Annotated in this window: 51 protein-coding genes (2 of these 51 cut by a window edge); 30 read left to right on the top strand and 21 right to left on the bottom strand. The window is 62.0% G+C overall.

What is annotated here, in order from left to right; translation table 11 throughout:
• The 7 genes from obgE to V7650_RS06460 all read right to left on the bottom strand — a co-directional run.
• Positions 1 to 37: the 5' portion of a GTPase ObgE gene (gene obgE, locus V7650_RS06490; RefSeq protein ID WP_335655441.1), read on the bottom strand. The gene continues 1,028 nt to the left of window position 1, outside the view; the window shows 37 of its 1,065 coding nt (coding positions 1-37); its start codon is at positions 35 to 37; the stop codon falls past the left edge of the window.
• 89 nt (positions 38 to 126) lie between these two features.
• A complete protein-coding gene (locus tag V7650_RS06485; RefSeq protein WP_335655440.1) occupies positions 127 to 882 on the bottom strand; it encodes a glucose 1-dehydrogenase in 756 nt (251 codons plus the stop codon).
• A gap of 44 nt (positions 883 to 926) precedes the next feature.
• The gene (locus tag V7650_RS06480) at positions 927 to 2,228 is read right to left on the bottom strand and encodes an aromatic ring-hydroxylating oxygenase subunit alpha (protein ID WP_335655439.1); all 1,302 of its coding nucleotides are present in this window, start codon (positions 2,226 to 2,228) and stop codon (positions 927 to 929) included.
• Positions 2,229 to 2,358: 130 nt separating this feature from the next.
• Positions 2,359 to 3,489, bottom strand: a complete 1,131-nt coding sequence (locus tag V7650_RS06475; RefSeq protein ID WP_335655438.1) for a serine hydrolase domain-containing protein — start codon at positions 3,487 to 3,489, stop codon at positions 2,359 to 2,361.
• A gap of 9 nt (positions 3,490 to 3,498) precedes the next feature.
• Positions 3,499 to 5,637, bottom strand: a complete 2,139-nt coding sequence (locus V7650_RS06470) for a molybdopterin-containing oxidoreductase family protein (RefSeq protein WP_335655437.1) — start codon at positions 5,635 to 5,637, stop codon at positions 3,499 to 3,501.
• Between the two features lie 127 nt (positions 5,638 to 5,764).
• Positions 5,765 to 8,452 carry a phosphoenolpyruvate carboxylase gene (gene ppc, locus V7650_RS06465; protein WP_335655436.1) on the bottom strand — a complete coding sequence of 896 codons (2,688 nt, stop codon included), beginning with the start codon at positions 8,450 to 8,452 and terminating at the stop codon, positions 5,765 to 5,767.
• A 55-nt stretch (positions 8,453 to 8,507) separates the two neighbouring features.
• Positions 8,508 to 9,074, bottom strand: coding sequence for an HNH endonuclease (locus V7650_RS06460; RefSeq protein WP_335655435.1), 567 nt, complete (start codon positions 9,072 to 9,074; stop codon positions 8,508 to 8,510).
• An 86-nt stretch (positions 9,075 to 9,160) separates the two neighbouring features.
• Between V7650_RS06460 and gluQRS the strand changes: the two genes are divergently transcribed.
• From gluQRS to egtD, 5 genes are all read left to right on the top strand, one after another.
• Positions 9,161 to 10,045, top strand: a complete 885-nt coding sequence (gene gluQRS / locus V7650_RS06455) for a tRNA glutamyl-Q(34) synthetase GluQRS (RefSeq protein WP_335655434.1) — start codon at positions 9,161 to 9,163, stop codon at positions 10,043 to 10,045.
• Positions 10,046 to 10,060: 15 nt separating this feature from the next.
• Positions 10,061 to 10,291 carry an HIG1 domain-containing protein gene (locus tag V7650_RS06450; protein ID WP_335655433.1) on the top strand — a complete coding sequence of 77 codons (231 nt, stop codon included), beginning with the start codon at positions 10,061 to 10,063 and terminating at the stop codon, positions 10,289 to 10,291.
• A 12-nt stretch (positions 10,292 to 10,303) separates the two neighbouring features.
• On the top strand, positions 10,304 to 10,882 hold the full coding sequence (locus V7650_RS06445) for a cob(I)yrinic acid a,c-diamide adenosyltransferase (RefSeq protein WP_335655432.1): 579 nt from the start codon (positions 10,304 to 10,306) through the stop codon (positions 10,880 to 10,882).
• A gap of 188 nt (positions 10,883 to 11,070) precedes the next feature.
• Positions 11,071 to 12,222 (top strand): ergothioneine biosynthesis protein EgtB, encoded by a 1,152-nt coding sequence (egtB, locus tag V7650_RS06440; protein WP_335655431.1) that lies wholly within the window; start codon positions 11,071 to 11,073, stop codon positions 12,220 to 12,222.
• A gap of 17 nt (positions 12,223 to 12,239) precedes the next feature.
• Complete coding sequence (egtD, locus tag V7650_RS06435) at positions 12,240 to 13,199, top strand: L-histidine N(alpha)-methyltransferase (RefSeq protein WP_335655430.1); 960 nt, start codon at positions 12,240 to 12,242, stop codon at positions 13,197 to 13,199.
• Here egtD and V7650_RS06430 read toward each other — a convergent pair whose 3' ends face one another.
• Positions 13,200 to 14,297 carry a DUF1176 domain-containing protein gene (locus tag V7650_RS06430; RefSeq protein WP_335655429.1) on the bottom strand — a complete coding sequence of 366 codons (1,098 nt, stop codon included), beginning with the start codon at positions 14,295 to 14,297 and terminating at the stop codon, positions 13,200 to 13,202.
• A gap of 76 nt (positions 14,298 to 14,373) precedes the next feature.
• On the opposite strand from V7650_RS06430, the gene V7650_RS06425 reads away from it, so the two are divergent.
• The 5 genes from V7650_RS06425 to V7650_RS06405 all read left to right on the top strand — a co-directional run bounded on the left by V7650_RS06425 (position 14,374) and on the right by V7650_RS06405 (position 19,747).
• Complete coding sequence (locus tag V7650_RS06425; RefSeq protein WP_335655428.1) at positions 14,374 to 15,243, top strand: 3-hydroxyacyl-CoA dehydrogenase family protein; 870 nt, start codon at positions 14,374 to 14,376, stop codon at positions 15,241 to 15,243.
• A 94-nt stretch (positions 15,244 to 15,337) separates the two neighbouring features.
• Positions 15,338 to 16,483: an epoxide hydrolase family protein gene (locus tag V7650_RS06420; RefSeq protein ID WP_335655427.1), complete on the top strand. Its 1,146-nt coding sequence runs from the start codon at positions 15,338 to 15,340 to the stop codon at positions 16,481 to 16,483.
• Positions 16,484 to 16,489: 6 nt separating this feature from the next.
• Positions 16,490 to 17,410: an ABC transporter permease gene (locus V7650_RS06415; protein ID WP_335655426.1), complete on the top strand. Its 921-nt coding sequence runs from the start codon at positions 16,490 to 16,492 to the stop codon at positions 17,408 to 17,410.
• Positions 17,411 to 17,414: 4 nt separating this feature from the next.
• Positions 17,415 to 18,203: an ABC transporter permease subunit gene (locus tag V7650_RS06410; RefSeq protein WP_335655425.1), complete on the top strand. Its 789-nt coding sequence runs from the start codon at positions 17,415 to 17,417 to the stop codon at positions 18,201 to 18,203.
• Positions 18,200 to 19,747, top strand: coding sequence for an ABC transporter ATP-binding protein (locus tag V7650_RS06405; RefSeq protein WP_335655424.1), 1,548 nt, complete (start codon positions 18,200 to 18,202; stop codon positions 19,745 to 19,747). The genes V7650_RS06410 and V7650_RS06405 overlap by 4 nt, the downstream gene beginning before the upstream one ends.
• A gap of 57 nt (positions 19,748 to 19,804) precedes the next feature.
• On the opposite strand, the gene V7650_RS06400 is transcribed toward V7650_RS06405, so the two are convergent.
• From V7650_RS06400 to V7650_RS06380, 5 genes are all read right to left on the bottom strand, one after another.
• Positions 19,805 to 20,587 (bottom strand): TorF family putative porin, encoded by a 783-nt coding sequence (locus V7650_RS06400; protein ID WP_335655423.1) that lies wholly within the window; start codon positions 20,585 to 20,587, stop codon positions 19,805 to 19,807.
• A 251-nt stretch (positions 20,588 to 20,838) separates the two neighbouring features.
• Positions 20,839 to 22,227, bottom strand: a complete 1,389-nt coding sequence (locus V7650_RS06395; RefSeq protein ID WP_335655422.1) for a mechanosensitive ion channel family protein — start codon at positions 22,225 to 22,227, stop codon at positions 20,839 to 20,841.
• The gene (metC, locus tag V7650_RS06390) at positions 22,224 to 23,423 is read right to left on the bottom strand and encodes a cystathionine beta-lyase (RefSeq protein WP_335655421.1); all 1,200 of its coding nucleotides are present in this window, start codon (positions 23,421 to 23,423) and stop codon (positions 22,224 to 22,226) included. The genes V7650_RS06395 and metC overlap by 4 nt, the downstream gene beginning before the upstream one ends.
• 26 nt (positions 23,424 to 23,449) lie before the next feature.
• Positions 23,450 to 24,286, bottom strand: coding sequence for a 3-mercaptopyruvate sulfurtransferase (gene sseA / locus V7650_RS06385; RefSeq protein WP_335655420.1), 837 nt, complete (start codon positions 24,284 to 24,286; stop codon positions 23,450 to 23,452).
• 161 nt (positions 24,287 to 24,447) lie between these two features.
• Entirely contained in the window at positions 24,448 to 25,644 is a 1,197-nt protein-coding gene (locus V7650_RS06380) for a hypothetical protein (protein WP_335655419.1), read from the bottom strand.
• A 111-nt stretch (positions 25,645 to 25,755) separates the two neighbouring features.
• Here V7650_RS06380 and queF point away from each other — a divergent pair, with 111 nt between their 5' ends.
• Complete coding sequence (queF, locus tag V7650_RS06375) at positions 25,756 to 26,226, top strand: preQ(1) synthase (protein WP_335655418.1); 471 nt, start codon at positions 25,756 to 25,758, stop codon at positions 26,224 to 26,226.
• Positions 26,227 to 26,292: 66 nt separating this feature from the next.
• Entirely contained in the window at positions 26,293 to 26,682 is a 390-nt protein-coding gene (locus V7650_RS06370; RefSeq protein ID WP_335655417.1) for an acyl-CoA thioesterase, read from the top strand.
• Positions 26,683 to 27,025: 343 nt separating this feature from the next.
• On the opposite strand, the gene V7650_RS06365 is transcribed toward V7650_RS06370, so the two are convergent.
• From V7650_RS06365 to hflK, 4 genes are all read right to left on the bottom strand, one after another.
• Complete coding sequence (locus tag V7650_RS06365) at positions 27,026 to 28,606, bottom strand: helicase HerA-like domain-containing protein (protein ID WP_335655416.1); 1,581 nt, start codon at positions 28,604 to 28,606, stop codon at positions 27,026 to 27,028.
• Between the two features lie 97 nt (positions 28,607 to 28,703).
• Positions 28,704 to 30,245 carry a Do family serine endopeptidase gene (locus V7650_RS06360; RefSeq protein WP_335655415.1) on the bottom strand — a complete coding sequence of 514 codons (1,542 nt, stop codon included), beginning with the start codon at positions 30,243 to 30,245 and terminating at the stop codon, positions 28,704 to 28,706.
• A 378-nt stretch (positions 30,246 to 30,623) separates the two neighbouring features.
• Positions 30,624 to 31,475, bottom strand: a complete 852-nt coding sequence (hflC, locus tag V7650_RS06355; RefSeq protein ID WP_335655414.1) for a protease modulator HflC — start codon at positions 31,473 to 31,475, stop codon at positions 30,624 to 30,626.
• Positions 31,475 to 32,512 (bottom strand): FtsH protease activity modulator HflK, encoded by a 1,038-nt coding sequence (gene hflK, locus V7650_RS06350; protein ID WP_335655413.1) that lies wholly within the window; start codon positions 32,510 to 32,512, stop codon positions 31,475 to 31,477. Before hflK ends, hflC begins: the two co-directional genes overlap by 1 nt.
• A gap of 131 nt (positions 32,513 to 32,643) precedes the next feature.
• Here hflK and V7650_RS06345 point away from each other — a divergent pair, with 131 nt between their 5' ends.
• The 12 genes from V7650_RS06345 (at position 32,644) to V7650_RS06290 (ending at position 43,059) form a co-directional block, all read left to right on the top strand.
• Positions 32,644 to 33,606, top strand: a complete 963-nt coding sequence (locus V7650_RS06345; RefSeq protein ID WP_335655412.1) for an Mrp/NBP35 family ATP-binding protein — start codon at positions 32,644 to 32,646, stop codon at positions 33,604 to 33,606.
• 17 nt (positions 33,607 to 33,623) lie between these two features.
• A complete protein-coding gene (locus V7650_RS06340; protein ID WP_335655411.1) occupies positions 33,624 to 34,061 on the top strand; it encodes a CoA-binding protein in 438 nt (145 codons plus the stop codon).
• On the top strand, positions 34,051 to 36,339 hold the full coding sequence (locus tag V7650_RS06335; protein ID WP_335655410.1) for a xanthine dehydrogenase family protein molybdopterin-binding subunit: 2,289 nt from the start codon (positions 34,051 to 34,053) through the stop codon (positions 36,337 to 36,339). The genes V7650_RS06340 and V7650_RS06335 overlap by 11 nt, the downstream gene beginning before the upstream one ends.
• A 2-nt stretch (positions 36,340 to 36,341) precedes the next feature.
• Complete coding sequence (gene hemH / locus V7650_RS06330; RefSeq protein WP_335655409.1) at positions 36,342 to 37,349, top strand: ferrochelatase; 1,008 nt, start codon at positions 36,342 to 36,344, stop codon at positions 37,347 to 37,349.
• On the top strand, positions 37,340 to 37,603 hold the full coding sequence (locus tag V7650_RS06325) for a ribbon-helix-helix domain-containing protein (protein WP_335655408.1): 264 nt from the start codon (positions 37,340 to 37,342) through the stop codon (positions 37,601 to 37,603). Before hemH ends, V7650_RS06325 begins: the two co-directional genes overlap by 10 nt.
• Before the next feature lie 9 nt (positions 37,604 to 37,612).
• The gene (gene crcB / locus V7650_RS06320) at positions 37,613 to 37,990 is read left to right on the top strand and encodes a fluoride efflux transporter CrcB (protein ID WP_335655407.1); all 378 of its coding nucleotides are present in this window, start codon (positions 37,613 to 37,615) and stop codon (positions 37,988 to 37,990) included.
• A 68-nt stretch (positions 37,991 to 38,058) separates the two neighbouring features.
• Positions 38,059 to 39,276 (top strand): RluA family pseudouridine synthase, encoded by a 1,218-nt coding sequence (locus V7650_RS06315; protein ID WP_335655692.1) that lies wholly within the window; start codon positions 38,059 to 38,061, stop codon positions 39,274 to 39,276.
• Between the two features lie 2 nt (positions 39,277 to 39,278).
• Positions 39,279 to 39,914, top strand: coding sequence for an FMN-binding negative transcriptional regulator (locus tag V7650_RS06310; protein WP_335655406.1), 636 nt, complete (start codon positions 39,279 to 39,281; stop codon positions 39,912 to 39,914).
• Complete coding sequence (locus tag V7650_RS06305; RefSeq protein ID WP_335655405.1) at positions 39,911 to 40,567, top strand: HAD-IA family hydrolase; 657 nt, start codon at positions 39,911 to 39,913, stop codon at positions 40,565 to 40,567. The genes V7650_RS06310 and V7650_RS06305 overlap by 4 nt, the downstream gene beginning before the upstream one ends.
• Positions 40,564 to 40,866, top strand: coding sequence for a hypothetical protein (locus V7650_RS06300; protein ID WP_335655404.1), 303 nt, complete (start codon positions 40,564 to 40,566; stop codon positions 40,864 to 40,866). The genes V7650_RS06305 and V7650_RS06300 overlap by 4 nt, the downstream gene beginning before the upstream one ends.
• Entirely contained in the window at positions 40,863 to 41,561 is a 699-nt protein-coding gene (locus tag V7650_RS06295) for an ATP12 family chaperone protein (RefSeq protein ID WP_335655403.1), read from the top strand. The genes V7650_RS06300 and V7650_RS06295 overlap by 4 nt, the downstream gene beginning before the upstream one ends.
• A 55-nt stretch (positions 41,562 to 41,616) precedes the next feature.
• The gene (locus V7650_RS06290) at positions 41,617 to 43,059 is read left to right on the top strand and encodes an AMP nucleosidase (protein ID WP_335655402.1); all 1,443 of its coding nucleotides are present in this window, start codon (positions 41,617 to 41,619) and stop codon (positions 43,057 to 43,059) included.
• A 217-nt stretch (positions 43,060 to 43,276) separates the two neighbouring features.
• On the opposite strand, the gene V7650_RS06285 is transcribed toward V7650_RS06290, so the two are convergent.
• Complete coding sequence (locus V7650_RS06285) at positions 43,277 to 44,239, bottom strand: tetratricopeptide repeat protein (RefSeq protein ID WP_335655401.1); 963 nt, start codon at positions 44,237 to 44,239, stop codon at positions 43,277 to 43,279.
• A gap of 289 nt (positions 44,240 to 44,528) precedes the next feature.
• Between V7650_RS06285 and V7650_RS06280 the strand changes: the two genes are divergently transcribed.
• From V7650_RS06280 to V7650_RS06260, 5 genes are all read left to right on the top strand, one after another.
• Entirely contained in the window at positions 44,529 to 46,931 is a 2,403-nt protein-coding gene (locus V7650_RS06280; protein ID WP_442955270.1) for a cyclic nucleotide-binding domain-containing protein, read from the top strand.
• 157 nt (positions 46,932 to 47,088) lie between these two features.
• Positions 47,089 to 47,970 (top strand): hypothetical protein, encoded by an 882-nt coding sequence (locus V7650_RS06275; protein ID WP_335655399.1) that lies wholly within the window; start codon positions 47,089 to 47,091, stop codon positions 47,968 to 47,970.
• Between the two features lie 15 nt (positions 47,971 to 47,985).
• Entirely contained in the window at positions 47,986 to 49,791 is a 1,806-nt protein-coding gene (locus tag V7650_RS06270) for a cytochrome c3 family protein (protein WP_335655398.1), read from the top strand.
• Between the two features lie 27 nt (positions 49,792 to 49,818).
• Positions 49,819 to 50,667, top strand: a complete 849-nt coding sequence (locus V7650_RS06265) for a phosphodiesterase (RefSeq protein ID WP_335655397.1) — start codon at positions 49,819 to 49,821, stop codon at positions 50,665 to 50,667.
• A gap of 170 nt (positions 50,668 to 50,837) precedes the next feature.
• Positions 50,838 to 53,039 carry a M3 family metallopeptidase gene (locus V7650_RS06260; protein WP_335655396.1) on the top strand — a complete coding sequence of 734 codons (2,202 nt, stop codon included), beginning with the start codon at positions 50,838 to 50,840 and terminating at the stop codon, positions 53,037 to 53,039.
• Positions 53,040 to 53,121: 82 nt separating this feature from the next.
• Here the strand turns inward: V7650_RS06260 and V7650_RS06255 are convergent, their stop codons facing one another.
• The gene (locus tag V7650_RS06255; protein WP_335655395.1) at positions 53,122 to 54,576 is read right to left on the bottom strand and encodes an MFS transporter; all 1,455 of its coding nucleotides are present in this window, start codon (positions 54,574 to 54,576) and stop codon (positions 53,122 to 53,124) included.
• 125 nt (positions 54,577 to 54,701) lie between these two features.
• On the opposite strand from V7650_RS06255, the gene V7650_RS06250 reads away from it, so the two are divergent.
• The gene (locus V7650_RS06250) at positions 54,702 to 55,292 is read left to right on the top strand and encodes an SOS response-associated peptidase family protein (RefSeq protein ID WP_335655394.1); all 591 of its coding nucleotides are present in this window, start codon (positions 54,702 to 54,704) and stop codon (positions 55,290 to 55,292) included.
• Between the two features lie 66 nt (positions 55,293 to 55,358).
• Here V7650_RS06250 and V7650_RS06245 read toward each other — a convergent pair whose 3' ends face one another.
• Both V7650_RS06245 and V7650_RS06240 read right to left on the bottom strand, forming a co-directional pair.
• Entirely contained in the window at positions 55,359 to 56,081 is a 723-nt protein-coding gene (locus tag V7650_RS06245) for an outer membrane protein (protein WP_335655393.1), read from the bottom strand.
• A gap of 379 nt (positions 56,082 to 56,460) precedes the next feature.
• On the bottom strand, positions 56,461 to 57,671 hold the 3' portion of the coding sequence (locus tag V7650_RS06240) for a M20/M25/M40 family metallo-hydrolase (RefSeq protein ID WP_335655392.1). It continues 328 nt past the right edge of the window; 1,211 of the gene's 1,539 nt are visible here — the last part of the coding sequence; its start codon lies beyond the right edge, outside the window — the gene reads right to left on this strand; it ends in the stop codon at positions 56,461 to 56,463.

Raw genomic sequence — 57,671 nt, 5'->3', positions numbered from 1 at the left:
AGCTGACATAGATTTTGGCTTGATCGAGAAAATGCATGTTGGTGCATTTAGGGACTGGACGCGCGAAACGCTAGGCTTTGGTGCAATATAACGACATTGCCCGCCCCTCTCCGCCGCGAAAATGCCCTATATGCTCAGTCCCCCGTCGACCGCGAAGGCGGCACCGGTGGCGAACTTGCTCTCGTCGGAGGCCAGATAGACCACGAGATGCGCGACGTCGTCGGGTTCGCCCATATGGCCGACCGGCTGGGCCAGCTTGAACCCCTCCTCGGTTTCGGCCGGATTGGGGGTTCCGTCGATCACGCTGCGGACATTGGGCGTCATGATCGTGCCGGGCAGTACCGCGTTGACGCGCACCCCGTTCTTTTCGCGCGCGCAATAGAGCGCGATCGATTTGGTCATCATCGGAATGGCCGCCTTGGCGCTGTTATAGGCGACCAGATCGGCGCTGGCGCTGATCGCGGCGGCGGAAGAAAAATTGATGATCGACCCGCCGGTCTTGCTCATCAGCGGCAGGGCCGCCTTGCAGCCAAGAAAGATGGAGTCGACGTCGACAGTGTAGCAGCGGCGGAAATCCTCGTAACTGACGTCGGCGATCGACCCGAACACGGTGACTGCGGCGTTGTTGACCAGCACGTCGAGCCGGCCATATTCGGCTTCGACATGGCCGATGACTTCGTTCCAGCGATCCGGGTTGGTGACATCCTGTTCGATGAAATCGACATGGGGTCCCAGTTCGGCGGCCGTTGCCGCTCCGGCTTCCGCATTGTGATCGGTGATCAGAACCCGTGCCCCTTCGTCGGACAGGCGCTTCGCCGATGCCTTGCCCAGCCCCATCGCGCCGCCGGTCAGCAATATGATCTTGTCCTGCACCCGTCCCATCAATATTCCTTTTCCCGGCCTGCGCCGCCATTTTTTTCGTCAGATTATTCAGCGGCTTCCAGCTGGTCCATCTCGGCAACGCGCGGGTCGTTCGGATAGACCCATTCCTCGCCGATTACCTGTTCGACGGCGAGCTCTTCGGGCACGCGGTTGAGGCCGATCATCTTGTCGCAATTCTGGTGAAAGCTGTAGATCCGTGCTTCCTGATAGCTCAGCGGCACGCTCTTGAAACCGTCGCTTTCCATCGATTTCTGGATCATCTCGCCAAATTGCGTGTCCTCGAGAATGATCGGCGACATGTCGCGGCCATTCGGCTTGCTGTCGTCGGGCACGGTCCACAGATCGGGGGCCGGGCCGTCGCCCCAGTCCATCGCCATTGTCACCAGTTCCAGCCGGGTGGTGTTGAGCGACGTCGGCCAGAAGATCAGCGGCGGCACGAAATAATTGCTCAGCGGCGATACCCAGTTGGGGAACATCGTGTAGCTTTGCGTGCAGGTCCGGCCAAATTCGCCGACGCCTTCGATCTCCTGCCAGTTGGGCGGACTGTCGATGGCGCGGACATGCTCGCGGCTGGTCTGCGCCGGCGCCGGTGCCAGCATCCGGGCGTGGCCATTGGGATAGAGCGTGTTCACATTGCGCTTGCTGTCGACCAGCGGCGACACCGTATTGGGGTGGATGAAGGGGACATGGTAGACCTCCATATTGGCCTCCATCGCAACCTTCCAGTTGCACTTCAGCTCGAAGCTGTGGCGCGCCGCGAGCCGGATCTTGTCGAAGCGAAATTCCTTCCAATCCTCCCACACCGGGCCCAGCCACTGCTTCAGCGGCATCGCCTCTTCATCGAAATTGACGAAGATCAGATTGCCCAGCCGCTCGCACTTGACCGGGATCAGGCTGCGGCAGGACATGTCGAAATCCGGACCGAAATCCTGCTTTTCCGGTACGCCGACCAAGGTGCCATCGGTCTTGTAGGTCCAGTTGTGATAGCCGCACATCAGCCGCGGCGACCGGCCCCGTTCTTCGGTCACGACCGGTGCGCCGCGGTGGCGGCAGGTGTTGTAAAAGGCGCGCACCTCGCCGTCCATTCCGTGCACGATGACGATCGGGTCGCCGATCTGCTCCCACTTCATGAAACATCCCGGCTCCGGCACTTCATCGATATGAGCGGCAAACAGCCAGCATTTCTTCCACAGATATTGCTGTTCGAGATCATAATATTTCTGGGAGGTGTAGCGGCCAGCTGGCAGGTCAGGGAGACGGGGGAAGTCCTGGGGTGGCGCGGTACGCGACGCTTCCCACTCCATCAGCCGCTTCATTTGATCGATATAGGCGGGCTCCATCGGCATCCATATTCTCCTTCTCCGACGGTTTGCTCGCATGGAGCAAGGGCCAAGTCGATTGGCAAATATGATAGACGGCAAAGGAGCCGAAGACGATGCGGCCCAGCTTGGTCCGCCGCCTTTTGAAGCTGCGTCTCTAGCTCGCGGCCCGGACCGCTCCGATCAGGTCGGCCGACCGCATGTCGCCGAGCAGGCCGTCGCCCATCCTGTTCATGACGTAACAATAGGTGGCGCGATTCTCCATGTCGATCAGGATCTGCGAGCCGCCATAGCCGCCCCAGAACATGCTGTTTTCGTTCGGCAACTTCACGACGTCCCCGGTCAGGCCGAAGCCAAGGCCGAATCGCAGCGGCAGGCCCATCAGCACCAGGTCATTGCCTTCGATCTGCAGCTCCAGAGCCTTGCGGCAGCCCGCTTCGGACAGGATGCGTTTGCCCTTGGCGACGCCGCCATTGGCGAGCAGAACGTGGATTTCGGCAACCGAGCGCGCGTTGCCGGTGCCACCGGCCGCCGGGATCTCCGCGCCGCGCCATTCGCGGGTACGGGTGTCGCGCGGGTTTATTGCCGGATTGGTAAAGGTCTTGCGCTGGATGTCATTGGCAGCCGCCTGCGCCGCGCCCGCTTTGGGCGGGATCAGATCGGCAACCCGGTGATCATGTTTTGCATCCAGTCCGATGTGGAAATCGGCTTCCAGCGGCTCGGCAATTTCTTCCCGGAACACCGTGCCCAGCGACTTGCCGGTGATCCGGCGTACCACTTCTCCGACCAGATAGCCCTGGGTGATGGCATGATAGCCGACCTGCGAACCCGGCTCCCACCAGGGCGCCTGAGCTGCGAGCAGCGATGTCGCCTTGTCCCAGTCGTAGAGGTCCTCGCGCGTGATCGGCACTTCCCAGCCGGACAGGCCCGAGGAATGGCTCATCAGTTGGGCAACAGTGACGTCAGCCTTGCCATTCTGGGCAAATTCCGGCCAATATCGTGCAACCGGCGCATCGAAATCGAGTTCGCCGCGGTCGGCGACCAGCAGCGCCGTCAAAGCCGTCATCGTCTTGGTCGTCGAATAGACGTTGACGATCGTGTCGGCCTCCCAGGGCCGTGTCTTCTCTTCGTCTGCCCAGCCACCCCAGATGTCGATGACCGTTTCGCCGTCGATGGTTGCGCAAAAGGATGCTCCGACATCGGCTCCGCTTTTCAGGCTGGCGGCCATGATCTCGCGCACATGCGCAAACCGGTCCTGGCTGGAACCGTGAACCAAATCGACTGTCATGGACTTTCCTTAAGCGGCTGAAACCCTGACCGGTATCGCGCTTTGCAGGGCCTGTCCAGTGATCGGATCGATGTTGCTGTCGTCGGTCAGCAGGCGGTTGGTCGACCCACCCTTGCTCATCACCTCATCCTTGCCCGATTCGCTGTCGCCGAACGCGTGGCTCATCGAGATGACGCCAGACCGAACCTTGTCATCCGCCTTTGCCAGGCCGAAGATCGACGCGGTGGGCGAGGTGATCTCGATGATCGCGCCATCTTCGATCCCGGCGGCGGCGAGGTCGTCCGGGTTGAAATAGGCCGGGTTGGTTGGCATTTTCTCGATCAGCTTCGGGAACGTATGACCATTGCTGTTGTAGCGGTGCTTGGACCGGCGCGAAATCAGGCGGAAATCGAATCCTTCGGTCGCCGGATCATTGGCCGCATATTCGGTCAGCTGCTGCGGCATTGCGCCCGCATTGAGATCGAATTTCTCCTGTGCTTCCGGATCGGCCGGACCGACCACCGGGTGCAGCTCGTCATAGGTGATCGCCGCGCCCTTGCGATCGAGCGCCGCCGCATCGGCCTTGGCCTTGCTGGGCCTCAAAAGAGAGCCTTCGGAAATCAGATCGAGCACGGTGGCCTTGTCGGGACATTCGTCCATCGACACCGGCCCTCCGGGGAAGTTCATTTCGATGCCCATATGCTTGGCCAGCCACCACAGCATTTCATATTCGTCCATCGTGTCGCCGGGCGGCGGCACCATCGCTTCGGTATAATGGGCATAGGCCTCTTCGGTGAAGGCGTCGGAGACATTGTTGATGTCCTCCCGTTCCAGACACATGCTCGGCGCGAGAATCATGTCCGCCCGCTTGGCGCTGGCCGACATCCAGGGATCGACCTGGATGAACAATTCGCACTCATCCAGCGCCCGGCGGACCTTCTGCTGGTCCGGGAAAGCGATTTCCGGATTGCCGCCGATCGAGATCAGCGCCCTGACCTGGCCTTCGCCGGGTGTCAGGATCTCGTCGGCCAGCACATTGCAGGGCATTTCCTTGCCCAGCACGCCGAGGCCCCGGATCCGCGACTGGGCAAAGCCCTCGCCAAAGGTCGGCGTAATCGGTGCGACCTGTGCCTTCTTCGGCAGGCCGCTTAGCGGGTTGAACACCATCGGTGCCGAGACCCGCTCTCCTTCCTGGTTGAAGCGGGCGCAGAGGATGTTGAGCGAGGCCACCAGATATTCGGTGAGCGTTCCGTTGCCGGCCATTTCCGGCCCGGTCCCGGTCACCACCCGGCCCTTGTTGGCGCCGGCGAACATGCGCGCGGCGGCAATCAGCTGGTCCTTGTCGACCCCTGCGCGTTTTGCCGCAATGTCAGGATTCATCGGCCTTACGGAAGCCTCCAATTCTTCCAATCCATCGACATGGGCGGCGACGAAATTCTGGTCGTAAAGCTTCTCTTCCAGGATCACGTGCAGCATGCCGGCGAGCAGGGCCGGGTCCTCGCCCGGTTTGACCGGCAGATAGATGTCCGCCAGCTTGCCCATCTCGCTGACCCGCGGATCGGCGACGATCACTTTCAGCCCGCGCTCCTTGGCATCGCGCAAACCGCGTGAAGGCGACGCGGTCGGCATGCCGCCGGAATAATGCGAGACGATCGGGTTGTTGCCAACGAACATCGCCACATCGGAATCAGCAAAGGCATTGCCGCCGCCCATCCACATGCCGTAGCGCGCGGTGGTGAAGACCTTCGCCGGCTGGTCGACCGTCACGCTGGTATACCAGTTGCGCGAACCGATGCCTTGGGCAAAGGCGTAGGACGTCCCCAGCACGGCGCTGTTCTGGAAGGCGTTGGTGCCGCAATAGACGGCGATGCTGTGGGGACCATGTTCCTCGACCATCTTCTTCATCCGCTCGCCGGCAAGTTTCAGCGCATCCGCGGTGGCGATGTCCCTGAAGCTGCCGTCGGGCTGGCGAATCTTGCTGGTGATCATGCGCTCGGGAAGATTGTGCATGTCCGGAAGCTGGCGGCCCTTGACGCAGGTATAGCCGTGAAACAGATGATCTTCCTTGTCGCCGCGAACGGACAGGATCTTGTCATTGTCCACTTCGACAAGCATCGCACAACTGGCGTGGCAAAAACGGCAAAATGTGCGCTTGGTCTCGACGGTCATGTATCTCTCCTATTTTGCTAGTTGTCTAGGCGACACGGCGATCGTGGGCGACTGACAAAAATGCTCGGAAGGGTCTGGGCCGGTGTCCGCTTCGATTGAAAACGGTTTGGGTCCAAAAGGCCGGAAATCAGCCGCTGTTGCGCAAGGCCGTGGCAATGGCGTTGAGCGACAACTGGATACCTTCGCCAATCCGCGGATCTTCTTCGCCGGCGCGCAGCCGTTTCATCAGCTCGATCTGCAGATGGTTGAGCGGCTCGATATAGGGCAGGCGCAATTCGATGCTGTTGAACAGCGACGGACTTTTCGCCAGCAGATGTGGCTGGTCGGTGATGTCGAGCAATATGTCGCGGGTTTGGAACCAGCCGGAACGGATACGCCCGAAAAAGGCCTGGCCCATTGCCTGGTCTTCAACCAGCTCCGCATAGCGCGCGGCGATGCCCATGTCGGACTTCGCCAGGACCATTTCCATATTGGACAATGTCGCCTGAAAAAACGGCCAGCTCTGAGCCATCTCCTTCAGCTTGGCCTTGTCGTCAAAAGCCGCGAGAGCCTGGCCAACCCCATACCATCCGGGCAGCATCACCCGCGCCTGTGCCCAGCTGAACACCCAGGGAATTGCGCGCAGATCCTCGATCTTGTCGCTTTTCGTTCGGCTCGCCGGGCGTGACCCGATCTTCAGCTTGGCGATCTCGGTCAGCGGCGTCATTTGCCGGAAAAAGGTGCGGAACGCATCGTCGCCATAGACCAGGTCGCGATATTCGGTGAACGCGACTTGCGAGATTTCGTCCATTGCCCCGGCATACTCGGCCTGCATCTTGGGGTCGGTCGAATCGGGCTCCAGCGAGTTGATCAGCACCGCCGAGGTCATCGCTTCCAGATTTGCCTCGGCGCCATCTTCAGTGCCATATTTTGCCGCGATGACTTCGCCTTGTTCGGTGATCCGGATGCGACCGGCGACGGTGCCCTTGGGCTGCGCCTTAATCGCCCCGAAAGCGGAGCCACCGCCGCGACCGACCGCACCCCCGCGTCCGTGGAACAGCTGCATCTTGATCCCCGCTTCGGCAAAAATCGGGGTGAGCGCATCGCTCGCCTTGAACAGGCTCCAGGTCGAGGTCAGATAGCCGCCGTCCTTGTTGCTGTCGGAATAGCCGATCATCACTTCCTGATGGCCCCGCGCCTTGGCCAGCGCGTGCATTTCGGGAAGGGCAAAGAAATCGATCATGACGTCGGGGGCGTTTTCCAGATCGGCCACAGTCTCGAACAGCGGCACGGCCATGATCGGGCAGGCGGGTGCCGGCGCCTCCTCGGTCGGCGCGTGATACAGGCCCGTCTCCATCAGCAGGACATAGACCTCCAATATGTCGGAGACGCTCTCGCCGTTGCTGATATTATAATTGGTGATGACGTCAGGGCCATATTTGCGATGTGCTTCCGCAGCGGCGCGGATGATCGACAATTCCTTTGTCGTTTCGTCGCTGTAGGTGATCCACGGACTCGACAGCGGACGGTTATGGGCCAATTCGGTCCGCAGCCGCTTGACCCGCTCGGTCTCGTCGAGGGCCAGATAGTCCGGTTCGACACCCGCGCGCTTCAGCAGTTCTGCGACCACGCGCTCGTGCACGCGGCTGTTCTGGCGCATGTCGAGCGTGGCGAGATGAAAGCCGAACAGTTCGACCGTGCGGATCAGGCGGCCCAGTGCCCCGGACGTCGCGAAGGCACCCTTGCCGGCTGATTTGAGGCCATGGGCGAGGATCACCAGTTCCTCGCGCAGCTGTTGCGGATTGTCATAGGCCTGGGCGGGAATTGGAGACATCCGGCCCGGTACATGGTCGCAGAGCTTGAGATGGGTCGCCGACAATCTGGCATAGATGCCCGACAAGGCGCGGCGATAGGGTTCGTCCTTGCGGCTCAGCGCATCGTCACCGCTGGCCTCGGCCAGAGCGAGCACCGCATCGGGCACGTCTGCCAGTTCGGTGGAGATGGAAAGCTCTGCGCCCAATGTGTGGATGCACATCAGATAATAGCCGATTACGGTTTCGGCAGCGCGCGACAGCGCCTCTTCCATGGCATGGGCATCAACGAAGGGATTGCCGTCGCGGTCGCCGCCGATCCAGCTGTTCAGCTTGAGGAAGCTGGGCAGACGCGCGCCCAGTATCTGTTCCCATTTCGCGTAGAGCCGTGGCAGTACCGGCAGGAACACATCCTTCATGTAGCTTTGCGAAATCTGCACCTCGTCGGCGACAAACAGCCGCTCCCGGCGCAGGGGCCGGGTCTGCCAGAGCAAGGCGATCTGGCGCAGGATCGCATCGTCGAGCGCGTCACCCTGCGGCGTCTCGATCTTGCCGGCGTCCTTCATCAGCAGCAGTTCGGCGATCCGGGCACGGTGATCGATGATGCTTTTGCGCCTGACCTCGGTCGGGTGGGCGGTCAGCACCGGCGCAATGAGCGCCTCGTCGAGCAGATCGAGAATGGCCTGCCGGTCGACGCCTTCGCTGGCCAGCAGCTCGATAGCCTCGACCACGGTCGCACCCTTTTCGGATGATACGCCCTGCCGATCCTCGGCGAGATTCGCGAGCAGCGAAAACAGCATGAAGCCTCGGACAAAGGCCAGTGTCTCGTCGAGCGTCAGCGCGTCGAGGCCGGGGTCGATCGCATCTCCGTCAGCGACGCCGCGATGCCGGTCGACGCTGGTCGAGCGGATATATTCGGTGCGCCGGTAGAGCTCCTCGCCACCATAGGAACGGATGACGTCGCCGAGCAGCTTGCCCAGATATTTGATGTCGGGATTCTGGCGGACGGTGAGCGATTGGGTCATGCCTGGACGCTGCACTGCGACAACGACAGCGTCAAGAAATTCTGCCCGCCTGGCCTCAGCTTTCGAGCTCGATGTCCCAGTAGAGCCAGTCGTGCCAGGTATCGTGCAGGAAATTGGGCGGGAAGGCCCGGCCATGTTCCTGGAGGTGCCAGCTGGTGGGCTTGATCGGCTGTTTGGCCAGCTGCATGTGCGCTTGTCGGGGTGTCCGTCCACCCTTCTTGAGATTGCAGGGCAGGCAGGCCGTCGCGACATTTTCCCACGTCGTTCGCCCTTTCTGGCGCCGCGGAATGACATGGTCAAAGGTCAGATTGTCGGGCGAGCCGCAATATTGGCATTCGAACTTGTCGCGCAGGAACAGGTTGAAACGGGTGAAGGCTGGATATTCCGAAGGCTTGATATATTTCTTGAGCGCAATCACCGACGGAATCTTCATGTCGAGATTGGGGCTGTGTACTTCGCGCTCGTAGCTCGATATGATATCGACCCGGTCGAGAAACACCGCCTTGATCGCGGTTTGCCAGGGCCACAGGCTGAGCGGATAATAGGACAGAGGCGTATAGTCGGCATTGAGGACGAGCGAGGGACAGCTTTCCGGATGCCTCAGCAGGTCGGGGTGGTACATGCGCTCTGTCTCCCTTGGCCTTTACTGTCCGCTCTTTATGCCTAAGAACATGACATGACTGTGACACAAAGAACAATATCCGGCCGATGACGTCAAGTGCACAATTGAATCGAGATATTGTGGTGCGTTTTGCCCCAAGCCCCAACGGATTGTTGCATCTGGGTCACGCCTATGCCGCGATGGTGGCCCGCGACCTTGCCCGGGACCGCGGCGGGCGGTTCCTGCTGCGGATCGAGGATATCGACGGCGGCCGCAGCCGCAGCGAGTTTGTTGCGGCGATCCTGGAGGACTTGCGCTGGCTCGGCCTCGACTGGGACGGCCCGGTGATATTCCAGTCCGAACGGCTGGAGCGCTACGCGGCAGCGGCGGACCGACTGAAGGCGAAAGGCGTGCTCTATCCCTGCTTCTGCAGCCGGTCGGACCTCCGCCAGATGCAGGAAGCGGGGCCCCAGACCCCGGGGCCGGACGGTCCGGTCTATCCGGGGACCTGCCGGCATCTGGCTCCGGAGCTGGCGCGCAAGCGCGCGCTGACGGAACCGCACAGCTGGCGTCTGGATGTGGCGAGGGCGATGGCGACAACCGGGCCGCTGCAATGGATGGATGATCGCCATGGCCTGCAAGCGGGCCACCCCGAACGGCTGGGGGATGTCATTCTCGTTCCCAAGGAAGCACCGGTGGCCTATCATCTCGCGGTCACGCTCGACGATGCAGGCGACGGCATCACCCATGTCGTGCGGGGCGACGATCTGTTCGCCTCCACCCATGTCCACCGGCTGTTGCAGGCGCTGCTTGACCTGCCGACGCCGGTCTATTTTCACCATCCGCTGCTGCGCGACGAAACCGGCGGAAAGCTATCCAAGAGCCGCAAATCTGCCTCTTTGTCTGTATTGCGGATGGCCGGTGCCAGCGGCTATCAATTGATACAGGATTTGCGGCAGGGTATCTTCCCGGTTGGAATCTCCCTCTCATAGGTTTAAGGTGCTTGCATGAGCTATATTTTGATACTGATGATCATCGCCGCGGCAGCCGCCGTGGTTTACGCCCTGGTTCGCGGGCTGATTGCCTTCGCCAATATGGAGCCGGGAGACGTCGACGCCGACGGCATCACCGCGTCGCATAAGAAGCAGAATGAAATGATGTTTGCCCGCGTCAAATATCAGGCGATTGCGATCGTGCTGGTTGTCCTGTTGCTCGTCCTGGCAGGCGGCCAGAGCTAGAACGCTGACCCGGTGGTAAAGCTCAACAAAATCTACACCCGCACCGGCGATGACGGGACCACGGGCCTGGTCGACGGATCGCGCGTCGGCAAGAACGACCCGCGCATGGCCGCGATCGGCGATGTCGACGAATTGAACAGCGCGCTTGGCGTCGCGATTTGCGAGATATCCGATGATGGAATCGTCGAAGGCCTGCGGTTGATCCAGAACGACCTGTTTGATCTCGGAGCCGATCTCGCAACTCCTGCCGGACCGGACGATGATTTTGCGCCTTCGGAAATGGTGCTGCGGATCGTACCGGCGCAAGTGGAGCGTTTGGAAGGTCAGATCGATGCGGCCACCGCCGAACTGAATCCGCTGACCAGTTTCATTCTGCCCGGCGGCACAAGGGCTGCCGCTGCGGTCCATCTCGTTCGGGCAATTGCCCGGCGGACGGAGCGGACCTGCGTGGCCGCCGGAACCGAGATGGCGCTCAATCCGCAGGCGCTGGCCTATGTCAACCGTCTCTCGGACTATCTGTTCGTGCTTGGACGGGCGCTCAACAACGGCGGCAAGGATGATATCCTCTGGGTTCCAGGGGGATCACGGTAGCATCAAGGTGGCCTTGATCGAAATTTTTGCAACCAATGGGCGCGAATATGCGTTGTTGACCTGAACATTGTTCGCTGTATGTTCTGAAAGAAAACCGAGATCCCACCGGAGTAGGACTGATCGCCAGCCAACCACAAAGCCCCTTTTCGCCTTCGGCTGACGCAGACACCACCCGCCGGGCGAACGATTTGCTCCAGCGCTTCAGGGATGTACGAAGCCATTCGGTCCGTCTTGCCGACGGGCTTAGCGACGCGGATGCAACCGTGCAGTCGATGGACGACGCGTCGCCGACCAAATGGCATCTTGCGCATACCAGCTGGTTTTTTGAAACCTTTCTCCTGCGTGACCATGTCGTGGGCTATGCTGCCTTCAACGACCGCTATGCCTATCTGTTCAACAGCTATTATGAGGCGGAGGGTGAACGGCACGCGCGGCCGGAACGAGGCTTGCTGACCCGGCCTTCGCTCGCGGACATATTCGCCTACCGGACCCATGTCGATGCCGCGATGGTGGATGCGATGGGCAGCTTTGCCGATCCGCAACTCGATCTGGTGGAGCTAGGACTCCACCACGAACAGCAGCATCAGGAACTGCTGCTGACCGATATTCTCCATCTGTTTTCCCGCAATCCGTTGAAGCCGGCTTATGCAGAGGACCGTCCGGAAGCAGGCGCTCCCGCGTCCCCGGTGCAATGGATCGAAGGGCCGACCGGTCTTCACAGTATGGGTCATGACGGCGATGCATTTGCGTTCGATTGCGAAGGGCCCCGCCACGACGTGCTGCTGCACCCCCATGCTCTGGCGGACCGGCCTGTCAGCAACGGCGAATGGCTCGAATTCATCGAAGGAGGCGGATATCGCGACCCGGCACACTGGCTTTCGGACGGCTGGGCATGGGTTCAGGACCAGCGGGTTGACGCCCCCCTGTACTGGAACCGGGAATCCGGAACTTGGATGGAATTTGGTCTGGCGGGCAATCATGCCCTGGATCGATCCGCACCGGTCAAGCACATCAGTCTCTACGAAGCTGATGCCTATGCCGCCTGGGCGGGCGCACGCCTGCCGACCGAAGCGGAATGGGAGGTGGCGGCTGGTCGGGTTTTGCCGAACAGCGGCCATGTCTGGGAATGGACCGGCAGCGCCTATCGCCCCTATCCGGGCTTCAGGCCCGCCACCGGAGCGGTGGGGGAATATAACGGCAAGTTCATGTCCGGCCAGTTTGTCCTGAAAGGCGGCAGTGTTGCCACGTCGCCCGGCCATATGCGGCCAAGCTATCGCAATTTTTTCTACCCCCATCAGCGCTGGCAGTTCACCGGTCTGCGCCTCGCCAAAGACTTATAGAATCAAGGATTACCGTCATGGATATGACCACCAGCATCGTTGACCATACCTTCCGCAAGGATGTGCGCCGGTGCTTTGACGAGCAGGCTTACGCGATCCCCGCGCGCTGGCTGTACGACCGCAGGGGCTCGGAACTGTTCGAGGATATCACCGAATTGCCGGAATATTATCCCACCCGAACGGAAACCGGATTGCTGCTGGACCATGGGTCTGACTTTGCCAGTGCCATTGGCAAGGGCCGGGCAGTGATCGAATTCGGTTCGGGCAGCTCGGTCAAGACCCCCCATCTCCTGCGCGCGATCGATCCGGCCGCCTATGTACCGATCGATATCTCCGGCGAGTTTCTGGAACATAGCGCGGCGATGCTGCAGGACGATTTTCCGGACCTGCCGGTTCATCCGGTCGAAGCCGATTTCATGCGGCGCGTCCAGCTGCCCGATGCGGTGGCGGAACTGCCCAAGCTGGGTTTCTTCCCAGGTTCCACGATCGGCAACATGATTGCGCGGAGTTCCGTTGATCTGCTGCGTTCCATGCGCGAAACACTGGGCATCGGATCCCAGCTGCTGATCGGCATGGACCGGGTCAAGGACAGGCAGGTGCTGTTGGATGCCTATGACGACAGCGCCGGGGTGACCGCCCAATTTTCACTCAATCTGCTCGACCGGATCAACCGCGAACTCGACGGCGATATTCCCGTCGGAAAATTCCGCCATGTGGCGGTGTGGAATGACGATTATGCGCGGGTGGAAATCTATCTCGAGGCGCAAGATGACGTGACCTTCTCGATCGACGGGACCTCGCACAGCCTTGCTGCAGGTCAGCGCATCCATATCGAGAACAGCCACAAGTTCGGCTTGCGCGATGCCCGGCTGATGCTGCGGGCCGGTGGCTGGACACCGCTGGAAGACTGGAGCGACGAAAGGGACTATTTCACCCTGATCCTCGCAGAGGCACATCCCTACAAACATGCCCCCTGATCAGTCGCTGGCCGATCGGGCCTCTTCCGTCTTGCGGTAATTCGCTCGCCAGATGGTGATCCATTCATGGGCACCACGGCATTCCGACATCGCACTGGCTTCGATCAGGCGGAACATGTCGCCGTCCCAGACATAATTTTCGGCTTTGCCGCAATCGCCGAGGCCACGCCCCTTGCCATAGCTGCTCAGCGTCTGGTTCTGTTCGTCCCAGCCGGCATTGACGAGCAGTGGATCCGTGCCTTCGCCGCCCCAGCTGGGCTGGCGGTCAAATTTCGCCGGCGTGAAGGTCCAGCCACTGGTGGCCCGTGCATTTGCAACATATTCCCCGATATAGGGAGCGCTGGAAAAATTATAGGCTCCGGCGCCACAGGAAATCAGCACCAGCGCCCGAAACCGGTTGCCGCGCTTGCCGAGCGGAAAAACCTGATCCTCGACAACTCCGTACCGTTCGTCCCTGCACCGGGACTCCTCGGCAAGAGCGACAATATCGGCAATCTCGGGTTCCAGCTCGGCCGCATCCCAAGGGTCGGTGGAGATCGTGGGAATGGTCGCCTGTGCGTGCCGAAAGGGCCGAGATCCCTTCGCGACCAGCGCCGTCCGGGTGCCGGCTCGACCTTGCTGCTCATCGATATAGCGCAAGGCGGCTGACGAACCGGCCAGGGATATTTGAGAGATGGTCGCGCCATCCGGTGCCTGCAGGCGAAGGTTGCTACCCTTGATGATGGCTTGCAAAACCTTTCGCGCATCCGCGCCTACGATCTCGATCGGATAGTCGCCCTCGACCACTGGGCCGGTATCAACCAGCCGGCCGTCGACAAACATCCGATAGCGATCAATATTTTCCGCGGGGACGGCGGCGCGAATGCGAAGCATTTCGTCGCTGCCCGCGGTGCGGATGATCGAGATCGGACCGTGCAGGTCGTCAAACGGGGTCCCCGTCTCTTCGGGTATCAACGATACGGCGCGACATATGCCGCCATTGTCGCAGCCGACGGCCCAGTCCTTGAAGGTGCGGACTTCGCCCGGCTGTGCGGCCGGCGTAGCGGTGGCAGCGGCGAGCGTGGCAAAGGCGCCAATGATGAAACTGACAGCAGACATAATTGCAATCTAGCCAGTTTGCGAGACAATCGCTAGTGGCATGTTAAATCATCAAGAATTGCGGGAAAGGAATAGAATGAAAGCAGTTGGCATTATCGGATCGGGGCAAATGGGTGCCGGTATCGCTCAGGTTTCAGCACAGGCTGGCTATCATGTCTATCTGTCCGACGTCAGCATGGAGATCGCGGAACGCAGCAAGGCGGGCATTGCCAAGCAGCTGGCCCGGCTGGTGGACAAGGATAAGATCGAGCAACAGGCCGCCGACACCGCGCTGGGCCGGATCGAACCGATCGTCCAGCTCGACCCGATGGCCAATGCCGACATCATCATCGAAGCCGCCACCGAACGGGAAGAGGTGAAGCGCCAGATATTTGCCGCCGCTTCGGAAGTTCTCGGCCACCAGGCGATCCTGGCCAGCAACACCTCGTCAATCTCGATCACCCGGCTCGCGCAGGCGGTCAAGGATCCGTCCCGCTTTGTCGGCGTGCATTTCTTCAATCCGGTGCCGCTGATGGGCCTCGTGGAAGTCATCCGCGGACTGGCGACCAGTGACCAGACCGCGGCGATGGCCAGCGATTTTGCCAAGGCCGTCGGCAAGACACCGGTCATGGCAAAGGATTCACCCTGCTTCGTCGTCAACCGCATCCTGCTGCCAATGCTCAACGAAGCATTTTTCGCACTCGGAGAAGGCACGGCGTCGATGGAGGATATTGACCGTGGCGTACAACTGGGCCTCGGGCACCCGATGGGCCCGATCACCCTGGCCGATCTGATCGGACTCGATACTCTGCTTGAAATCTTGCGGGTGCTGCAAAATGATTTCGGCGATCCCAAATATCGCCCGGCACCGATCCTGTGCAAATATGTCGAGGCCGGCTGGCTGGGCCGCAAGACGGGCAAGGGTTTTTATGATTATTCGGGCGAAGTGCCTGTTCCGACGATGTAGTGGCGGCCCCAGTCATGCCGAGCTGTTTCGGAAGTTGGCCGGAATGATTACCTGTCCTGCAAGGCCAGGACGAACCGAGAGAGGATGATCGGCTGTGAGCGACGAAATCAGGGACTTTAGAATCGATATTCCGAAGACCGCACTGGATGATCTGGATATCAGGCTGCGGCACGTGCGCTGGCCTGATCCCGAACCGGTCGAGGACTGGTCGCAAGGTATCCCGCTGGATTATGTCAAGACCATCGTCGATCACTGGCGGACCAGCTATGACTGGAAACGCTGCCAGGATGCACTCAACCAATATCCGCACCATCTGACCGAAATTGACGGGGTGGATATCCATTTCATGCATATCCGTTCGCCGGAAGCGGAGGCCCGCCCCCTTATCATGACCCACGGCTGGCCGGGATCGATTGTCGAGTTCATGGATGTCATCGGCCCGCTGACCGATCCGGTGGCGCATGGCGGGGAGGCAAAGGACGCCTATCATCTGGTGGTACCTTCACTCCCTGGATACGGTTTCTCTGGCAAGCCGACGACAACCGGCTGGGGCATTGAAAAAATTGCCACCGCGTGGGACACGCTGATGACACGGCTGGGCTATGACCGCTATTTTGCCCAGGGCGGCGACTGGGGCGGGATGGTGACCTCGGTCATCGGCGCGCAGAATCTTGGACATTGTGCCGGCATCCACGTCAATCTGGTCATCGTCGGCCCACCCTCTGCAGAGATCATGAACAATCCTACAGCGGAAGAGCAGGCCTCGCTCGAGCATTTCGCGGTCTACCAGTCGCAGGGCGCGGGCTATGCCGAAATTCAGCGGACCCGGCCGCAGACGCTTGGCTACGGCCTTGCGGATTCGCCGGTCGGGCAGATGGCCTGGATCATGGAGAAATTCCAGGGCTGGGCGGACGACGCCAAGGCGCCGGACGACAATTTCGACTGCGATCATCTGCTCGACAATGTGATGATCTACTGGCTTAACAATGCCGGGGCATCCTCGGCGCGGCTCTATCGCGAAAGTTTTGGTGCTCCCAATATCGACCCGGTAGAGATTCCGTCGGGATGCAGCATCTTCCCCAACGAGATCATCACCCCGTCGCGCCGCTGGGCCGAGCAACGGTTCAAGGATCTGCGCCACTGGGGCGAGGCGGAACGCGGCGGCCATTTCGCAGCGATGGAAGTACCGGATCTTTTCCTGGCCGAAGTGCGGAACTGTTTCGCCGCGATGCAACTCTAGCGACACGTGCTCGCCCTGATCACACGGCGGCTGATGACGGCAATCCCGACGCTGCTGGTGATCATATTGGCGTCCTTCTTCCTAATGCGTCTGGCACCCGGCGGGCCCTTCGACGGAGAGCGCCCGCTTGATCCCGAAACCCAAGCGGCGTTGCAGAGGGCTTATGGTCTGGACCAGCCCCTGTGGCAGCAGGCCTGGCTCTACCTGTCGCGGCTGGTGCAGGGCGATTTCGGTCCCTCGCTGGTCTACCGCGATTTCACCGTATCCGAACTGATCGCGCAGGGCCTGCCGATATCGCTTGCGCTCGGCGGTCTGGCGATCGTCCTGGCGCTGCTGATTGGGCTGACCGGCGGGCTGTTCGCGGCGGTGCGGGCGGGAAAGGCCGCAGACAAGGCCATCATGATGGCCGCGACGGTCGCGACCGCCTTGCCGACCTTTGTCACCGGACCCGCGCTGGCGCTGTTTCTCGGCCTGTGGCTGGGCCTACTGCCTGTCTCGGGGACAGGGGAGGGCGTGACATGGCTGATCATGCCGGTGGTGGCGCTGGCGCTGCCGGTCTCGGGTGCGATCGCCAAGCTGACCCGGGCGGGACTGGCCAGCGTGCTCCGGCAGGATCATATCCGCACGGCCCGGGCGCGCGGGCTCCCGGAAATGAAAATAATCCTGAAACATGGCCTTAGGCCTGCGCTGGTGCCAGTGGCGAGCTATCTGGGTCCGGCCGCCGCGGGGCTGTTGACCGGTGCGGTCGTGGTGGAGACCGTGTTCGGTTTGCCCGGCCTGGGGCGCTATTTCGTCCAGGGCGCGCTCAACCGCGACTATCCGCTCGTGCTCGGCGTGGTCACGCTTTATGCTGCGCTGATCATCCTCTTCAATCTGTTTGCCGATCTGATCTACGGCTGGCTCGATCCCAGAATGCGGGAAGGGTAAGGGGGTGCTGAAGCGCCATCTTCCCCTGTGGCTCGTCCTGGCGATCGTCGCGCTGGCTGTTTTTCTTCCGTCGGTGCTGGCTTGGAACTTCGACCAGATCGACTGGAATGCCGTCCGCGCGCCGGCCTTCACCGGTTCCCATGTGTTCGGCACCGACGAAATCGGCCGCGACCGGCTGGCGCGGCTGGCGGCGGGGACGCGGATCACTTTGATGGTTGCTGTAGCCGCTGCGCTGGTATCGCTGATCGTCGGCATCGCTTGGGGCGCCACCGCCGGCTGGATCGGCGGACGGACCGACGAAGCGATGATGCGGATCGTCGACGGACTCTATGCGCTGCCCTTCATGTTCATCGTCATCCTGTTGATGGTGGTGTTCGGGCGGTCGATTCTGCTGGTCTTTGTCGGCATCGGCCTGGTCGAATGGCTGACCATGGCGCGGGTGGTGCGGGGACAGGTGATGGCGCTCAAACAGCGGCCCTTCATTCTGGCCGCCGAGGCGGCGGGAACGTCTTCCCCGACGATCATCCTGCGCCATGTCCTGCCCAACATCGCCGGTGTCGCGCTCGCCTATCTGATGCTGACGGTGCCGCAGGTGGTGATGGTCGAGAGCTTTCTCTCCTTTCTCGGGCTGGGTGTCCAAGAACCGCTGACATCGCTCGGCATCCTGGTGAAGGAAGGGGCAGACGACATGGACATGACGCCGCTCGGCCTGGCGCTCCCGGGCGGGCTGCTGGTGCTGATCCTGGTCTGCCTGACCATCGAGGGCGAACGGTTGCGAGATCGCTATTCATGAGCCTTTATGAAATCCACAACATGTCGGTCAGCATTGGCGGCAAGCGGCTGGTTGAGGAGGTCAGCCTGACCGTCGAGAAAGGCCGATGTACCGCCCTGATCGGTGCATCCGGCTCGGGCAAGAGCCTGACCTGCCTGTCGCCTTTCGGCCTGACAGCCGGAACGGTTTCCGGCTCGATAATTCTGGACGGGATTGATCTTGCTGGGGGTGGTTCTGTCGCCATCCGCGATGCCCGCCGCCGGCTGGCCGGATTTGTCTTCCAGCAGCCGCTAACCGCGCTTACTCCGCATCTCACTGTCGGTGCCCAGTTGCAGGAAGCGACGATGCAGGTGGGCGCCGCCCGGCCATCGCGCCGGGCGCTCGCCCGCCAGCTGGAAAAGGTGGGGCTGTCCCGCGCCGACGAGCGGCTCGACCAGTTTCCGCATCGTCTGTCCGGGGGCGAACGGCAGCGTGTGATGATCGCGGCGGCAATTGCCCATGGCCCCAAATTGCTGGTCGCCGACGAACCAACCAGTGCACTGGACGCCTCGCTGCGCGGAGAGATCATGGTCTTGCTCGACCAGTTGCGCGCCGAGCAGGGCCTGGGGTTGCTTCTGGTGAGCCATGATCTGGCATCGGTTGCGGGACATGCCGATCAGCTGGTGGTCATGGAACAGGGGCGGGTGGTTGAAAGCGGTCCGGCAGGTGCGGTGATCGCCAATCCCGGGGAAGATTATACCAAGCGGCTGATCGCGGCCACGCCGCGTCTCAATGAGCCGAGACCGGAACTTTCCCGGCCCGGTGACATTTTGCTCGAAACCAGAGCCCTCGGCGTCGCGTTCTCGCGGCCTGGCTGGCGCCGGGGCAAGATGGTCGCGCTGGCAGATGCCAGCATCATGCTGCGGCAGGGCGAATCGCTGGCGATTGTCGGTGGGTCCGGGTCGGGAAAATCTACTTTGGGTCGTGCAATCGCCGGCATTGGTCCCGTCACGGAAGGCGAAATCCTGTGGGAAGGGGCGATGCTGCCGGAACGGGGCAAGCGAAGTCTGGCCATGCGCCGGCTGATCCAGCCGGTATTCCAGGACCCGGTCGCCAGTCTTGATCCGCAGTGGGGGGTGGAGGACATCGTGACCGAGCCGCTGCGCAGTCTGTGTCCAGAATTGACCAGCGCCGACCGCCATGAAAGATCCCGGCAGATTCTGGCGGATGTCGAGTTGACGCATGATTACTCGACCCGTCTTCCGGCCAGCCTTTCCGGTGGTCAGGCGCAGCGCGTGGCAATCGCGCGCGCGATCATCGCATCACCCCGATTGCTGGTGCTGGATGAAGCCACGTCTGCACTGGACCCGGTGGCTGGATCGGAAATCCTGAGGCTGTTGCACCGGCTACAGGGCGAATATGGATTGAGCCTCTTGTTCATCACCCACGATATCGCGGCGGCGCGGCGATTGTGCCATCGTATTGCGGTGATGGAAGAGGGGAGGATCGTCGATACCGGTCCTATGCAGGATGTGCTGGACCATCCCCGCCATCCGACCACCCGCAAGCTGATCGCAGCCAGTTAAAAAAAGGGCCACCCGCTTGGCGGAATGGCCCTTTTTTTCAGCGCGGTTTCGGTGAATTTAGAACGAAACGCCGAGGGTGAAGACAAAGGCAGAGTCAGTGAAGTCCTTCTGTGCCGGAGAATCGTCGGTATCGGTATAGGCCACTCCGAGCGTCAGGTTTTCGGTGATGGCATAATCAACACCTACGGACCAATCGACGTAATTATTGTCGGTACCCTGCAGCGTGCTCAGGAAGCTGTTGCCGTCCGAATAGCCGAGATGCCCATTGATCGTGAGCGGCGTATTGGGAATGCCTGCGCTCAGGTCCGTGTAGACATAGATATTGTCTTGGTTCGCCAGAGCGCTTTGTCCGCTCCAGGCATAGGCGGCACCCACTGTGGCTTCGACCGGACCCAAGGTTGCGGAAATGGAGGCATAAGGTTCAAAAAAGTCGGTCGCGCCGCCGCCCACACCGCCGGCGTCAGGATAGAAATAATAGAGCAGTCCCACGTCTGCGGAAATGCCAGATGCGATCTCGCCCGACCAGCCACCGTAAACATCGATTTCGGTGCCGCCGGCAAAGTTGATCGAAGATCCCCATGTTCCGATATAGAAGCCGCTTTCATGGCCGACATCGATACCGCCCTGGATGGCGACGTCACCGCCCGATTGCGCGAGACCGCGAAAGCGATAATCGGACGTGACCGCCGCGTTTCCGGAAATCGTGAAGGCGCTGGCGGATTCCGCCACTTCATCCTGAGCGAATGCTGGAGCGGCCGTTGTAGCCAACAAGATGGCCGAGAGGCCGACGATGGTTGATTTGGCTTTTGTGCCAAGAATATTTTTACTGGACGTGCGCATGGAAATCCCTTTCTCGTTGATGCGTATCGCCCCTCCTGATTTTGTTTCGGCTGTCTTTTTATTGCGCCAGATGCCCCGAACGCGAACAGTCTCTAAACATGCACAGGAAAGCTGCTCTATAATATTGCGCTGCACAAGAAATAACACGACAGAAAGGGTGACATAATTATCAGCTGTTGCACTTGCGCCACAAAGAGGTTTTTGACCGCTTAAAATTTAGGCGGATTTGCGCGCCGGTGATTAATAAAGCGTCATTTTCCGTCCGGCTCTTGCTCTACGGTCTCGCCAATCTCAAAGCTTTTGTTTTCTACGATAGCCGATTCCGTCGCTTCTCCGGACTGTGGCAATGCGGCCTCAAGTGTGGCGGTAACGCCCCGTGGCATTGATTTGATATGAATGTCGCGCTGGGGGAATGGTATTTCGATCTGGTGTTCCTTGAACAGATCCCACACCCGCTTTAATATCGCAGCCTTGAAATTGCCAACCCCGGATTGCGGATCCTTGATCCAGCAGCGAATTTCAAAGTTGACGCTATTGTCGCCAAATTCCAGCATCCACACGACCGGCTTGGGATGGCTGAGTACGCGCGGTACATCGACGCACGCCTGTTTCATAAGATCGATAGCCTGATCCATGTCGGTGTTATAGGAGACGCCGACCGGGATGCTGATCCGCACATTGGGATTGGAATAGGACCAGTTTTCCACTTCCCGAGTCATCAGATCCTCGTTCGGGATCAGATGCTCCTTGCCCTCGCGCGTCAGCACGGAGACTGCGCGGACGCCGATCTTGTTGACCCATCCGAAACTATCGCCGACCGCGATGACGTCGCCCGGCTTGATCGAACGGTCCATCAGCAGGATGATCCCGGCGAACAGATTGCCGATCGTCTTCTGCATACCGAATCCGATGGCGAGACCGAAGGCACCCGAGAAGACGGCCAAAGCCGTGAGATCAATCCCTAGCAAGTCGAGGCCAAGCACGAAGGCTCCGGCCAAGATGGCGACGGTCGCCAGTTTCTGGCCCAGCACCTTTTGTGCACCGTCCAGTTCGCTGTTGCCGATGATATAGGTCACCAGCTTCATCAGTACGCGGGCAACCGCAAGCAAGATGACAGCAGTCATCGCCACGGTAACGATCCAGAGCAGTGAAAACCGCCGTGTGCCGATGCTGAAGCCGACCCGGTCCATGGCCTCGGTGATGGGCTCGATACCGCCAACCAGCCCCGAACCGATGCTCACGAACAGGGCAAGCCCGATAGCCGTTCCGAGCCAGTCGGGCATCCGGACGCCGCGGATCAGGTCATTGGCGAACAGGCCGACCGTGATCGCTATGGTCAGTGAAAAGACGACCTGTGCGATCAGGTGCCAGGGATAGAAAGCGAGGAATATCCCGCATAAAATGAAAGTGGTGGCGCGCCGGGTCATGTCGCGGATGCGGCGACCGGCAAGCTCGCTTTCGTAGCCGGCTCTCGCCTCCCAGAGGTGGCGCAGCTTGGGGCCGATATATTTGCTGAGATACCAGCCGATCGTCAGCGCCAGCATTACCAGGCCGGCTGCAACGGCGCCTTCGATATACTGCACGTTGCGGGGCGTATCAGAAGTCAGGGACTCCAGATATTGGAATGCATTATCAATCATGACCGCGCACTGTGGTAATGTTCAAATGCTTTGGCAAGGTCCGCAATCAGGTCATCCGGATCTTCCAGACCGATATTGAGCCTTACGAGCACGCCGTCGGCGGTCCATTCGGTTGCTGTCCGATGTTTTTGCGGGTCAACCGGAAGCGCCAGGCTTTCAAAGCCGCCCCAGCTATAGCCGATGCCGAACAGCTCCAGCGCGTCGATGAACGCGGCGCGCGATTGATCATCGCCATCCTGCAGCTGGAAGGAAAACAATCCCGACGATCCCTTGAAATCGCGGGCCCAAATATGGTGACCCGGGCAATCGGGCAGGGCCGGGTGGAGGACAAGGCCCACTTCGGCCCGCTCCTTCAGCCATCGCGCAACTTGCAGAGCGCTCGTTTCATGCTGGCGCAGGCGGACATCCAGCGTTCTCAGCCCACGTGCCGCAAGATAGGCGTCATCGGGAGAGACCACCTGTCCCAGCTGCTGAGCGGTGCGTCTGAGCCGCGTCCAATATTTGGCGTGGGTGGTGACCGCGCCCATCATCACGTCACTGTGGCCGACAATATATTTGGTCGCCGCGATGATGGCGATATCAACGCCCTGTTCCAGTGCGGGAAAGAAGCGCGACGTGGCCCAGGTATTGTCGAGCAGCGTGGTAATCCCTGCAGCGCGAGCCGCCTTGCAAATAGCAGGAATGTCCTGGACCTCGAACGTCAGGCTGCCGGGACTCTCCATCAATATCGCCTTGGTTTCCGGACGGAAGAGACTGACAATGCCGTATCCGATCAGCGGGTCGTAATAGCGGGCGGTGATCCCCATCCGCTTGAGAAACGCGTCGGCGAAGCTGCGGCTCGGGTCGTAGCTGCTGTCGGTCAGCAATATTTCATCACCAGGTTGCAGGACAGCCAGCAGGGCGCAGGCAATTGCCGCCACGCCCGATGGATACAGCATGGTTCCGGCCGCGCCAGGTTCCATCTCGGTGAGCGCTTCGGCGAGCGACCATTGGGTGGGCGAGCCGCGCCGGCCGTAGAAAAACCGGCCGTCGTCATTGGATTTGAGGCCATCCCGGAGATCGGCGACCGTTTCGTAGAGATGCGTGCTTGCCCGCCAGACCGGGGGATTGACGACGGCGCCGGTCCATTTTTTCCGGCGACCGCCGGTTACGGCCTGGGTCGCGGGCTTTCTTGAACCGGAGTCCTTATCGGCCAACTATAGTTCCAGCCGCGCCTGCATGTTCAGGCGGTTTCTTTCGGTGTGTCGGCATCGGCGCCCCACTCGGCCCAGCTGCCGTCATAAAGTGCGGTCTTTTCCGCGCCGGCGAGGGCGGCGGCAAAGGACACCACGGCTGCCGTCATTCCGGAACCGCAGGTGGTGACCAGCGGTTTCGACAGATCGACGCCGGCATCTTTGAAGATGGCCTTGATCTCGTCGCTGTTTTTCCAGGTACCGTCAGCGTTGAAAAAGCTGCTATGCGGGATATTGGTTGAACCGGGAATGTGGCCGGACGCCGCGTTCCCGCGGGGGTCGGGCGTTTCACCGCTGAAACGATCGGCCGGGCGGGCGTCGACGACCTGCTCTTCCTTGCTGTGCAGGTTGGCCAGCATGTCGGCCTTGGTGCGGACGTCCTTGTCGTCCTTCCAGACCGTGAAATGCCGGTGACGCAGGGCTTCCTTGCCGGTTTCCAGAGGACGACCCTCGGCCTTCCACTTGGCAATGCCGCCGTCGAGAATGGCGACCTCATGCGCTCCGAAAATGGTCAGCATCCACCAGGCACGGGCGGCGCTCTTCAGCGGGCTGTCATCATACAGCACAACCCGGCTGCCATCGCCCAGGCCGAGCGACTGCATCCGGCTAGCAAATTTCTCAGCGGGCGGCAGCATATTGTCGATTGGATTGCTGGCATCGGTCAATTCGGCAAGATCCATGAAGACCGCGCCCGGGATATGGCCCGCTTCATATTCGGCCGCCGGATTGCGTCCCGCGTCGGGCATGAATTTGGTCGCATCGACGATACGCAGGTCCGATGCACCCAGTTCGTTGGCCAGCCAGTCGGTCGTTACCAGCAATTCCATATTTAGCTCCTCATGCCCGCAATTATTTGCACTGTTCGTCCTGCCGTTTAGCGATTCGATTTCCAGCCGTCGAGGCTATAACGCATTCCCCCGCGAATCCACCGCTTATGTGCTTTTTGTGCATGCCGAGCCGGCGGGTTCATCGATCCGCAGCCACCAAATCAGCCGATTGTCAGGGTCCGGTGACCCAGGGGTGCAAAGCTGCGAGGACCCAGATCGAGCCGCAACGGGGCCATCTTCGGGCGTGGCGGCTGGTGCTCCTTGCCGACCAGGAAGGAAGCGGTCTGCATGTGTCGGCCGCCCGAGCTGTCGGTGAATTCGATCGCAATGCGGACCAGCGGTACGAACAGCGACTGGGACTGAAAGCTGATCGGATCGATGCTGGTCAAGGGGAGGCGAAATTCTGCGGCCATCCTTTCTTCCGCACCCGTGCCGAGGACAGCGAGCTCGTGAAGCGGTGCAAGGCCCTGGCCATCCAGCGTGCGGTCGCCGCCGCCTTTCGCCTGAAGCATCGCTCCGCTGACTGCGATCTCCGTCAGGGCTTCGCCGGTGCTGTTCTGCACCGTCAGCTCGAAGCCGAGCACGGCGTTGAACAGGGTGGTGTTGGCCGAGCGGGGCAGGAACCCGACGGCGAGCGACGGGGCAGGTGGCAGCGGCTCGGCAATTTTTGGGGGTGCGGGAGCCGCCGGAGCCGGTCGCGGGGGTCTGACGCGGTTGGGCCGGGCGACCGGCGGCGCAACGGGCTGCTTCGCTGCCGTGCGCCGCGCCCGCCAGACAAGGAACCCGCCAAGCGCCGCCACGATCAGACCGGCAAGCAGCAGCAGGAGCCACGCGGAGTCATTTTCCTGCCGAGGCTCGGCAAGGGGTTGCGGGAGAGGCGAATCTTCTGCGGCCGGGGCATCCGCTGGAGGCAGACCACTCGCCGCCGGTTCCGGTTGTTGGGCAGGTATTTCCGTTTGCGTATCCGGTGTCCCCGTGGCGACCGGCTCGTCGGTGGGGACCGGACGCGGTTGCTGCATTCTTACGGGAGCGGGCGCGCTGACGCTGGCAGGCTCCGATGGCTGGCTGCCCGATGGCGCCGTGCGCTCGACGGGGCCAGGGGCAGGGGTGCTACGCCGCGGCTCGACGGACGGTGACACCGCCGGGGTTTCCGGATCGACGGGTCCCTGCACGCTGTTGTTCTCGGTCTCGCTGCCGGGGCCCGGCGGCAAGGAATAGCTCTCCACCGAAGGACGATTCGGCGGGATGGGCGCAAGATTCTCGCCCGGCGTCTGTGCCATCGCGGCCGCACCGGGGAGCAGCACCAGAAGGGCCCCGGTCAAAGCGCTGTTCAACCCGTTGCGTGCGATGATCTGCAAAACAGTCTTGTCCCCATGAATATGACCTATGAATTGCCACCAAAAGCACTGAACCGGCGATGAATGCATCCGGGTGATGACACGGGCTGCCCCGTGCAGTAGATGATCTGCATGACCGACCAACCTTCCTCTGCTCCCGCTCCCAAGTTTCTGGGCAAGACGAGCGCACTGCCCGCCTCTCCAGAGGCGGCAATCCTCGATTATGTTCCGAATCCGCGGGCAGGAGAGCTTTATCTCACCCGCTTTGCCGTGCCTGAGTTCACCTCGCTGTGCCCGGTTACCGGCCAGCCGGACTTCGCGCATCTGGTAATCGACTATGCGCCGGACCAGACGATCGTCGAATCCAAGTCGCTGAAGCTGTTCCTGGGCGCGTTTCGCAACCATGCAGCGTTCCACGAGGATTGCACGGTCGGCATCGGCCGGCGGCTGTTTGACGAAATGCGGCCGCAATGGCTGCGGATCGGTGGCTACTGGTATCCGCGCGGCGGCATTCCCATCGATATTTTCTGGCAATCGGGCGAACCGCCGGCCGGCCTGTGGGTCCCGGAACAGGGCGTGGCATCCTACCGCGGCCGCGGCTGACCGCCGCTCCGGCCGCCCTGCCGGATTTGACTTTGCAACGTCACAAACAATCCCTATCATGACCGGATGGGTCAGCAACATCAGCACAGCATTGCCATCGCACCATCCGACATCGACTTCATGGGCCATGTGAACAACGCCAACTATCTCACGTGGGTGCAGGATGCCGTGGTGGCGCACTGGCAAAGATTTGCGCCTTCGGAAGCCGTTGCCGACCATCTGTGGGTCGCGATCAAGCACGAGATCACCTATCGCAAGCCGGCTTTCCTTGAGGATGACGTGATCGCGGAGGTTCTGCTCGAGAAGGTGCATGGCGCCCGGGCTTTCTACAGCACGATCATCAAGCGGGGCGAAGAGGTGCTTGCCGAGGTGCAGTCGAGCTGGTGCTGCATCGACGCCGACACGCTGCGCCCCACCCGTCTCGCGAAAGATATCGTCGCGCGGTTTTTCGGCTAGCAGTCGTTTCCCGAATCTGGCGTCCCAAAATTTTTGCACGCGCGGAGGTTGAGTCCCGCCCTCGCGGCGGACCATTCGGCTTTACACTGTTGCGTGTTTTTAATTTCCGTGACTTTCGCCTGTAACCCTTGATTTTCCGGCCTTTGTTGGATGCCGGAAGCGCGCCGAGTGTGACCTTTCGCCGATACCTGTTGCCGAGCAGATGAAGCGAGCGGAACAGCGCACCATTCTTATACAGATTGTCAAAGAGCCTGTCCTGAGCCTGCCACAGGAGGGCCGCAGGTATAACCGATCAGGCAGGGTGTAGGAAAGCACTATCCATCGCCAGCGGCCCGGACTGGCGCTATCGCATCAGGCCGCCAATCAGGTTGCGGACGAACCGGCCGGCAACGGGACCGGCAAGATCGGTCACCACCGACCCGACCGCGGAGGTTACCCCTGACTGCACCGGATTGGCCCGGGATTTCTTGCCCAGCATCGCCGTCGCGGCCATGCCGGCAGCGGATCCGGCCGCGACCTTGGCCCCGCGGCTGAAGGCCTTTTCCCAGATGCTCTTGCTCTTGCGGGGTTGTTTGGCAACTTCGTCCTTGCCCAATTCTTCGACCTGCTGCGCGGTGGCGGTTGCGTCGATCACCTTCTGCGCCAATATTTCCGCGGCGCTGTGCCGGTCGACAGCGGTTTCATATTTGGCTTCATAGGGCGAGATCGAATTGATGATCGCGCGTTCCTTCGGCGTCACCGGGCCGAGACGCGAGCGGGGCGGCTTGATCATCGTCCGCTGGACGATCGACGGCGCGCCGTCCTCGAGCAGGGTGGAGACCAGCGCTTCGCCGACACGCAATTCGGTAATCGCTTGCTCGACATCCAGGTCGGGATTGATCCGGAAGGTGTCGGCGGCGGCCTTGATCGCCTTCTTGTCGCGCGGCGTGAAGGCGCGCAGCGCATGCTGGACCCGGTTGCCCAGCTGGCCGGCAACCTCCTGGGGAATGTCGATCGGGTTCTGGGTGATGAAATAGACCCCGACGCCCTTTGACCGGATCAGCCGCACGACCTGTTCGATCTTGTCCTCCAGCGCCTTGGGCGCGTCGTCGAACAGCAGATGGGCCTCGTCGAAAAAGAAGACCAGTTTCGGCTTGGCCGGATCGCCGACTTCCGGCAGCGTCTCGAACAGTTCGGCGAGCAGCCAGAGCAGGAACGTCGCGTAAAGCTTGGGGCTGCGCATCAGCTGGTCGGCAGCGAGAATGTTGATATAGCCGCGGCCCTGATCGTCGCACTTGATGAAATCGTCAATCTCGAGCGCCGGTTCGCCAAAAAACTGGCCGGCACCCTGGCTGTCGAGCTGCAGCAGCTGGCGCTGGATCGTGCCGACGCTGGCCTTGGTGACATTGCCATATTTGGCGGACAGCTCCTTGGCATTGTCTGCCGTATGCGCCAGCATCGATTGCAGATCGTCGAGGTTGAGCAGCAGCAGACCCTGTTCGTCCGCATAGCGGAACACGATATTGAGCACCCCTTCCTGGGTCTCGTTCAGGTCCATCAGGCGGGCCAGCAGCAGCGGCCCCATCTCGCTGATCGTGGTGCGGATCGGGTGGCCCTGCTTGCCGTACAGATCCCAGAATATCGCCGGATTGTCGGAATAGGCATAGTCGTCCATGCCCAGTTCCCTGGCCCGCTCCTCGAGCTTGGCGGCATGCTTGAACTGCGGCGATCCCGCCATCGAGATTCCGGCAAGGTCGCCTTTGACATCGGCGACAAAGACCGGAACGCCCTCGGCGGAAAAGCTCTCCGCCAGTCCCTGCAGCGTCACCGTCTTGCCGGTGCCGGTCGCCCCTGCGATCAGTCCGTGCCGGTTGGCCCGGGAGAGACTGAGGCTCTGCCGTTCGCCGCCGCCCAGGCCCAGGAATATGTCTGTCGCTTCGGTCACCGGCGAATCTCCCCATTCATTTGTCCGCGAAGCTTGACGCAAAAAAAAGGCCAGCGTCAAGCGCCGGCCCTTTTCTGTTACATCTGTTTAAAGGCGTTTAGCTGTCCTGCAGCCGTACCGCGACAAATTGCGGATCGCGTGCACCGCGCTTGACCTGCAGCAATACCGCGCCGCGTTCCGAGCGTTTCGCGCTGTTGATCGCGCTGTCCAGTTCGGCCGCGGTGTTGACCGGTTGCCGGTTGACGCTGACGATCAGGAAGCCGCGCCGGATTCCCTTCTGTGCGGCATCGCTGTTGGGATTGACCGTCGAGACGACCACGCCCTTCTGCGTCGAGGACACACCGATCTGGCGAGCGATGGCCGGTGTAAGGTCGACCACCGAGAGGCCCAGGGCATCGGCAGTTGCCTGCGCGCTTGCGCCGCTGTCATCTTCGCCCATCGCGTTTTCTTCCGCATCGGGATCGAAGGTGCTGCCGGCCAGTTCTTCTTCCGAAGGCCGTTTACCGAGCTTGGCATTGACCTTCATCGTCTTGCCGTTGCGCACGAGTTCGATCGGCACGTCGGTGCCGATCGGCAGATTGGCCACCAGATAGGACAGGGTCTGGTCCGGGGTGATCGCCTTGCCGTTGACCTTGGTGATCACGTCACCCGCCTGGATGCCCGCCTTCTGGGCGGCTTCGCCGGGCTCGACCCGCTGGACGAATTCGCCGCGGTTCTTTTCCAGCCCGAGCGAGTCGGCCATGTCTTCGGAAAGCGCGCTGATCTGGACACCGAGATATCCGCGCTCGATGGTCTGGCCCTTTTTCAGCGTTTCGACGATCGGCGCAGCAACCTCGGCGGGAATGGCAAAGCCGATCCCGACATTGCCGCCCGTGGGCGAGATGATCGCATTGTTGATGCCGATGACATTGCCCTGAAGGTCAAACATCGGGCCGCCGCTGTTGCCGCGGTTGATCGAGGCGTCGGTCTGCAGGAAGCGGTCATAGGCGCCGCCCTGACCGGTGTTGCGGTGAATGGCGGACAGGATGCCGGTGGTTACGGTGCCGCCGAGACCAAAGGGGTTGCCGATGGCAATCACCCAGTCGCCGACGCGGGCAGACGTGCTGTCGCCAAACTTGACGAAGGGCAGGGGCTTGCTCGCCTTGATCTTGAGCACGGCAATATCCGACGCCGCATCGCGACCGACCAGTTCGGCCTCATATTCGGTCCGGTCCGGCATGATCACGGTGATCGATTCGATCGTCGCGTTGCGATTGCCGGGTGCAACAACATGATTGTTGGTGACGACATAGCCGTCGGCCGAAACGATGAAGCCCGATCCGAGCGACTGTGCCTCGCGGGTCTGCTCGTTGCCGCCGCCGCCAGGGGGTGTGCCGAACAGGCCGTCAAAGGGTGTGCCGGCAAAAGGATTGGCGGTGCTCACACGAACGCGCTGGGTGGTGGAAATGTTGACCACGGCGGGCTGCAGTTGTTCGGTCAGGTCGGCGAAGCTCATCGGCGCGCCGGCGCGCGGTGCGAGGTTGCGCATCACCGCGCTGTCATTGGCAGCGGTCTGGGCACCGGCCGGACCGATTCCGGCCAGGGTTCCGGCACTACCGGCCAAAAGCAAAGCAGCTGAAATTCCGTAAGCGTAACGCACTATCATTTTCCTCTCAAATTCATGGCGGAACAAATAGTATATCTCCCGCCAGGTCCGTTCAAATTCCCCAAAATACTGGCGCAATTTTTATGAACGGATATTGAATATCAGCATATCCATTCATCGATCCCAGTCGCGGATCTGCGGGAGATTCCCGATGCCAGTATATTTGGGAGCCGCGAAGGCGTTTCGCAAGCCGCAAATCGGGATCTGGCCGAAAAAAATCGCCGTTGTGCAGAAAAGATCACATTTGTAGTCGACTGCAGCGCGGCGCGTGTTTCGACAGGGCCAATGCCGCGGGCGAGCCCAATGGTCCGGCGGCAGGGCAGCGCGCGGCGCGCGGCATCAGCCAGCGCGCCGTTCGGGGTGCTATCCGTCCTAATTGCCCCGGAACTGGCGCAGATATTCATTGTCCGGCGAAAGCACGAAGGAGCTTTGCGGATCATCCGGACCACCGCCCTGGAAGGTCGTTTCATAGCTCTTCATGGCGCGGTAGAAATCATAGAAATCGGCGTCCTTGCCGAAGCTTTCAGCATAGGTGCGCGCGGCGCTGGCATCGGCTTCGGCGCGGATGATCTGGGCCTGCTTGGCGCCCTGGGCGCGGATCGTCCGCGCTTCCTGGTCACGCGCGGTCCGCATGCGCTGATAGGCGCTGTCGAGCGGCGTGCCGTCGGGAAGGTCGGCGCGCTTGATCCGCACGTCGACAATCTCCGCACCATATTGCCGGGCAACCCGGTTGAGGCCGGCCTGGATATTGTCCATCACCTGGCCGCGCTCGGGGCTGAGCAGCGCGGCAAACGGGCGCTTGCCGAGTTCGTTTCTGAGAGCGGAACCCAGGATCGGGCGCAGTTCGTCCGACACGCGCTCCTCGCTGCCGGCGGCGATATACATGCGCAGCGGATCGGTGATCCGGAAGCGCGCAAAGGCGTCAACCTGAAGCCGCAGCTGGTCGGTGGAGAGCACCTGCTGCTGCTCCATCTCGACATCGCGGATGCGCTTGTCGATCCAGACGACCTGCTCGATGAACGGGATCTTCCAGAGCAGTCCCGCCCCGGTCTTGCCGAACGGAACATCGGTCTGGTAGCGGTTGATGATCCGCACCGGCTCGCCGAAGCGGACCACGACACCTTGCCGCGTTTCGGGCACGATGATCAGGGTGTTCAACAGCGTGAACAGCAGCGCGATGACGATGATGCCCAGCGCAACGGGATTTTGCATGATCCGTCCCATTATTGGCCCTCCACGGTTGTGATCGGTGGTTGCTGGGCGCGCTTCTTGATTTCCGGCAGGGCCAGATACGGGGTCACACCCCTCGGTTCGACGATGGTCTTGTCGACCTTGGACAAGACGCGTTCCATCGTCTCATAATACATGCGCTGGCGGGTTACGCGCGGGGCCAAGCGATATTCTTCGTAGACCTTGTCAAAGGCGGCCGATTCACCCTGCGCCTGTGCGGTCAGCTGCTGCGCATAGGCGCGGGCCTCGTTGAGATAGGTCTGCGCGGTCTGCTGCGCGGCCGACACTTCCTTGAAGGCATCGTTGACCGCGGCCGGCGGATCGGCCTTCTTGATGGCGATGCCGCGGATGACCACGCCGGCGCCGTAGCCGTCCAGCAGCTGCTGCATGTTGCGCTCCACGGTTTGCTCGATCTCGGATCGCTCGGAGCCGATCGTGTCGTCCAGCGTGAAATTGGCGACGGCCGCGCGCATCGCGGCTTCGGCGACTTCCTTGATCGTTTCTTCCGGATCGGCGATCTGGAACAGGAACAGTTCCGGTGCCTTGATGTTCCAGCGCACCGAATAAGCGAGGTCGACGATATTCTGGTCGCCGGTCAGGATCAGCTTTTCGGATTCTCCCTCGGGGATATCGATCGTGCGGATTTCCTCGACGTCGAGCTTGGTGACCTGCTCCAGCGGTGTCGGCAGCGAGAAGTGCAGGCCGGGCTGCAGCGTCCGGGAATAGGAGCCGAGCAAGGTCACGACGCCGCGCTCCTGCGGGCTGACGCGGTGGATACTGGTCAGCAGCACCCACAGCACGATAAAGCCGATTGCGACCAGTGGCCACCAGGAGCGGCCGCCGGGACGTTTGGGAATGCCGCCGCGGAAACCGCCGCCGGTGCCCTTCTTGAACAATTCCTCGAGCGAGCTTGCGCCCCTGCGTCCGCCGCCGGAAGGCCCGCCGGGCGGATTTCCCCAAGGGTTGCGCGGGCCGCCACCGCTGCCGCCATCATCCCCGTTGTTGCCGTTATTGCCCCAGGGACCGGCCATATTCGAAATTGCGCCCAAAATTGATCTGCGACGCGCTCCGCCGTCAATATTTTTATCCATCGTTTCTTTATAGGTAGCGCGCCGCCAGAAAAACAGTGTCAATCCGAGAAAAGTGCAACTATGTCCATCCGATGACCGATATTCCATCCATCGAAACAGCGCTGGCCGCTGTTGCCGCAGGCCGTTTCAGTGCCGTCAAATTTGCAGAGGGTCGCGTCACCCTGGTGCTCAATGTAGCCCGTCTCGACGTCCGCGAGCGCGGCCAGATCGAGATCGCGGTGAAAGGCAAATTGCTGGCGCTGGACGGGGTCGAGAAGGTTGACATGGCGATGACCGCGGAGAAGGTCGAGCGGCGGCTGATCGCCGTGGCCAGCGGCAAGGGCGGGGTCGGCAAGTCGACGCTGTCCGCCAATCTGGCGATTGCCCTGCAGCGGATGGGCCGCAAGGTCGGCATGGTCGACGCCGACATATACGGCCCGTCGCAGCCCAGGCTGCTGCACTGCGAGGGCCAGCGGCCGGAAGCGGAGGGCAAGCAGCTGATCCCGGTGCCGAACGACTATGACGTACCGGTGCTGTCGATGGGGCATCTGGCCAAGCCGGGGCAGGCGATCGCCTGGCGCGGACCGATGGCGGGCAAGGCGCTCGACCAGCTGATCGACGCGCACTGGGGCGATGTGGCGGAACTGATCGTCGACATGCCGCCCGGCACCGGCGATGTGCAATTGTCGATGATGCAGAACCACAAGCCGGTCGGCGCGGTGATCGTTTCGACGCCGCAGGACCTCGCGCTGATGGACGCCACAAGGGCGGTGGACCTGTTCAACCAGGCCAAGATCCCGATCATCGGCATGGTCGAGAATATGGCCGGCTACCAGTGCCCGCACTGCGGCGAGCTCAGCGATCCCTTTGGCGCCGGTGGCGCGGAAGCGGCGGCGAAGACCATGGGCATGCCGTTCCTGGGAAGAATTCCGCTGGACATCGAAATTCGCAAGTCCAGCGATGGCGGCACGCCGCCGGCCTTTTCCGACGGGGTGCAGGGGCAGGCGTTCCGTGATATTGCCAAAAAGCTCGCGACATGGTTGGATAATCAATAGCCGGAAGGGAAAGTCTCATGCTGCTGGAAAGCGATCAGGACATAGCCGCCTTGCTGATGTCGACCCGGCGAATCGCCCTGGTCGGCGCATCGGCCAAGCCCGAGCGCGCGAGCAACCGCATTTTCGCCTTTCTGCTGGACCAGGGCTATGATGTGGTGCCGGTCAACCCGGCGCTCGCCGGCCAGTCGCTGCACGGCGTGACCGTCGTGGAATCGCTGGCGGACATCGAGGGCGAAATCGACATGGTCGACATTTTCCGCAACAGCGCCGCCGCCGGAGAGGTGGTCGAGGAGGCGATCGCGGTGGGCGCCAAGTCGGTCTGGATGCAGCTGGGCGTGATCAACGCGGCTGCGGCGCAGCGGGCGAGCGAGGCCGGGCTCAAGGTGGTCATGGACCGGTGCCCGAAAATCGAGATTCCGCGGCTGGGCCTGCCAAAGCAACCCCATGGCGGCTGAATCGGGCACCCCGCAGACGGAGGATCCATCACCGGGACTGAATCGCCGCAAATTCCTCATCGGAAGCGGTGCCCTGGGCGGGCTGGTGGTGGCCTGGGCGCTGTGGCCGCGCAGCTTTGAACCGAATGTCGCGGCGGCCGAGAATGAAGAGATTTTCGGGGCCTATCTGAAAATATCCGAAGCGGGGCAGGTGACGGTGATCGTGCCGCAAAGCGAGATGGGGCAGGGCGTCTATACGGTGCTGCCGCAAATCCTGGCCGACGAGCTGGGCGCCGACTGGCGCACGGTGGCGGTTGAACCGGCGCCGATCAACCCGCTGTACGGCAACCGGCTGCTGGCCGAGCAATGGGCGGGATCGATGATGCCGGTCGGCACCGAAAAGCTGGCCGACAATGCCCCGGCGCAATGGATCGCGCAGAATGTCGCGGTGCGCGAACCGTTCATGGTGACCGCCGATTCGACCTCGATACCGGCGTTCGCGGACTCCTTCCGGGAAGCCGGTGCGGCGGCGCGCATCCTGCTGACCAAGGCCGCGGCCGCGCGATGGGATGTTGCCTGGGAAGCCTGTACGGTGGAAAATGGCATGGTCGCCAACGGAGCAAAAACCCTGCGCTTCGGCGAGCTGGTTCGCGATGCGGTGGGCCAGAGCCTGCCGGACCCGGTGCCGCTCCGGCCCGCCGGTGCGGGGAATCTGATCGGACAGGATCTGCCGCGGCTCGACCTGCCCAGCAAGCTCGACGGCTCGGCCAATTTTGCCGGCGATGTGCGGCTGCCCGACATGGTGTTTGCCGCAATCCGGCAGGGTCCGATTGGCGAGACCCGGCTGAAATCCTTCAACCGCGCCGGCGCCCGCAAGATCACCGGCTTCATCGACGTGGTCCAGGGCGGCGAATGGATTGCCGCGGTCGCGACCAACTGGTGGGCCGCCAACCGCGCGCTCGACGCGATGAGCCCGATTTTCGAAACCAACGGATTTCTGGCCGACAGCGAGAAGATCGACACGGCGCTGCGCGAGGCGCTGGACGAGGGGCCGGGCGTCCGGTTCCTGTCACGCGGCGACACGGCTGGCGTGTTCGACAAGGACAACAGCTTTCGCGCCCGCTACGGCGCCGAGGCTGCGGTCCACGCGCCGATCGAAACACGCACCGCTGCCGCCGATTTCAAGGATGGCGGCCTGGAATTGTGGATGGCCACCCAGGCACCGGTGGCGGCGGTCCGAGAAGCGGCCCGCATGCTTGGCATCAGCCGCGAGCGGGTCACGCTCTACCCGATGCTGAGCGGCGGCTCGTTCGATCGCAATCTCGACAACGAGATCGCCGGCCAGGCGGCGCTGATCGCCAGGGAGATCGGGCGACCGGTTCAGCTCGTCTGGTCGCGGGCCGAAGACCTGATGCACGATCACTACCGCGCGCCCAGCCGGGCCCGGCTCGATGCCGCGATGGGCAAGGCCGGCCGGGTGTCGGCCCTGCAGGTCAAGATCGCCGCCCCGCCGTCGGCGCGCGAACAGATGTTGCGGCTGTTTGACGGTGTCGACAATGTCACGGCGTTGCGATCGACCATCGGCGAGGCCGATGCCAAGGCCGTGGCGGGGCTCGAAGTGCCCTATGATATTCCCAATGTGACCGTCGATCATCATAGCGCCTTTGTCGGAGTGCCGACCGGCAACTGGCGCAGCAATGCCCATAGCAGCAATGTCTTCTACCTCGAATCGTTCATCGATGAACTGGCCGCGAAAGCGGGAATCGAGCCGCTGTCCTTCCGCATGCAGATGATGAACAACCAGCCGCGGCTGGCGCGCTGCCTCACCGGAGTCGCGGCGATGGCGGGCTGGGACGGCGGCCTTGACGGCAGCGGCCAAGGCCTTGCCTGTCACAGCATGCGCGGCGGTCATATCGCCGTCATTGCCAGCGCCAGCCGCGGGGGCAGCGGCCTGGAGGTGCGCCGGATTTCGGCGACCGTCGATATCGGCCGGATCATCCATCCCGACATTGCGCGGCAGCAGATCGAGGGCGGTATTGTCTTCGGGCTGGCGATGGCGCTGGGCAGCGCAACCGGCTTTCAGGACGGTTTGCCGACGGCGAGGCGCATGCGGGACCTGTCACTGCCCCGGCTGGCAGAAATCCCGCCGATCCAGATCGAATTCATCAGAAGCGAGGAAGAGCCGGTGGGCTATGAAGAACTTGGTGTGCCGGCGGTGGCCCCTGCGATTGCCAACGCCCTGTTCTCGGCCACGCGGGTCCGGCTGCGGCAATTGCCGTTGTTTGGGGAAGTGTCGTGAGCATGCGTGAAACTGGACCATTGCCCCAAGATCATCCGCCGGTGGTGGCGAAGAAGATCGGCCTGTTGCTGGTCAATCTGGGCACGCCGGATGCGCCGGACAAGCAATCCGTCAAACGCTATCTGAAGGAGTTTCTGTCGGACAAGCGCGTGGTCGAGATCCCTTCGATCATCTGGCAGCCGATCCTGCGCGGCGTGATATTGAACACCCGGCCGGCCAAATCTGCGGAAGCCTATAGCCTGGTCTGGACCGAAGACGGGTCGCCGCTCGCCTTCCATACGCGCAGGCAGGCCGAAAAGCTGGCTGGCAGGCTGGATGGCGTGATCGTCGACTGGGCGATGCGCTATGGCAATCCCAGCATCGGCGACCGGCTGGCGGGCATGAAGGCGGCCGGCTGCGATCGTATCCTGATAGCGCCGCTCTACCCGCAATATAGCGGGGCGACCACGGCGAGCGTGCATGATGCGCTGTTCGACGCGATTGCCGCGATGCGATGGCAACCGGCGATCCGGTTGCTCCCCGCCTATCATGATGATCCGGCCTATATCGAGGCGCTGGCGATCAGTTTGGAACGGGATATCGCCGCGCTCGATTTCGAGCCGGATGCGGTTGTCGCGAGTTTCCACGGCATGCCGCAGCGGACGCTGGAAATGGGCGATCCCTATCATTGCCATTGCCAGAAAACCGCCCGCCTGCTGTCGGAGCGGCTGGGCCGGGAACTGGTCGTGGCCTTTCAATCGCGCTTCGGCCGGGCGAAGTGGCTTGGGCCGCCGACCGACGAAGTGCTGGAATCGCTGCCAGGGCAAGGGAAGAAGAAGATCGCAATCTTCGCGCCCGGCTTTTCCAGCGATTGTCTGGAGACCTGCGAGGAACTGGCGATCCGGGGCAAGGAGCAGTTTGAAGCGGGCGGCGGCGAGAAATTTGCCTATCTGCCCTGCCTCAACGACAGCGAACCCAGCATCGACATGCTCGAACGGCTGATGCGGCGGGAACTGGCCGGATGGATCTAGGAACGGCCGAGCTTTTCCATCCGCCGGTCAAGCGCAGCATCACGATTGCGGGGCACCAGACCTCGATTTCGCTCGAGCCCTTGTTCTGGGATTTGCTGAAGGCAGCGGCCGACCAGCGGGAGCTGCCGCTCAACGCCCTGGTCGCGCGGATCGACGTCGAACGCATCGCCGCAGCGCCTGCGCCCGGCCTCGCAACGGCCATCCGCTTGTGGCTCGCCAATGATCTGCTTGGAAAAAGCGCGCAAGCCGACTAAGGGACGCGCATGAACGCGACCCTTCTTGTCATGGCAGGCGGTGCCCTTGGTGCTGCCGGTCGCTATCATCTGGGCCGGCTGATTTTTCATCTCGGTGGCATCGGCTTCCCTTACGGGACGTTGGTGGCCAATGTCAGTGGCGGGTTTCTGATGGGCATATTGACAGGCGTGCTGGCTCGCAGCAATTTTGTCGACGAGCCGTGGCGGCTGCTGCTGGGCGTGGGTCTGCTTGGCGGTTTTACAACCTTTTCGACCTTTAGTTTGGAAGTTCTCAATATGATAGAGCGAAGCGAATGGGGCACCGCGATCGGATATGCAATGCTCTCCGTCGTCGGTGCGGTGCTGGCGCTTTTCGCTGGCATGATGACGGTCAGGGCGCTGGCATGAGCGGCTTTGACCCCACGGCCGAAAGCGGCTCCGAAGAGGAAAAGCCGCAGGGTTCGACCAAGGAACAGATGCAGGCGCTGAAGACGCTCGACGTGCGGCAGTTCACGATTTCTGCCGATGACGAGGATATCCGTGTCGATCGCTGGTTCAAGCGGCATATGGAAGATGTGCCGTTCAACATCGTTTCGCGCTGGGCGCGGACCGGCCAGTTGCGGGTCGACGGCAAGCGCGTTGCGCCCGGTGACCGGCTGCAGTCCGGACAGATATTGCGGGTGCCGCCGCAGGAAATCGAACGGCCGGGCCGTGTTGCCAAGGTCAAGTCCGACCTGTCGCAGGATCAGATCGATTTTGCCCGCGAACTGGTCATCCACAAGGACAAGGCGGCGCTGGTGGTCAACAAGCCGCCCGGCCTTGCGACGCAAGGGGGCAGCAAGACCACGACCCATCTCGACGGCCTGCTCGATGCATTGACCTTTGACGCCAAGTCGCGGCCCAAGCTGGTTCACCGGCTCGACAAGGATACCAGCGGCGTCATCCTGCTGGCCCGATCGCCGGGCGCGGCCTCCTTCTTCTCCAAGCGCTTTTCCGGCCGGGATGTGCGCAAGGTCTACTGGGCGATCGTGATGGGCGTGCCGGAGATCGCCGATGGGGTGATCGACCTGCCCTTGTCCAAGCAGCCGGGATCCGGCGGCGAGAAAATGCATGTCGACGAGGAAAACGGCCAGTCCGCCAAGTCGCGCTACCGGATCATCGAACGGGCCGGCAACCGCGCCTGCTGGGTCGAACTGCAGCCGCATACCGGTCGCACCCACCAGTTACGCGTGCATATGGCGGCGATCGGCCATCCTATCGTTGGCGACGGCAAATATGGCGGCAAGGACGCGTTCCTGACCGGTACGATCAGCCGCAAGATGCACCTGCACGCGCGACGGCTGCGGATCGAGCATCCCGATGGTCACAACCTGGATGTCACGGCCGACCTTCCGACCCATTTCGCCGAGACGATCGACAATCTCGGGCTGGACATGATCCTGGGTGACCTGCCGCTGGACGAGAAGAAGCCGGCCGGCAAAATGGTGCGCAAGCAGCAGGCCAAGGCGCATGCCAAGATGATCCGCAAGGACAAGCGCGGCGAACGGCGCGGGCGCGGCGAGATTGATGGCAAGCCGGTGAAGGCGGGCAAGCCGACCAAGCGCGAACGCCCCAATGCCGGCAAGGCGACGCACAAGAAAAACATGCCGCACAAGGCGAAGGTCAAGCAGGCGCTGCGCAAGAAGCCGAAATAAGCATGCATCCCGATCCCGCTTTTCGATGGCCCAAATCCGCCAATGATCACCAGGATGCCGACGAGAGGGCCGCGCTCGAAGCGATGATTGCCGAAATCGGCTTCGGGATGGTGTTTGCCGAAACGCCGGACGGGCCGCGCGTTGCCCATGTGCCCGTTTTTTCAACCGGCGATGGCGCGCTGCAATTTCATCTGTCGCGCGGCAATGCGCTGACCCGGCACCTCAGCGAGAAAAAGGCGCTGTGCGTGATCAACGGTCCCGACGCCTATATCAGTCCCGACTGGTATGGCCTCGATGATCAGGTGCCGACCTGGAACTATCTCGCGCTGGAGCTGGAAGGCAAGGTCCGGCAGATGGATCGGGAAGGGCTGGTCGCGTTGCTCGACGATCTGAGCGCGCAGAATGAAGCGAAGCTTGCCCCCAAGGCAGCCTGGCATCGCGACAAGATGGATGCCGACAAGTTCGACCGCATGGTCGGTGCGATTGTCGGGTTCGAGATGGAAATCCTGGCGTGGCGTCCCACGGCCAAGCTCGGCCAGAACAAGCCTGCCGATGCGCGTCTGCGCGCCGCCGCAGCCCTGGATGCCACTGGCCGGCGGGCGATGGCGCATCTGATGCAGGAGTTTGGAAAAACATGACCAACAAGCTCGCCCTGTTCGACTGCGACGGCACGATGGTCGACAGCCAGGCCAATATCTGCACGTCGATGGACCAGGCCTTCCGAAGCCACGGCCTGGTGCCGCCCGATCATCATCTGGTGCGGCGGATTGTCGGGCTCAGCCTGATCGAGGCGGTGACCCAGCTGCTGCCGGAAGGTGACGAGGCCACGGTTGCGGCGGTCACGCAGTCCTACAAGGACGGTTTCTTCGAACTGCGCCAGGCGGGCGGCGTCCACGAACCGCTTTACGACGGTCTGCTCGAGTTGCTGGAGGCGCTGGCCGACTCCGGCTGGGTGCTTGGCGTGGCCACTGGCAAATCCGACCGCGGCCTGAACCATGTGCTGGAAACGCACGGTCTTTCCGACAAGTTTGTGACGCTGCAGACCGCTGACCGCCACCCGTCGAAGCCGCATCCGGCGATGGTCGAGCTGGCGATGGCGGAAGCCGGCGCGTTGCCGGAAACCACCGCGATGATCGGCGATACCAGCTTTGACATGGCCATGGCGGTCAATGCACGGGTGCGGGCGGTCGGGGTGGACTGGGGCTATCATGACGAGCAGGAACTGATCGAGGCGGGAGCCGAGATTGTCGCGGCCAACATGGCCGAACTGAATGGAATATTGAACCGATGAGCGAACCGATTGCAGACCAGGATGACTATATCCCCGATCCGGTAAAGGAGCAGCAGGCCAAGGCGGTGCATTTCGCCGTCAGCATCGTCCGTCTGCTCGGGGTCGCGCTGGTGATGCTGGGGCTGGCGATCGCGCTCGACCGCCTGTCACCGGTTCCGTCGCCGGTCGGTTATGTGCTGATCGCGCTCGGGCTGGTTCAGATGTGGGCGGTCCCGGTCTGGATCATCCGCAAATATATCCAGGCCCGGGTGGCGGAAGAAGCCATCGCCAGGGCGGCCGGGGAAAAGGACGCCGCGTGAAGCGATTCTACAAGGACGTATCGGTGCTGCTGCAGGGCGACGCCTTTGCCATCACCCTCGACGGCCGACCGGTGAAGACGCCGCAGCGCAATCCGCTGGCGGTGCCGACGCTGGCGCTTGCCGAAGCGCTGGCGGAAGAATGGGCGGCACAAGGCGAGGATATCGTGCCCGCCTCGATGCCGCTGACCGCACTGGCCCAGGGCGCCTGCGACCAGGTCGCCAGAGAACGCGAGCGGATCGTGTCCCGGATCGCTGCCTTTGCCGACAGCGACATGCTCTATTATCGCGCGGACGAGGGTCAGCAGGCTCTGGTTGATCATCAGGCGGGCCAGTGGGACCCGCTGCTCGACTGGGCCCGGCAACGCTATGATGTCAGTTTCAACCTGATCCATGGCATCCGCTACGAGGCGCAGCCGGCGGAAACGATCGAGCGGCTGGCTGCCGCGGTCGAGGCGCAGGATGATTTTGCGGTGGCGACGATGCTGTCGCTGGTCGGCCTGTCCGGATCGCTGATCGCGACGCTGGCGCTGGTCGAGGGAGTGCAGGAAAGCGCGATGCTCTGGCCGCTGGTCAATCTCGAGGAGCTCTGGCAGGAACAGATATGGGGCCGCGACGACCAGGCGGTCGCCGCACGCGGGATCAAGCAGGCCGAGTTCGAGGCCGCGGCCCGCTTTCTGGACCTGTCCCGTCGTTAGTTTTTCCCTTTGTCAGTATTTTCCGGTACAGGACTGAAACTGTAACGGAGACTCCATGACAACCCAATCGACAATTTGCGACACCCCCGCCCAAGCGGTGGCGTTGCTGGAAAAACTCTACGCCGAACAAATCGAAATCACGGCAGCCCGCTTTCGCCGCTATGCGACATCCAAGCTGGCCAGCGATGACCGGCAGCAGGGCCTGTATCCGCAGATCAGCGTCCAGATCCCGGCCGACCAGGCGACCGAGACCAGCCATCTGGCGTCCGGTCATCTGGCCGACATCAACACCTATTGCACGACGATCACCGAGCCGAAGCTGTACCGCAAATATCTGCTCGACCAGCTGCAGCGGATCGCCAGCACCTTCACCGCGAAGATCCGGGTCGAGCTGTCGGACACGCCGATTCCGCTGGCCTTTGCGCTGGAAGACGCGGGTGCCGGCCTCGACCGGGCGAAGAAGGAAAAGCTGCCCAATTATTTCCACACGCCCAATCTGGTCAAGACCAACGATGAGATCGTCGACGGCGGCCAGATCTTCCAGGGCGAGGAAGCCTCGGCGCTGGCCCTGTTCACCGCCGAGCGGGTCGACTATTCGCTGCACCGGATCCGCCATTATTGCGCCACCGATCCGGAGCATTTCCAGCCGTTCATCCTGTTCACCAACTATCAGCGCTATGTCGACGAATTCGTCGAATATGGCTTGAAGGAGGTGACCGCGGGCAAGGCGAAGATGCTGGTCGAGCCGGGCAACCGGATCACCGGCCATGACGGCAAGCCCTCTGCGCCGCCGATCGCCAAGCCGCCGCAGATGCCCGCTTATCACCTGGTCCGCAGCGACGGCCGGCCCGGCGTCACCCTGGTCAATATCGGCGTCGGTCCGAGCAACGCCAAGACGATCACCGACCATCTGGCGGTGCTGCGCCCGCATGTCTGGCTGATGATCGGCCATTGCGGGGCGCTGCGCCGGACCCAGCGGCTCGGCGACTATGTGCTCGCCCACGCCTATCTGCGCGACGACAATGTGCTCGACGACGTGCTGCCGCCGAGCATCCCGCTGCCGACGATCGCCGAGGTGCAGCTGGCGCTGACCCAGGCGGTGCAGGAAGAGACCGGGATCGACAAGTCCAAGCTCAAGCAGCAGCTGCGCACCGGCACCGTGGTCACCACCGGCGACCGCAACTGGGAATTGCGCTTCGAACAGATTGCCCGGCGGCTGAACCAGGCTCGTGCGATTGCCATCGACATGGAATCGGCGACGGTCGCCGCCAACGGCTATCGCTATCGGGTGCCCTACGGGACTCTGCTCTGCGCCTCCGACAAGCCGCTGCACGGCGAGATCAAGCTGCCGGGCATGGCCGATGCCTTCTACCAGGAACGGGTCGGCCAGCATCTGGCGATCGGCCTGCGGGCGATCGAGCTACTGGCGAAAGAGGCCGAGGCAGGGACGCTGCATAGCCGGAAGCTCAGGAGCTTTGGCGAGCCGTTGTTTCGGTAGGGGACCTGTGATGGTCGGCGCTGTGGTTGCCAATACTGAAGGTCGTCATTGCGAGGAGCGGAGCGACGCGGCAATCCAGAGCGTCTTGTCGCCATCGTCGGTGCTTGCCGCTCTGGATTGCTTCGCTGCGCTCGCAATGACGTTCATACTGCTGGTCAATCAAGCATAGCATGTCCGCGGATCTGGCAGTTGCGGTCGGGTCCAGAAGTCCAAAACATCACCCCCCAACGCCCAGCGCCGCCGCCGCCTCCCTGATCCGTTTTGCTTCCGCACCATCATTGCGGAACGCCTTCAGCCCGCGGTCCAGTGCCTGCTTCGCCTGCACCGTCTGGCCCAGTTGCATGCGGCTGCGGATCAGCATGATCCAGCCGTTGGCGTCTTGCGGATTGGCCTGCAGGCGCTTGTCGAGGCCGTCGACCATGTTGGCGATCATCGCTTCCTGCTGGCCGGCGGGAAGGGCGGCGGCCGCTTTCATCTCCTGGCTGCTCGGGCCGGGGATGGCGGCGGTGGCGACGGACGGGCCGTCGGTGGTGATGCCGCCGGTCGGCGCAGCGGGGGCGATCCGGGCCAGCCGCGCCTTGACGTCGATGCCTTCGTTTTCCGCAACCTGCCCGATCACCCGGCGGATATCTGCGGCATAGGGTGCGTCGGCAGGCGTGTCGGCGAGCAGCGCGAACCAGTCGTCGATCGCGCCCCTGTGATCGCCGGCAATATCCTTTTGCACCGCCAGAAAATAACGGGCCCGCGGGTCGGCCGCGTCATATTTGAGCGCGTTGCGGAACGCGGTTGCGGCATCGGGCGGCACCTGCTGGCCGTCGCTGGCCATGACCAGCGCTTCGCCGAGCATCGACCAATATTCCGCATTGTCGGGATCAAGCGTGGTCGCCCGCTTCATCGCGGTGGCCGACTCGGCGAACTTGCCGGTCTCGAAATAGCTCCACCCCAGCATGCGCCAGCTTTCCGCATCGTCGGGATTGTCCTGCAGCTTCTTCTCCAGCCCCGCGATGACCTCTTCGACGCTGGGCGCCGCGTCGCCTTCCGCGGCAGCGATCGGTGCCTCGGTGCCGCTGTCGGCAGTGAGGCTGCGATAGACCTGCACCGCGACCGCCGCGAGCGCCAGCAAGGCCGCGCCGATCAGGGCGATGCGGCTGATATTCATCGAAGAAGCGGATTTCGCCATGGTCATTTCCCAAGCTGTTTGATGTCGTGATCGTTCCCGTTCAGGAATACGGAGCGCTTCGCTGCCTGACAAGCGCCGAGATGTCTGTGATATTTTGCACTGGCAATGAAGAGGCTTTTTGATAAGATACTGCCAAAGTTCAATCTTTTGGGTCGCGCTACAACCGGATAAATAGCTGAACCGGGTCGGTATAACGTATGAGGGTGCGTTTGCCGGGGAAGCACAGGGGGGAAGTCAGCGCGTGTCGGACAAGTTTCGTGTAGCCATTGTCGGGTCCGGGCCAGCGGGCATGAGCGCTGCCGGCCGCGCCGCGCAGCTGAAGCTGAAGCATGTGCTGCTGGAAAAGACCGACCATCTTTCCGACACCATCTACAAATATCAGAAGGGCAAGCATGTCATGGCCACGCCGAGTCAGCTGGTGCTGCGCTCGGACATGGATTTTGACGCCGGCAAGCGCGAGGCGATTCTCGGCACGTGGGACGAGCAGACCACGGCCCATGGCGTCAATGTCATGTATAACGCCGAGCCGGTGAAGATCGAGGGCGACGAGGGCAATTTCACGATCACGCTGAAAAACGGCACAACGGTGCAGGCGGAAACGATCGTCATGGCGATCGGCACGCAGGGCAACCCCAATCTGATGCGCTGCCCCGGCGGCGACAATAAGCTGGTGCAATACCAGCTCGATGATCCCGGCGAATATTATGACGAGCATATCACGGTGATCGGCTCGGGCGACGCGGGCATCGAGAATGCGCTCGGTCTGGCCGCGGATGCGGCGCAGAACAATGTCGTCACGATTCTCAATCGCTCGGCCGAATTTGCCCGCGCCAAGAAGGCCAATGTGAAGCTGCTGATGGAAGCGGGCGAGCAGGGCAAGATCATCATCCGCAACGAGACATCTCCGGCAGAGGTCAGGGATGGCGAGCTGGTGCTGGAAACCCGCGATGGCCAGGAAGTCATCAAGTGCGACCGGATCATTGCCCGTATGGGCAGCGCACCGCCGCGCAAGTTCGTCGAGGAATGCGGGATCGAATTTACCAGCGAGGACCGCGAGGCCTATCCGAAACTGTCCCCGGCATTCGAGAGCACCAAGAAGGGCATCTATGTCATCGGTGCGCTGGCCGGTTATCCGCTGATCAAGCACTGCATGAACCAGGGCTATGACGTGATCGAGTTCATCAATGGCAACACGAATCTGAAGCCTGCCGACGAACCGATACTGGAAGCCAAGTTTCTGGGCCTTCCCGGGCAACGCTCGGTCGATGAATGGCTTGAATTCTTCCGCACCAACGTCACCATTCTCAACGACCTGTCTCCGTTGCAGATGCGCGAATTCATGCTCGACAGCGAGCCGCGCAGCTATGGCGGGGGCGAGGTGATCTTCGAGAAGAACGATCCGGGCAGCTCGCTCTTTGCGATTGCCGAGGGTTCGGTCGCGGTGCAGATCAACCCCGATGATCCCACGATTACCGTGCCGATCGAGCAGGGGTCGATCTTCGGCGAGGTTGGCCTGATTTCCGGACGACGGCGCGGGGCCACGATCCGGGCGGCGGAAGATGTTGTCGTCGTCGAGATTTCGCGCACGGCGGCGCTCAAGCTGCAAGCCTCGGTGCCGGCGGCCAAACGCCGGATCACCCAGATTTCGACGGAGCGGCAGTTGCTGCAGATGTTCGGGTCGGGGCTGACCCGGGAGGATATCGCCGAGGTCGTCGAGACCAGCGAGATCGTCAACGTCCGGGCTGGAGAGGCGATCATCGAGGAGGGCGGCGAAGGCAACGACATCTACGTCATCCGGGTCGGATCGATGGTGGTCGAGAAGCAGATTGGCGGCAAGCCGGTGTTTCTCTCCTACCTGCCCGCGGGCTCCTATGTCGGCGAAATGACGCTGATCGCTGGCGGCTATCGCACGGCAACGGTCAAGGCGGCAATCAAGTCGGAGGTCATCAAGATCAGCGGGGACGCCTTCAAGAAGGTGCTCGATGCCCATCCCGACCTGATGCGCAAGGCGAAGATGGAAATGGCCGCTAGGCAGGATATCAACGCCTTTGTCGAGGCGAAGAAGGACAGTTTCTCGGGCGTGGTCGACATGTATTCCGGCATAGCCAATTTTCTGGTCGACAATGGCATCGGCGAGGCCACCGACGTGCTGCTGATCGACGAGAATCTGTGCGTCGGCTGCGACAATTGCGAGAAGGCCTGCGCCGACAGCCATGAAGGCCTGTCGCGGCTCGACCGCGAGGCCGGACGCACCTATGCGCATTTGCACGTGCCGACCAGCTGCCGCCACTGCGAGCATCCGCACTGCATGTCCGACTGCCCGCCCGACGCGATCCACCGCGGTCCCGATGGCGAGGTCTATATCGACGACAGCTGCATCGGCTGCGGCAATTGCCAGCGCTATTGCCCCTATGGCGTGATCCGCATGGACAAGGTGCCGCCAAAGAAGCCCGGCCTGCTGAGCTGGCTGTTCTTCGGCGCAGGTCCGGGGCCGGGCGAGCCGGACAAGCTGTGGGCGAAGAAGCACAGCGACCCGGCGGTGGAAAAGCCCAAGAAGGCGATCAAATGCGACATGTGCGCCGGGATCAAGGGCGGGCCGGCCTGCGTTCGCGCCTGTCCGACCGGCGCGGCGATTCGCGTGGCACCGGAGGAATTCCTCACCGTCGCCAAGCTTGAAGCGGAGGACGTATGAGCTGGTCTCTATTTCTCCACACCGTTCGTGCTGAGCCTGTCGAAGGACAGGCGTCACTCGCAAACGGTGCTTCGACAAGCTCAGCACGAACGGTGGGTAAATCAGCACGAACGGCGGGTAGAAACGCCGAATCTCTTCCGCCCGGGGGACCCGTCTGATGGCCAGCAAAGCCATAAGCGCCCAGCCCGGCCGCAAGAAGGTCGCGATGCACGACGGGTTCCTGAAGCACGCGGGCTACCGCTGGCTGAAGATTTCCTCGGCAATCATGCTGGTCTGCATCGTCAGCTATATTTTCATCGACGTGTCGCCGCGCCACAATGGCGGCAGCTGGTACGGCTACACGCTGGGCACGGTCGGCGCGCTGCTGATCCTTTGGCTGACGCTGCTCGGGCTCCGCAAGCGAGCGATGACCGCCGGTCAATGGTCGCTCAAGGCGTGGACGTCGGCGCATATCTATCTCGGCCTCAGCCTGATCGTGATCGGCACGCTGCACACGGGCTTCCAGCTGGGGTGGAACATCCATACCGCCGCCTATGTGTTCATGATGATCGTGATCATTTCCGGCATCGTCGGTATCTATTTCTATGCGACCATTCCCAAGGCGCTGTCCGACAATCGCGACGAGATGACCGAGACGGAGATGCTGGAAAATCTGCGCTCGCTCGACCGGCAGCTGCACGAGGCGGCACAGCCCCTGTCGGCGGAACATGCCGCGCTGGTGCTGCAGTCGCTGGAGCAGGATCCGTTCGGCGGCGGCTTTTTCCGGCGCATATCCGGTCGCTATCCCGATTGCGCGACGCGCCAGGCGCAGGCCGACCTGCGCCGCGAGCGCGCCTATCAGCCCAAGATGGGCGGCGACGACCCGCTCGACAAGGTCGATGCCCTGCTCGAGAAGAAGGAAGCCACGCTGGCGCGTGTCCGCCGTCATCTCAAGCTCAAGGCGATGCTGCAGGTCTGGCTGTTCGTCCACGTGCCGATGACCTTCGCCCTGATCGCATCGCTGACCGCGCATATCATCAGCGTGTTTTTCTACTGGTAGGATGGAGAGCCCGACATGACCTTCATCGTTCGCCAGATCGCGACCACCGCCGATGGCCGGGAAATCATCCGATCCAATCCCTTTGCCGCCGATGAAATCGGCATCGGCCGCAGCACCGCCAATGCCATCCATCTGCCCGATCTGGCGGTCAATCCGGACCACGCCACGATCCGCAAGCGCGACGACGGCAAGATCATCGTCGACAGCAGTTCGGGCCAGAATTTCACGCTCGACGGCAAGCAGCGCATTTCGGTCACCATCGATCCTTCCGCCGGTGCTGAACTGGGCTTTGGCGGCCACGTCATCACCGTCAGCGAGGAGGGCGAGGATATTGTTCTCACCGTCAAGCGGGTCGAGGCGCTATCCGATTCGGCGGAGGTGCGGAGCGAATCGACGATTTACACGCTCAAGGGCCTGCTGCCGAGCAAGCGGCTCAGCGCATGGGGTTTTGTCGCGCTGCTGCTGGCGGCTTTCCTGGTCTGGCCGATCTACACCTGGGCGACGTGGCGCGGGGTCGAGGAACGGCCCGACCAGTTCCACGCCGACAGCATGTGGTCGTCGGGCGCGCTGAGTAGCGCCCATCATGCGCTGGAGAAGGACTGCCAGGCCTGCCATGTCGATGCCTTTGTCACGGTCAAGGATGAAACCTGCCTGACCTGCCATACCGAGGATGCCCATGACCATGCCGCCAAGCCGCGGCTGCTGACCGCCCGCGGCGGGCCGGAAGGGCTGGAGAAGATCGGCGCTGCCTTTGCCTCGGCGTTCAACAAGCCGCCGGGCAGGTGTGTCGAATGTCACAGCGAGCATGAGGGAAGCGGTGCTATGCAACCCACGGCGCAGAAATTCTGCGCGGATTGTCACGACGGGATGGATGGACGCTTGACCGATACGAAACTGGAAAATGCGTCGGATTTCGGTCTGGTTCACCCGCAATTCCGTCCCGCTGTGCTGGTCACGCCTGGCGGTGACAAGCCGGAGCGCAGGCGGGTTTCACTGGATGCCAAGCCCACCGAGAACAACGGCCTCAAATTTCCCCATGATGTGCATCTGTCGCGGACCGGTGGCGTGGCCCAGATGGGACGGCGTCTGTCGGCCAAATTCGGATTTGGAGACGCGCTCGCCTGCAAGGATTGCCACACGCCCGATGCCAAGGGCGTGCGCTTCGAGCCGGTCGATATGAAGGAGGATTGCAGCATGTGCCACAGTCTTGCCTTTGACGAGATCGGCGGCACGGTGCGGACCCTGCGCCACGGTGAACCGGAAATGGTTCAGGCCGACCTGCGCGCCTATTACCGCTCGACCGGTCCGAGCCGGCCAATCAATCTTGGCGGGATGGCGCGCCGTCGTCCGGGGGCGGGCAACGAAGTCCGCGTCGCCAGCGACTATGCCCGCGCGGTGCAGTTCCGTCCCAGCCGCGCCAATCTCGCGATCCGCCAGGTTTTTTCGCGCGGCGGAGCCTGTTTCGACTGTCACGGCGTCACCCCGCCGACAGCCCGCGGCCGAGTCGACTTCGGGATCAAGCCGGTGACGCAGACCGACCGCTACATGCACAAGGGCTGGTTCAGCCACGAGGCGCATAATGACGAGAAATGTTCCACCTGTCACAATGCCACGACTTCGAAGGTGGCGGACGATCTGCTGCTGCCGGGGATCAAGACCTGCCGGGAATGCCATGGCGGGGAGTTCCAGAAGACATCCGACGTGCCTTCGACCTGTGCCATGTGCCACGACTATCACGCGGATGACGGCACGCCTTGGTTGATCCGGGAAGAGCAGAAGGAAAAGCAGCAAAAGCCGGACAAGCAGATTGCTCGCCGGTAGAGCAACCGGAGAAAGGGGAGGGCGTCCATGTTGATCGCGCAGATCACGGATATTCATCTGGGTTTCGACCCCGACAATCCGGCCGAATTCAACCGCAAGCGGCTTGACCAGGCGATCAAGTCGATCTGCGCGATGCACCCGCAGCCGGATTTGCTGCTGGCCACGGGTGATCTCGTCGACCGCGGCGATCAGGAAAGCTACCGCCGGCTGGAAAATGCCCTGTCCGCGGTCCCGTTTCCGGTCCACATGTGCCTCGGCAATCATGACCTGCGGGCGCCGTTCCGCAAGCAGTTTCCGGAGGTGCCAACGGCCGATGGTTTCATCCAGTATGAGGTCGACACGCCGGCGTTGCGTCTGCTCATTCTGGACACGCTGGAGGAGGGGCGGCATGGCGGCGCCTTCTGCGAAACCCGCGCCGCATGGCTGTCGGACCGGCTGGCGGAAGAAAGCGACAAGCCGACGTTGCTGATCCTGCACCACCCGCCGGTGGAAAGCGGCATCGAGTGGATGACCACCCATCCCGACGAGCCCTGGGTCCAGCTACTGGCGGACACGGTTGCGGGCCATGACCAGGTCAAGGGCATGATCACCGGCCATCTGCACCGCAATATCTCCACCTGGTGGGGCGATATCAGCCTGGCGATCTGCGCCTCGACCGCGCCGCAGGTGGCGCTGGATCTGAGCCCGATCAATCCTGACCATCCCGATGGCCGCAACATGATCGTCGCCGACCCGCCGGCGATCGCGCTGCACTATTGGAACGGGCGACAGCTGGTCAGCCATTTCGAGAATGCCGAGGACCATGTCATGCTCGCCCGCTATGACGAGAATCTGCAGCCGCTGGTGCGCGCTCTGCTGGCCGAGCGGCCACAATAGCGACATTTTCTGACGTCGTTCATCGACGGTAAAATGTCGTTCGTCTAATAAGTGATTTCCCGCGAAACCTTTTTTGCGTTTCCGCCCGGCTTTGGGTAGTTGTTGCCCAATTGCGCCACGAGCGCAAGTCTCGATCCGCAGCCGCGGCCCCGATATTTGGAGAGATTTTAATGCGATTCACCATTTCCACCCGCAAGTTTTTTCTGGGCGTATCCAGCGCCGCGCTGCTCGGCGCGACGGCAACCCCGGCGATCGCCGCTCAAGATGGGAAAAAGATGACCACTGCACAATTGAACAAGGCCAATGCCGCGAAAACGGCGGACAGCAGCGCGAGCGAAAACACGGTCCTGCAGGCCTGGACGGGCCCCTATGACGGCGTGCCGCCGTGGGATGAAGTCAAGGTCGCCGATTTTCCTGCCGCCTTCCAGGCGACGATGGACAAGATCCAGGCCGATGTGAACGCGATCCGCGACAATCCGGAACCGGCAACCTTCGAGAATTTCACCCGGCCGATGGAACTGGTCGGCAACGAGGCCAACAATCTGTTTGCCATCTGGGGTGTCCACAGCAGCAATCTTTCCAACGACCAGGTCCGCGAAATCCAGGGCGAATGGCTGCCCAAGGTGTCCGCCTTCTTCGACCAGCTGACCCTCGATCCGAAGCTGCTTGCCAAGACCAAGGCGGTCTATGACAGCCGGGAATCGGCCGGGCTGGATGCCAAGCAGATCCGACTGGTCGAACGCAACTATGAACAGCTGGTCCGTGACGGCGCGCTGCTCGGTGATGCGGACAAGGCGCAGCTGATCGAATATAATACCGAGCTGGCGAAGGCGTTCAACGACTTTTCCAACAAGGTTCTGGCCGACGAGGAGACTTTCATCTACCTGACCGACGAAGCCGATCTGGCCGGTCTGCCGGACAGTTTTGTCGCTTCGCTCAAGGAAGCCGCCGAGGAGCAGGGCAAGACCGGCTGGGCGCTGAAGAACACCCGCTCGGTGATGCAGCCCTTCCTCGAAAACAGCACCCGCCGCGACCTGCGCGAGAAAGTCTACACCGCCTATGTCAACCGTGGCGACAATGGCGGCGAGAATGACACCAATGCCACCATCGCCAAGATCCTGAAATTGCGGGCGGACCGGGCGAAGCTGCTCGGCTTCGAGACCCATGCTCACTATCGCATGGCCGACACGATGGCGAAGGAACCGGACGCGGCGATGGACCTGATGATGCAGGTCTGGCCCGCTGCCGTCGCCCGGGTGAAGGAAGAGGTTGCCGACATGCAGGCGATCGCTGATGCCGAGGGCGCCGATATCACGATCGAGCCCTGGGACTATCGCTTCTATGCCGAGAAAGTCCGCAAGGACAAATATGACCTCGATTCCGCCGAGATCAAACCCTATTTCCAGCTCGACAAGATGATGGAAGCCCTGTTCGACGCGGCCGGCAAGCTTTACGGCATGACGTTCACCGAGACCACGGGCGACATCCCGGTCTTCGATCCCGATGTCCGCACCTTCGAAGTCAGGCGCGGTGACGAAGTGATCGGCGTTCAGTATTTCGACAATTTTGCCCGCCAGGGCAAGCGCTCGGGTGCCTGGATGACCACCTACAAGGACAAGTACAAGCTGGGCGGTAACAACAATTATGTCGCGACCTCGAACAACAACAATTTCGTCAAGGGCGGCGACGGCGAACCGACGCTGATCAGCCTCGACGATGCAACGACCCTGTTCCACGAATTCGGTCACGCGCTGCACTATCTCAACTATGACATCACCTATCCCGGCCTCGGCGGCACCCCGCGCGACTTTGTCGAATATCCGAGCCAGGTGAACGAGAACTGGCTGATGACGCCCTATATCCTGTCCAACTACGCGCTCCACTACAAGACCGGCGAGCCGATCCCGAAGGAGCTGGTCGACAAGATTCAGGCGTCACAGACCTTCAACGAGGGCTTCTCGACGGTCGAATATCTGTCCAGCGCGATCGTCGACATGAAGCTGCACAATCGCGCCGAACCGGTCACCGATCCCGACAAGTTCGAACGCGAGACGCTGGCCGAAATCGGCATGCCGAAGGAGATCGTGATGCGGCACCGGCTGCCGCAGTTCAACCACCTGTTCTCGTCCGACGCTTATTCGGCCGGCTATTACAGCTATCTCTGGTCGGAAACGATGGACGCCGACACCTGGGCGGCATTCGAGGAAGCCGGCAGCCCGTGGGACAAGGACACCGCCGAACGGTTCCGCACGATCCTGCTGTCGACCGGTAACGAGACCGACCGGAAGGAAGCCTATCGCCAGTTCCGCGGCCGCGATCCGGAGGTCAAATATATCCTCAAGAAGCGCGGTTTCCCCGTGCCTGGTGAATGAGCCGCTGCCGGTAGCTTAACGGCGGCACAGAACAGGCGGTCGTCGTCAACATGTATCGAAAGGGGGCCTCGGGGCCCCCTTTTCATTCGTCCCGTCGTCGCCGGGCGATCAGTGCCTGAATTTGCAGCAGGCGCTGCTCGGTCATCGAAAAGCGAAAGGTAAAGAACAGCGCCATCAGCATCAACGGCACGATCCCGGCGGCGCCAATCCAGACCAGCGCGTCCAGCGCCGACTGGTCGACCGCCCCTGGCCGCATGCCCTCCTGCAGCCCGACCATGTCGAGCGCGAAGCCGCCATAGAGCGGCCCCACCGCGCCGCCCAGCTTGGAGGTGAACTGCAGCACGGCATAGAAGCCGCCCTCCTGCCGCAGGCCCGTGTCGGCTTCATGCTCGTCTGTCAGATCGGCGGTGAGCGAAGCGATGGCGACAATCCGCAGGATGAAAAAGCTCATGAAAACCGCGTTCTGGATGATCAGGATGGCGAAGATCACCGGGTCGCCATTGTCGGGAATCAGGGCAAACCAGCGCAGCAGATAGGGCCAGGACAGGTCGAGCATCATTACCGCCACCGCCCATTTGACGATGTCGTGCTTCGGCATCCGCCGGCCGACGGTCTTCAGGAAGATCATCGCGATCGGCACCGCGATCAGCACCGAAATGCCCAGCAACAGACCAGTCTCGGTCGCGGGCAATTCCCAGAAGTAGGTCCAGAAGATGATGTTGAGCGCCACGGTGATGCCATAGGAGGCGGTCGCGCCCAGATCATAGGCGAGCAGGTTGCGGAAATTTCGGTTGCGGAAGGTGGACAGGAAATCGCGCCACAGGCCAACGAATCCCGGCGTCGAAGGCTGGCGCGCAGGGTCGATCCGGCTATGGTGGACATATTTCCAGGTTCCGGCGATACAGCCCGCAGCGGTGATCCAGACGAGCAGCGCCGACAGCCACCCGTAGGTCACATAATTGCTGGCAATAAAGCGGCCATCACCGCCCGCCCCTTCGTCAAACAGGAAATAGAGGCAGGTGGACGGCAGCAGTAGCGTGGTCAGAAACATGAATGCGGTACGCTGCCCCATCAGCGCGCTGCGGTCGTGATAATCCTGGGTGAGTTCCGCGACCAGAGCATAATGCGGGATCGAGAAAAAGGTCAGCGCGGTGCGAATCCAGATCGAGCAGACCAACAGCCACCCCGCTACCCATAGCTGGTTGTCCAGAACAAGATCGGGCGGTGTGAACAGCGCGACAAAACCAAGGCCCAACGGCACGGTGCTGTAGATCATGAACGGATGCCGCCGCCCCCAGCGGCTCTTGAAGCGGTCGGACCAGCTGCCGACCATCGGATCCGATACTGCATCCCAGACCAAGCTGAGCGACAGCACAATACCCGTCGCCGTCCCGCTCAGCCCCAGCACCTGCGTGTAGAACAGCAGGACGAACATGATGTAGGCGGCTTCCATGACCGCATAGACGGCGCCGCCGAGGCCGTAGGACAGGCGATTGGGCAGGGTCAGGTGCAGCGGGGCGGGGTCGCGGTCTTCCAAGATGGCGAAGCGTCGCACAATCGGGCGCGGGACGCTACCGGAATTGCTGCGACCGCTATTTTAGGCGACAGTGGCCTTGCACCTACAGCCTTGCCTCAAGCCCCCGACCCTGCTCAACTGCAGCCATGTGCAACCATTATCAGAACCACCCCGAAGCCATTCCGACTTGGCAAGAGTATATTGGCGGCGGCACTGTTCCGCCCTTTTCCGAAATAAAGATCGATATCTGGCCGAAATATCAGGCACTCGTCGTCCGGGTTGAAGAGGGCACGAAGCGGCTGGACAGCATGCAATGGGGCGTGCCGCTAACGATGAAGGGGAAGCGGCCCGGCACCACGGTGACGAAACGCATCACCAATGTCCGCAACCTGTCCAGCCCGTTCTGGCGTTCGATGCTGGCGAAGCCGGAGCATCGCTGTCTCGTCCCGTTCAGTCGTTTTGCCGAGCCCAAGCCCGGGGCGGGGCGGGAGGAATGCTGGTTTGCGGTGAAGCAATCGCCGGTTTCCGCCTTTGCCGGAATCTGGCGGCCGTCCGACGAGGGCAATGTCTTTTCGTTCCTGACCTGCGAACCCAACCCCCTGGTCAAGCCGGTGCACCCCAAGGCGATGCCGGTGATCCTGCATCCGGACGACTATGACCGCTGGCTCGCGGGCGACGACGCCGAGGCACTGGCCGTGCCCTTTCCGTCGCAGCTGATGGCGATGGCGGACCGATAGCTATCAGAAAAAAGGGCGCGCCGTCCATCGAACGGCGCGCCCTTCCTGATCTAGTGAGACTCTCGCTTAAAAGCGGAAGCCAACGCCCGCGACGACCTGGTGGCGGTCGAGATCGACGCCGATTTCATTGTTATCGTTGAACAATGTATCGTTGTACTTGAGCGAGCTGTAGTTCGAATAGCGGTACTCGAGCTTGACGAATGCACCGGAGCCGTTTCCGTTGCCGCCGGTTCCGATCACCTGTTCGACGCCGGCACCCAGACGATAGCCGTCAACCTGCTGGCTGTCGTCGAAGTTAAGGTCGACGCCATCAGCAGCAGCGCGGTCCTGGAAGCGCGATTCCACAGCGGTATTGCTGTATCCGCCCTTTGCATAAAGCAGGGTGGTCGGGGTAACCTTGGCACCAACGCGGGCGCCGATATAAAGGTCGCGCTTCAGATTGACGCTATAGCCGAATGGCGCGTTGATATCTTCATCGCCTTCCTGCTCGCCGGTCGAGTCCATATATTCGCCCTCGAGACCGAAGACCACCGGGCCGGCATCAAAGTCATAGCCGAGCGCAACGCCATAAGCGAAACCGTCGACCGACTGGTCGAGCGTGTTGTTCTCGAAAATGCCGTCATTGTCGGTATCGACATCAACGTCGCTGCCCGAACGGAGCGTATCATAGCCGCCGAGGATTTCGACGCGCGGACCGGTGAAGGGGGAATCGGTCTGAGCGGCAGCGGGGGTGGCCAGCACGCCAGCAACCGAACAGAAAATAAGGGGGGTAATTACACGGGATTTCATTAATTTACTCCAACTAACATAATGGAACATGATCGTTCCGATTGTGCCCGCTATGACTGCGGGCTTCCCGCCGACGGACGCGCAATACACGGCGCGCCTGATCGACGAGTAGGAGGAACGGTCCAGCGGCCCGGTCGTTCCATCGGTCAGGGGTACAAAACACGATAATTCCGCGGGTGGTGCCGATATATCACAGGCCTGTCGGCGGACGGTGGCTGTCTTGCGGCGGACCGGCGGATCGCCTTGCAACCGCGCTCACTGTAGCTGCGCGGCTTGGGAACCCATTTGCCTCACCGGCCACATCCCGAGCCGTTCGAAGCGCGTCTCAGGACGGGAGGCCTGGCTCGACCGCCCTCGCGCTAGTGGATAGTGCGACCGGTCATTTGATCGCCGCCAGCTGGTAGAGGAAGTCGGCATAACCCATCGTCGCATCGACCAGCCCGGCGACCTTCGGGTTGGTCGACTCGATGACATAATATTCATCCGGCGCGTGCGCCCCGGCACCGTGGCCGAGGCCGAAATGACCCGCGGGAATCGAGACGGGCGGGGCGGTGAAGGTGGCGCCAGGCCAGGATCCGGCAAGCCGCGGGTTGAGAGTGGCCTTGACCCCGGCGCGCGCGTAGGTGGCCAGCTCGGTACGGATCAGGCGGCTGTTCTCGTCGACTTCGGTCGGGTCATAGCCGCCGCTGACATTGACCTCGACGTCCGGGAAGCCATGGGCGTCGAGATGGGCGCGCAGCTTGCGTTCGGCTTCGGCACGGGTCTGGTCGGGAACCAGGCGGAAGTCGAGCTTGGCGACGGCGCGGCCGGGGAGCACGGTCTTGCCGCCGGGTCCGGTATAGCCCGCGACGAGCCCCTCGATATTGACCGTCGGCTCCTGCGCCAGCCGTTGCAGCGCCTGCTCATATGGCAGGTCGTCGATCCAGTGCGTGACCCCGAGGATTTTCTTCTGGGTCGCTTCATCACCATTTTTCGCACTTTCCGCGATCAGTGCCTTCTCGCGCGCGGTCAGCGGCCGGACATTTTCGAACCAGCCATCGATCGCCGGGGTGTTGCCGTCCGCCGTGACCAGCGTCTGCAGCGCCTGGACCAGTCGCCAGGTCGGGCTGTCGACCATCGCCTTGAGACTGGAATGGATGTCGCCCCTGGGGCCGCGGCCCCATTTCTCGCCGCTGGCGACCAGTTCCAGCTCGATAATGCCCTTCGATCCGAGATTGACGCTGACGTTGCCGCTCTTGTCCTGCCAGCTTGCCGGGATGAAGATGCCCTCGCATGTCTTGAGCGCGGCGAGCACATTGGGCTTGGTCGCGACCTGCTTGAAATGGGGCGAGCCGATCTCTTCCTCGCCCTCGCAGATCAGCACGATATTGACCGGCAGCTTGCGTCCTGCCGCGCGGATGGCGTGCAGCGCTGCCAGGAAGGTTGCTTCTGGGCCTTTCTGGTTGACCGCGCCGCGGCCCATGATCGCCTTGCCGAAACCGGGCCGGTCGACGATCGCCGCTTCGAGCGGCGGGGAGGACCATTCGGACGCGTCATATTGCTTGACGTCATACATGAAATAGATGCCGAGCGTCCGCTTGGCGCCGGCAT

Origin of the sequence: Parasphingorhabdus sp. (assembly GCF_036964565.1) — a bacterium.
GTDB lineage: Bacteria > Pseudomonadota > Alphaproteobacteria > Sphingomonadales > Sphingomonadaceae > Parasphingorhabdus.
This window is presented reverse-complemented; position numbering and strand designations above follow the sequence as displayed.

Excerpts from the sequence above, each read along its gene's own strand:
- V7650_RS06485 (WP_335655440.1), bottom strand. The coding sequence starts at position 882 with ATGGGACGGGTGCAGGACAAGATCATATTGCTGACCGGCGGCGCGATG.
- V7650_RS06480 (WP_335655439.1), bottom strand. The coding sequence starts at position 2,228 with ATGCCGATGGAGCCCGCCTATATCGATCAAATGAAGCGGCTGATGGAG.
- V7650_RS06475 (WP_335655438.1), bottom strand. The coding sequence starts at position 3,489 with ATGACAGTCGATTTGGTTCACGGTTCCAGCCAGGACCGGTTTGCGCAT.
- V7650_RS06470 (WP_335655437.1), bottom strand. The coding sequence starts at position 5,637 with ATGACCGTCGAGACCAAGCGCACATTTTGCCGTTTTTGCCACGCCAGT.
- ppc (WP_335655436.1), bottom strand. The coding sequence starts at position 8,452 with ATGACCCAATCGCTCACCGTCCGCCAGAATCCCGACATCAAATATCTG.
- V7650_RS06460 (WP_335655435.1), bottom strand. The coding sequence starts at position 9,074 with ATGTACCACCCCGACCTGCTGAGGCATCCGGAAAGCTGTCCCTCGCTC.
- gluQRS (WP_335655434.1), top strand. The coding sequence starts at position 9,161 with ATGACGTCAAGTGCACAATTGAATCGAGATATTGTGGTGCGTTTTGCC.
- V7650_RS06450 (WP_335655433.1), top strand. The coding sequence starts at position 10,061 with ATGAGCTATATTTTGATACTGATGATCATCGCCGCGGCAGCCGCCGTG.
- egtD (WP_335655430.1), top strand. The coding sequence starts at position 12,240 with ATGGATATGACCACCAGCATCGTTGACCATACCTTCCGCAAGGATGTG.
- V7650_RS06430 (WP_335655429.1), bottom strand. The coding sequence starts at position 14,297 with ATGTCTGCTGTCAGTTTCATCATTGGCGCCTTTGCCACGCTCGCCGCT.
- V7650_RS06425 (WP_335655428.1), top strand. The coding sequence starts at position 14,374 with ATGAAAGCAGTTGGCATTATCGGATCGGGGCAAATGGGTGCCGGTATC.
- V7650_RS06405 (WP_335655424.1), top strand. The coding sequence starts at position 18,200 with ATGAGCCTTTATGAAATCCACAACATGTCGGTCAGCATTGGCGGCAAG.
- V7650_RS06400 (WP_335655423.1), bottom strand. The coding sequence starts at position 20,587 with ATGCGCACGTCCAGTAAAAATATTCTTGGCACAAAAGCCAAATCAACC.
- V7650_RS06395 (WP_335655422.1), bottom strand. The coding sequence starts at position 22,227 with ATGATTGATAATGCATTCCAATATCTGGAGTCCCTGACTTCTGATACG.
- sseA (WP_335655420.1), bottom strand. The coding sequence starts at position 24,286 with ATGGAATTGCTGGTAACGACCGACTGGCTGGCCAACGAACTGGGTGCA.
- queF (WP_335655418.1), top strand. The coding sequence starts at position 25,756 with ATGACCGACCAACCTTCCTCTGCTCCCGCTCCCAAGTTTCTGGGCAAG.
- V7650_RS06370 (WP_335655417.1), top strand. The coding sequence starts at position 26,293 with ATGGGTCAGCAACATCAGCACAGCATTGCCATCGCACCATCCGACATC.
- hflC (WP_335655414.1), bottom strand. The coding sequence starts at position 31,475 with ATGGGACGGATCATGCAAAATCCCGTTGCGCTGGGCATCATCGTCATC.
- hflK (WP_335655413.1), bottom strand. The coding sequence starts at position 32,512 with ATGGCCGGTCCCTGGGGCAATAACGGCAACAACGGGGATGATGGCGGC.
- V7650_RS06345 (WP_335655412.1), top strand. The coding sequence starts at position 32,644 with ATGACCGATATTCCATCCATCGAAACAGCGCTGGCCGCTGTTGCCGCA.
- V7650_RS06340 (WP_335655411.1), top strand. The coding sequence starts at position 33,624 with ATGCTGCTGGAAAGCGATCAGGACATAGCCGCCTTGCTGATGTCGACC.
- V7650_RS06335 (WP_335655410.1), top strand. The coding sequence starts at position 34,051 with ATGGCGGCTGAATCGGGCACCCCGCAGACGGAGGATCCATCACCGGGA.
- hemH (WP_335655409.1), top strand. The coding sequence starts at position 36,342 with ATGCGTGAAACTGGACCATTGCCCCAAGATCATCCGCCGGTGGTGGCG.
- V7650_RS06325 (WP_335655408.1), top strand. The coding sequence starts at position 37,340 with ATGGATCTAGGAACGGCCGAGCTTTTCCATCCGCCGGTCAAGCGCAGC.
- crcB (WP_335655407.1), top strand. The coding sequence starts at position 37,613 with ATGAACGCGACCCTTCTTGTCATGGCAGGCGGTGCCCTTGGTGCTGCC.
- V7650_RS06315 (WP_335655692.1), top strand. The coding sequence starts at position 38,059 with ATGCAGGCGCTGAAGACGCTCGACGTGCGGCAGTTCACGATTTCTGCC.
- V7650_RS06310 (WP_335655406.1), top strand. The coding sequence starts at position 39,279 with ATGCATCCCGATCCCGCTTTTCGATGGCCCAAATCCGCCAATGATCAC.
- V7650_RS06305 (WP_335655405.1), top strand. The coding sequence starts at position 39,911 with ATGACCAACAAGCTCGCCCTGTTCGACTGCGACGGCACGATGGTCGAC.
- V7650_RS06300 (WP_335655404.1), top strand. The coding sequence starts at position 40,564 with ATGAGCGAACCGATTGCAGACCAGGATGACTATATCCCCGATCCGGTA.
- V7650_RS06290 (WP_335655402.1), top strand. The coding sequence starts at position 41,617 with ATGACAACCCAATCGACAATTTGCGACACCCCCGCCCAAGCGGTGGCG.
- V7650_RS06285 (WP_335655401.1), bottom strand. The coding sequence starts at position 44,239 with ATGGCGAAATCCGCTTCTTCGATGAATATCAGCCGCATCGCCCTGATC.
- V7650_RS06280 (WP_442955270.1), top strand. The coding sequence starts at position 44,529 with ATGAGCGCTGCCGGCCGCGCCGCGCAGCTGAAGCTGAAGCATGTGCTG.
- V7650_RS06275 (WP_335655399.1), top strand. The coding sequence starts at position 47,089 with ATGGCCAGCAAAGCCATAAGCGCCCAGCCCGGCCGCAAGAAGGTCGCG.
- V7650_RS06270 (WP_335655398.1), top strand. The coding sequence starts at position 47,986 with ATGACCTTCATCGTTCGCCAGATCGCGACCACCGCCGATGGCCGGGAA.
- V7650_RS06265 (WP_335655397.1), top strand. The coding sequence starts at position 49,819 with ATGTTGATCGCGCAGATCACGGATATTCATCTGGGTTTCGACCCCGAC.
- V7650_RS06260 (WP_335655396.1), top strand. The coding sequence starts at position 50,838 with ATGCGATTCACCATTTCCACCCGCAAGTTTTTTCTGGGCGTATCCAGC.
- V7650_RS06250 (WP_335655394.1), top strand. The coding sequence starts at position 54,702 with ATGTGCAACCATTATCAGAACCACCCCGAAGCCATTCCGACTTGGCAA.
- V7650_RS06245 (WP_335655393.1), bottom strand. The coding sequence starts at position 56,081 with ATGAAATCCCGTGTAATTACCCCCCTTATTTTCTGTTCGGTTGCTGGC.